Origin of the sequence: Enterococcus diestrammenae (genome assembly GCF_049384045.1) — a bacterium.
GTDB lineage: Bacteria > Bacillota > Bacilli > Lactobacillales > Enterococcaceae > Enterococcus_C > Enterococcus_C diestrammenae.
Genome location: NZ_JBMRGR010000010.1, coordinates 57,672 through 115,342, shown reverse-complemented (window position 1 = coordinate 115,342; position 57,671 = coordinate 57,672). Strand labels below are relative to the sequence as shown.

General features: G+C 43.2%; 57 protein-coding genes (2 of these 57 cut by a window edge). 26 read left to right on the top strand and 31 right to left on the bottom strand.

Annotated elements, in window-relative coordinates:
- The 9 genes from ACO03U_RS08685 to ACO03U_RS08645 form a co-directional block, all read left to right on the top strand.
- On the top strand, positions 1-1,083 hold the 3' portion of the coding sequence (locus ACO03U_RS08685; protein ID WP_204686947.1) for a V-type ATP synthase subunit I. The gene continues 894 nt to the left of window position 1, outside the view; the window shows 1,083 of its 1,977 coding nt (coding positions 895-1,977); its start codon lies beyond the left edge, outside the window; its stop codon occupies positions 1,081-1,083.
- A complete protein-coding gene (locus ACO03U_RS08680) occupies positions 1,080-1,547 on the top strand; it encodes a V-type ATP synthase subunit K (protein WP_204686946.1) in 468 nt (155 codons plus the stop codon). Before ACO03U_RS08685 ends, ACO03U_RS08680 begins: the two co-directional genes overlap by 4 nt.
- A 73-nt stretch (positions 1,548-1,620) precedes the next feature.
- Positions 1,621-2,208 carry a hypothetical protein gene (locus ACO03U_RS08675; RefSeq protein WP_204686945.1) on the top strand — a complete coding sequence of 196 codons (588 nt, stop codon included), beginning with the start codon at positions 1,621-1,623 and terminating at the stop codon, positions 2,206-2,208.
- Between the two features lie 18 nt (positions 2,209-2,226).
- Positions 2,227-3,222, top strand: a complete 996-nt coding sequence (locus ACO03U_RS08670; protein WP_204686944.1) for a V-type ATPase subunit — start codon at positions 2,227-2,229, stop codon at positions 3,220-3,222.
- Positions 3,212-3,523 (top strand): V-type ATP synthase subunit F, encoded by a 312-nt coding sequence (locus ACO03U_RS08665; protein ID WP_204686943.1) that lies wholly within the window; start codon positions 3,212-3,214, stop codon positions 3,521-3,523. The genes ACO03U_RS08670 and ACO03U_RS08665 overlap by 11 nt, the downstream gene beginning before the upstream one ends.
- A gap of 84 nt (positions 3,524-3,607) precedes the next feature.
- Complete coding sequence (locus tag ACO03U_RS08660) at positions 3,608-5,389, top strand: V-type ATP synthase subunit A (protein ID WP_204686942.1); 1,782 nt, start codon at positions 3,608-3,610, stop codon at positions 5,387-5,389.
- Positions 5,382-6,761 carry a V-type ATP synthase subunit B gene (locus ACO03U_RS08655; protein WP_204686941.1) on the top strand — a complete coding sequence of 460 codons (1,380 nt, stop codon included), beginning with the start codon at positions 5,382-5,384 and terminating at the stop codon, positions 6,759-6,761. Before ACO03U_RS08660 ends, ACO03U_RS08655 begins: the two co-directional genes overlap by 8 nt.
- A 3-nt stretch (positions 6,762-6,764) precedes the next feature.
- Complete coding sequence (locus tag ACO03U_RS08650; protein WP_161869190.1) at positions 6,765-7,397, top strand: V-type ATP synthase subunit D; 633 nt, start codon at positions 6,765-6,767, stop codon at positions 7,395-7,397.
- 258 nt (positions 7,398-7,655) lie between these two features.
- Positions 7,656-9,008, top strand: coding sequence for a TrkH family potassium uptake protein (locus ACO03U_RS08645; RefSeq protein WP_204686940.1), 1,353 nt, complete (start codon positions 7,656-7,658; stop codon positions 9,006-9,008).
- Between the two features lie 134 nt (positions 9,009-9,142).
- On the opposite strand, the gene ACO03U_RS08640 is transcribed toward ACO03U_RS08645, so the two are convergent.
- Positions 9,143-9,703: an SOS response-associated peptidase gene (locus ACO03U_RS08640; protein WP_204686939.1), complete on the bottom strand. Its 561-nt coding sequence runs from the start codon at positions 9,701-9,703 to the stop codon at positions 9,143-9,145.
- Positions 9,704-9,790: 87 nt separating this feature from the next.
- Here ACO03U_RS08640 and ACO03U_RS08635 point away from each other — a divergent pair, with 87 nt between their 5' ends.
- The 11 genes from ACO03U_RS08635 (at position 9,791) to ACO03U_RS08585 (ending at position 19,332) form a co-directional block, all read left to right on the top strand.
- Positions 9,791-10,456 (top strand): endonuclease III domain-containing protein, encoded by a 666-nt coding sequence (locus tag ACO03U_RS08635; RefSeq protein WP_204686938.1) that lies wholly within the window; start codon positions 9,791-9,793, stop codon positions 10,454-10,456.
- Positions 10,449-11,318, top strand: a complete 870-nt coding sequence (locus ACO03U_RS08630) for an AraC family transcriptional regulator (RefSeq protein ID WP_204686937.1) — start codon at positions 10,449-10,451, stop codon at positions 11,316-11,318. The genes ACO03U_RS08635 and ACO03U_RS08630 overlap by 8 nt, the downstream gene beginning before the upstream one ends.
- Positions 11,319-11,766: 448 nt before the next feature.
- Positions 11,767-12,843: a Gfo/Idh/MocA family protein gene (locus tag ACO03U_RS08625; protein ID WP_161869195.1), complete on the top strand. Its 1,077-nt coding sequence runs from the start codon at positions 11,767-11,769 to the stop codon at positions 12,841-12,843.
- A gap of 72 nt (positions 12,844-12,915) precedes the next feature.
- Positions 12,916-13,665 (top strand): sugar phosphate isomerase/epimerase family protein, encoded by a 750-nt coding sequence (locus ACO03U_RS08620; RefSeq protein ID WP_204686936.1) that lies wholly within the window; start codon positions 12,916-12,918, stop codon positions 13,663-13,665.
- Positions 13,662-14,372 (top strand): ThuA domain-containing protein, encoded by a 711-nt coding sequence (locus ACO03U_RS08615; RefSeq protein ID WP_204686935.1) that lies wholly within the window; start codon positions 13,662-13,664, stop codon positions 14,370-14,372. Before ACO03U_RS08620 ends, ACO03U_RS08615 begins: the two co-directional genes overlap by 4 nt.
- Positions 14,373-14,400: 28 nt before the next feature.
- On the top strand, positions 14,401-15,369 hold the full coding sequence (locus ACO03U_RS08610) for a sugar phosphate isomerase/epimerase family protein (protein WP_204686934.1): 969 nt from the start codon (positions 14,401-14,403) through the stop codon (positions 15,367-15,369).
- A gap of 61 nt (positions 15,370-15,430) precedes the next feature.
- Positions 15,431-16,468: a Gfo/Idh/MocA family protein gene (locus ACO03U_RS08605; RefSeq protein WP_204686933.1), complete on the top strand. Its 1,038-nt coding sequence runs from the start codon at positions 15,431-15,433 to the stop codon at positions 16,466-16,468.
- A 374-nt stretch (positions 16,469-16,842) separates the two neighbouring features.
- Complete coding sequence (locus ACO03U_RS08600) at positions 16,843-17,211, top strand: HIT family protein (protein ID WP_204686932.1); 369 nt, start codon at positions 16,843-16,845, stop codon at positions 17,209-17,211.
- 33 nt (positions 17,212-17,244) lie between these two features.
- Positions 17,245-17,595 (top strand): hypothetical protein, encoded by a 351-nt coding sequence (locus ACO03U_RS08595; RefSeq protein WP_204686931.1) that lies wholly within the window; start codon positions 17,245-17,247, stop codon positions 17,593-17,595.
- Positions 17,596-17,717: 122 nt separating this feature from the next.
- A complete protein-coding gene (locus tag ACO03U_RS08590; protein ID WP_161869202.1) occupies positions 17,718-18,413 on the top strand; it encodes a hypothetical protein in 696 nt (231 codons plus the stop codon).
- Positions 18,403-19,332 (top strand): sce7725 family protein, encoded by a 930-nt coding sequence (locus ACO03U_RS08585; RefSeq protein ID WP_204686930.1) that lies wholly within the window; start codon positions 18,403-18,405, stop codon positions 19,330-19,332. The genes ACO03U_RS08590 and ACO03U_RS08585 overlap by 11 nt, the downstream gene beginning before the upstream one ends.
- A 202-nt stretch (positions 19,333-19,534) precedes the next feature.
- Here the strand turns inward: ACO03U_RS08585 and ACO03U_RS08580 are convergent, their stop codons facing one another.
- Both ACO03U_RS08580 and ACO03U_RS08575 read right to left on the bottom strand, forming a co-directional pair.
- A complete protein-coding gene (locus ACO03U_RS08580) occupies positions 19,535-20,383 on the bottom strand; it encodes a hypothetical protein (protein ID WP_204686929.1) in 849 nt (282 codons plus the stop codon).
- Positions 20,380-21,297 (bottom strand): hypothetical protein, encoded by a 918-nt coding sequence (locus tag ACO03U_RS08575; RefSeq protein ID WP_204686928.1) that lies wholly within the window; start codon positions 21,295-21,297, stop codon positions 20,380-20,382. Before ACO03U_RS08575 ends, ACO03U_RS08580 begins: the two co-directional genes overlap by 4 nt.
- Before the next feature lie 316 nt (positions 21,298-21,613).
- Between ACO03U_RS08575 and ACO03U_RS08570 the strand changes: the two genes are divergently transcribed.
- Together ACO03U_RS08570 and ACO03U_RS08565 are read left to right on the top strand one after the other, a co-directional pair.
- A complete protein-coding gene (locus tag ACO03U_RS08570; RefSeq protein ID WP_204686927.1) occupies positions 21,614-22,213 on the top strand; it encodes a DEAD/DEAH box helicase family protein in 600 nt (199 codons plus the stop codon).
- Positions 22,207-22,764, top strand: a complete 558-nt coding sequence (locus tag ACO03U_RS08565; RefSeq protein ID WP_204686926.1) for a GNAT family N-acetyltransferase — start codon at positions 22,207-22,209, stop codon at positions 22,762-22,764. The genes ACO03U_RS08570 and ACO03U_RS08565 overlap by 7 nt, the downstream gene beginning before the upstream one ends.
- 77 nt (positions 22,765-22,841) lie before the next feature.
- Here ACO03U_RS08565 and ACO03U_RS08560 read toward each other — a convergent pair whose 3' ends face one another.
- From ACO03U_RS08560 to ACO03U_RS08540, 5 genes are all read right to left on the bottom strand, one after another.
- Positions 22,842-23,342: a flavodoxin domain-containing protein gene (locus ACO03U_RS08560; RefSeq protein WP_204686925.1), complete on the bottom strand. Its 501-nt coding sequence runs from the start codon at positions 23,340-23,342 to the stop codon at positions 22,842-22,844.
- Between the two features lie 456 nt (positions 23,343-23,798).
- Positions 23,799-23,993, bottom strand: a complete 195-nt coding sequence (locus ACO03U_RS08555; RefSeq protein ID WP_204686924.1) for a hypothetical protein — start codon at positions 23,991-23,993, stop codon at positions 23,799-23,801.
- 273 nt (positions 23,994-24,266) lie between these two features.
- Positions 24,267-24,857 (bottom strand): phosphatase PAP2 family protein, encoded by a 591-nt coding sequence (locus tag ACO03U_RS08550; RefSeq protein WP_204686923.1) that lies wholly within the window; start codon positions 24,855-24,857, stop codon positions 24,267-24,269.
- A 129-nt stretch (positions 24,858-24,986) separates the two neighbouring features.
- On the bottom strand, positions 24,987-25,805 hold the full coding sequence (locus ACO03U_RS08545) for a Cof-type HAD-IIB family hydrolase (RefSeq protein WP_204686922.1): 819 nt from the start codon (positions 25,803-25,805) through the stop codon (positions 24,987-24,989).
- Between the two features lie 91 nt (positions 25,806-25,896).
- Positions 25,897-27,420 (bottom strand): ABC-F family ATP-binding cassette domain-containing protein, encoded by a 1,524-nt coding sequence (locus tag ACO03U_RS08540; protein ID WP_204686921.1) that lies wholly within the window; start codon positions 27,418-27,420, stop codon positions 25,897-25,899.
- A 534-nt stretch (positions 27,421-27,954) separates the two neighbouring features.
- Between ACO03U_RS08540 and ACO03U_RS08535 the strand changes: the two genes are divergently transcribed.
- The gene (locus ACO03U_RS08535; RefSeq protein WP_423104592.1) at positions 27,955-28,155 is read left to right on the top strand and encodes a hypothetical protein; all 201 of its coding nucleotides are present in this window, start codon (positions 27,955-27,957) and stop codon (positions 28,153-28,155) included.
- Positions 28,156-28,385: 230 nt separating this feature from the next.
- On the opposite strand, the gene ACO03U_RS08530 is transcribed toward ACO03U_RS08535, so the two are convergent.
- From ACO03U_RS08530 to ACO03U_RS08515, 4 genes are all read right to left on the bottom strand, one after another.
- On the bottom strand, positions 28,386-29,501 hold the full coding sequence (locus ACO03U_RS08530; protein WP_204686920.1) for an AI-2E family transporter: 1,116 nt from the start codon (positions 29,499-29,501) through the stop codon (positions 28,386-28,388).
- Positions 29,502-29,576: 75 nt separating this feature from the next.
- The gene (locus ACO03U_RS08525; RefSeq protein ID WP_204686919.1) at positions 29,577-30,308 is read right to left on the bottom strand and encodes a class I SAM-dependent methyltransferase; all 732 of its coding nucleotides are present in this window, start codon (positions 30,306-30,308) and stop codon (positions 29,577-29,579) included.
- Between the two features lie 25 nt (positions 30,309-30,333).
- Positions 30,334-31,917, bottom strand: a complete 1,584-nt coding sequence (locus ACO03U_RS08520; RefSeq protein ID WP_204686918.1) for an ABC-F family ATP-binding cassette domain-containing protein — start codon at positions 31,915-31,917, stop codon at positions 30,334-30,336.
- A 199-nt stretch (positions 31,918-32,116) separates the two neighbouring features.
- Entirely contained in the window at positions 32,117-32,260 is a 144-nt protein-coding gene (locus tag ACO03U_RS08515) for a hypothetical protein (protein ID WP_161869216.1), read from the bottom strand.
- A 170-nt stretch (positions 32,261-32,430) separates the two neighbouring features.
- Between ACO03U_RS08515 and ACO03U_RS08510 the strand changes: the two genes are divergently transcribed.
- Entirely contained in the window at positions 32,431-33,726 is a 1,296-nt protein-coding gene (locus tag ACO03U_RS08510; RefSeq protein ID WP_204686917.1) for an MFS transporter, read from the top strand.
- A gap of 61 nt (positions 33,727-33,787) precedes the next feature.
- Here ACO03U_RS08510 and ACO03U_RS08505 read toward each other — a convergent pair whose 3' ends face one another.
- The 19 genes from ACO03U_RS08505 to ACO03U_RS08415 form a co-directional block, all read right to left on the bottom strand.
- Positions 33,788-34,426 carry a hypothetical protein gene (locus tag ACO03U_RS08505; protein ID WP_204686916.1) on the bottom strand — a complete coding sequence of 213 codons (639 nt, stop codon included), beginning with the start codon at positions 34,424-34,426 and terminating at the stop codon, positions 33,788-33,790.
- 175 nt (positions 34,427-34,601) lie between these two features.
- A complete protein-coding gene (locus tag ACO03U_RS08500) occupies positions 34,602-36,482 on the bottom strand; it encodes an ABC transporter ATP-binding protein (protein WP_204686915.1) in 1,881 nt (626 codons plus the stop codon).
- Entirely contained in the window at positions 36,472-38,211 is a 1,740-nt protein-coding gene (locus ACO03U_RS08495; protein WP_204686914.1) for an ABC transporter ATP-binding protein, read from the bottom strand. The genes ACO03U_RS08500 and ACO03U_RS08495 overlap by 11 nt, the downstream gene beginning before the upstream one ends.
- A 187-nt stretch (positions 38,212-38,398) precedes the next feature.
- On the bottom strand, positions 38,399-40,648 hold the full coding sequence (locus ACO03U_RS08490) for an AAA family ATPase (RefSeq protein ID WP_204686913.1): 2,250 nt from the start codon (positions 40,646-40,648) through the stop codon (positions 38,399-38,401).
- A 13-nt stretch (positions 40,649-40,661) separates the two neighbouring features.
- Positions 40,662-41,123 (bottom strand): DUF6530 family protein, encoded by a 462-nt coding sequence (locus tag ACO03U_RS08485; protein ID WP_204686912.1) that lies wholly within the window; start codon positions 41,121-41,123, stop codon positions 40,662-40,664.
- A 153-nt stretch (positions 41,124-41,276) separates the two neighbouring features.
- Positions 41,277-42,125 (bottom strand): DegV family protein, encoded by an 849-nt coding sequence (locus ACO03U_RS08480; protein WP_161869222.1) that lies wholly within the window; start codon positions 42,123-42,125, stop codon positions 41,277-41,279.
- Positions 42,126-42,448: 323 nt separating this feature from the next.
- Positions 42,449-43,591, bottom strand: a complete 1,143-nt coding sequence (locus tag ACO03U_RS08475; RefSeq protein ID WP_423104588.1) for an LCP family protein — start codon at positions 43,589-43,591, stop codon at positions 42,449-42,451.
- Between the two features lie 210 nt (positions 43,592-43,801).
- Positions 43,802-44,671 carry a prephenate dehydratase gene (gene pheA / locus ACO03U_RS08470; protein ID WP_204686911.1) on the bottom strand — a complete coding sequence of 290 codons (870 nt, stop codon included), beginning with the start codon at positions 44,669-44,671 and terminating at the stop codon, positions 43,802-43,804.
- The gene (locus tag ACO03U_RS08465; RefSeq protein WP_204686910.1) at positions 44,668-45,177 is read right to left on the bottom strand and encodes a shikimate kinase; all 510 of its coding nucleotides are present in this window, start codon (positions 45,175-45,177) and stop codon (positions 44,668-44,670) included. Before ACO03U_RS08465 ends, pheA begins: the two co-directional genes overlap by 4 nt.
- On the bottom strand, positions 45,174-46,475 hold the full coding sequence (gene aroA / locus ACO03U_RS08460) for a 3-phosphoshikimate 1-carboxyvinyltransferase (protein ID WP_204686909.1): 1,302 nt from the start codon (positions 46,473-46,475) through the stop codon (positions 45,174-45,176). The genes ACO03U_RS08465 and aroA overlap by 4 nt, the downstream gene beginning before the upstream one ends.
- Before the next feature lie 32 nt (positions 46,476-46,507).
- Entirely contained in the window at positions 46,508-47,599 is a 1,092-nt protein-coding gene (locus tag ACO03U_RS08455) for a prephenate dehydrogenase (RefSeq protein WP_204686908.1), read from the bottom strand.
- An 11-nt stretch (positions 47,600-47,610) separates the two neighbouring features.
- On the bottom strand, positions 47,611-48,777 hold the full coding sequence (gene aroC, locus ACO03U_RS08450) for a chorismate synthase (protein WP_204686907.1): 1,167 nt from the start codon (positions 48,775-48,777) through the stop codon (positions 47,611-47,613).
- Positions 48,778-48,838: 61 nt separating this feature from the next.
- Complete coding sequence (aroB, locus tag ACO03U_RS08445) at positions 48,839-49,909, bottom strand: 3-dehydroquinate synthase (RefSeq protein WP_204686906.1); 1,071 nt, start codon at positions 49,907-49,909, stop codon at positions 48,839-48,841.
- A 54-nt stretch (positions 49,910-49,963) separates the two neighbouring features.
- Positions 49,964-50,995, bottom strand: coding sequence for a 3-deoxy-7-phosphoheptulonate synthase (gene aroF, locus ACO03U_RS08440; RefSeq protein ID WP_161869229.1), 1,032 nt, complete (start codon positions 50,993-50,995; stop codon positions 49,964-49,966).
- A 48-nt stretch (positions 50,996-51,043) separates the two neighbouring features.
- Positions 51,044-51,913 (bottom strand): shikimate dehydrogenase, encoded by an 870-nt coding sequence (gene aroE, locus ACO03U_RS08435; RefSeq protein ID WP_204686905.1) that lies wholly within the window; start codon positions 51,911-51,913, stop codon positions 51,044-51,046.
- Positions 51,914-52,350: 437 nt separating this feature from the next.
- A complete protein-coding gene (locus ACO03U_RS08430) occupies positions 52,351-53,115 on the bottom strand; it encodes an ABC transporter ATP-binding protein (RefSeq protein ID WP_161869231.1) in 765 nt (254 codons plus the stop codon).
- A 1-nt stretch (position 53,116) separates the two neighbouring features.
- Positions 53,117-54,004: an ABC transporter permease gene (locus ACO03U_RS08425; protein WP_204686904.1), complete on the bottom strand. Its 888-nt coding sequence runs from the start codon at positions 54,002-54,004 to the stop codon at positions 53,117-53,119.
- Positions 54,005-54,108: 104 nt separating this feature from the next.
- Positions 54,109-55,140, bottom strand: coding sequence for a tryptophan ABC transporter substrate-binding protein (trpX, locus tag ACO03U_RS08420; protein ID WP_204686903.1), 1,032 nt, complete (start codon positions 55,138-55,140; stop codon positions 54,109-54,111).
- A gap of 406 nt (positions 55,141-55,546) precedes the next feature.
- Positions 55,547-56,122, bottom strand: coding sequence for a hypothetical protein (locus tag ACO03U_RS08415; protein ID WP_204686902.1), 576 nt, complete (start codon positions 56,120-56,122; stop codon positions 55,547-55,549).
- 225 nt (positions 56,123-56,347) lie between these two features.
- On the opposite strand from ACO03U_RS08415, the gene ACO03U_RS08410 reads away from it, so the two are divergent.
- Complete coding sequence (locus ACO03U_RS08410) at positions 56,348-56,761, top strand: DUF1622 domain-containing protein (RefSeq protein WP_204686901.1); 414 nt, start codon at positions 56,348-56,350, stop codon at positions 56,759-56,761.
- Positions 56,762-56,872: 111 nt separating this feature from the next.
- Positions 56,873-57,671, top strand: the 5' portion of a protein-coding gene (gene efbA / locus ACO03U_RS08405) for a fibronectin-binding protein EfbA (protein WP_204686900.1). It continues 908 nt past the right edge of the window; 799 of the gene's 1,707 nt are visible here — the first part of the coding sequence; its start codon is at positions 56,873-56,875; its stop codon lies beyond the right edge, outside the window.

The window sequence follows — 57,671 nt, the reverse complement described above, 5'->3', positions numbered from 1 at the left end:
CAAGAAGACATTCCAACATTGCAAAAACGTATCAAACAAACCTTTGCTGATGAACGAATTTTTCTTTCTTTTGAAGATCCGACTGCAGATGAGATTGCCGAAAATAAAGCACCAACGAAGCTTAAAAACGGCAAAATTGTCGAACCTTTTGAGATGTTGACAGAAATGTATAGTATCCCAAAATACGATGAAATTGATCCGACACCTTGGATGATGCCTTTCTACCTCGTCTTCTTTGGAATGATGGTAGCAGATTTGGGTTATGGGGTGTTAATGTTGGTAGTTACGACGATTGCTTTAAAAGCGTTGGTTTTACCAAAAGGGACACAACGTTTTATGAAGTTATTCCAATATTTATCTCTTTCAACAATTGCTTGGGGACTGATTTATGGAAGTTGCTTCGGGGTGGAAATGCCTGTTGCTCTCCTAAGTCCTTCTAAGGATTTCATGGCGATCTTTGCTTTATCCATGATTTTCGGGGGCATCCAAATCTTTACTGGCCTATTTTTAGCCGGTAAAGAAAATGTGAAGAAGAAAGACTATGTAGCTGCAGTTAATCAAGGCTTTTCTTGGCAAGGAATCCTGGCTGGGATTTTAATCGCGGCTGCCGGGGCGTTAGTTTTAAAATCCAACGCCGTTACGATGTTGGGGGCAATTTTAGCCATTGTCTGTGGGATATTGGTTTTGGTTACGTCCACAATATCAGCAAAATCCAAAGTTGGTGGTTTCTTTATGGGGCTGTATGACTTATATGGGATTACTAGTTATATCGGGGATTTTGTTAGTTACAGTCGTCTGATGGCGCTAGGAATTTCTGGTGGGAGTATCGCTGCTGCCTTTAATATGTTAGTAGGCTACATGCCACCAGCAGCTCGCTTTACAGCAGGGATTGTTCTGATTGTTATCTTGCAAGGACTAAATATTTTCTTATCTTTACTGAGTGCCTATGTCCATGCAGCACGGTTACAGTATGTTGAGTTTTTTGGCAAGTTTTACACTGGTGGTGGACGGGCGTTCAAGCCTTTGAAACCGGCAGAAAAATATATGAATTTTATGGATGAAAATGGAGGAAATGATAAATGACTAAGTTTTTAATCGAAAATGGTGGAATGTTTTTTGCAATTTGCGGGATGGCCGTTGCCACGATCTTCTCCGGGATTGGGTCTTCAAAAGGGGTTGGGATGACCGGGGAAGCTGCGGCAGCCCTAACGACTAGCCAACCAGAGAAATTTGGACAAGCCTTGATTTTACAGTTGTTACCCGGAACTCAAGGATTGTACGGTTTTGTTATCGCCTTTATGATCTATGGTTCATTATCTGGGGATATGACCGCTATCAAAGGGTTGGAATATTTGATGGCAGCGACACCGGTTGCTTTCACTGGTTTGTTCTCAGGGATGGCACAAGGACGGGTAGCTTCAGCTGGTATCCAAATTTTGGCTAAAAAACCAGAACACTTCTTTAAAGGGGTAATGTATTCCGTCATGGTAGAAATGTATGCCATCTTGGGCTTTGTTATCAGCTTCTTGTTGTTAGGCCAAATCTAATTTGCCACAACTACCCACCGACTGCTAGAAGAGATAGATGCTAGCAGTACGAAAGGAAATAGGAGGAAGCCTGATGGATGCGATCCACAAGATAATAGAAGAAATAAACAACCAAGCCAAAGACAATCGTGATCGCTTTGAAGCAGAAGAAATTGCTGCAATCGATAGCTGGTTTTTGGCAGAAGAACAAGCAGCTACTAAAACACATCGTCAGCAACAAGACAAGCAGTTAAAAGATTTACAACAAAAATACAAACAGCTTCGTTCCCGTCAGCAGATGGATGTGCGTCAAGAGTCTTTAGTGGAAAAACAACGATATTTAGATCGCTTATTTGAAGAAGCCTATACCAAAATGGCGACCTGGGACAAAGAGGAAATTCAAGGTTTTGCTGAGGTAAACCTGAAACGATTGCCAATTGCTGAACTGGGGGTATTGCTTCCAAGTGGCCCAAATGCAACGATGGCTTTGGATGCTTCCTTTGTCGCTGAAGTACAAAAGGAACTTGCTTACCAACTGACACTAGGCGAGCCCTTAACCGCTGGTGGTGAAGGCTTTGTAGTCGATGTCGCTGGCGTGCAGTATAACTTTTTATATCGTGATCTCCTAAATGAACAACGTAGTCTCACGGGAAATGAAATGTCACAAAAACTATTTGGATAAAAGGAGAGGATTACGCATATGGCGAAACAACTGTACCATCAATTGAATCCTCTGATCCGTTTAAAAGAAACTGAACTACTGACACCTGAAGTCTTTCAACAACTAATTGATGCAGAAGACTTTAAAAAGATTGTTTCGATTTTGACATCAACTGTTTATAACCAATATTTGACAGATGACTTTCAACAAAACTTTGAAAAGTCTTTAAACCAAGAACTCCTTACCACTTTTGAGGAACTGGGAAAGGCAGCACCTGATGATAATCTTGTTTGGATTTACACCATGCGCTATACGTTCCACAATCTCAAAGTTTTGACGAAAGCTTACTATGTGTCGGAAAACTATGACCATTTATATTTACCAGATGGTTTGTATTCCATGGAGGAACTAAAACACGCGGTGGAAACTGGTAAATCAGCAACGTTGCCAGCAGGAGTGTTGAAGAGTATTCAAGAAGTCAAAGAAGGAATGGAAGAATCTCGGATTTTACAGGGAATCGATGTCATCTATGATCGCAGTTTCTTGACGGAACAACGACGGCTGGGGGAGGCCTTGGGTTATCCGGAATTATTGGAAGAAATCATTGCCTTCATTGATTTAACGAACTTTGTAACAGCATTACGTTGTCTGGAACAACAGCGGAGTCAAGCCTTTATGTCTACGGTACTCTCCAGTTCAGGCAGTATCGAAAAAGAAGTCTTGATGGGCTTTGCTGAAAAGGATCCGCAACAATTCGTGTCCTTTATTCGCAACAGTAGTTATGGCGACTTGTTGGCACCAGCTTTTGAATCAGAAGAAATTGACTATGCAAAACTTGATTTAATTAAAGATAATTACTTGACTCAGATGTTTGAATCAGCTCAGACCACGGCTTTTGGCCCGTTACCGTTGTTAGCTTTTTTGAACGCCAAAGATATTGAAATCAAAAATTTGCGACTGATCTTGGTGGGAAAACGCGCTGGCTTTACGAAAAGTCAGCTACAAGAAAGGATGCGGATGACCTATGGCGTATAAGATTGGTGTAATCGGTGACAAAGAGTCAGTGCTACCCTTTAAACTCTTTGGCTTTACAGTGCTTTTTGCAGATAACAAAGAACAAGCCAAAAGCGCCTTAAAGCAACTGGCTACCGAAGACTATGGTGTGATTTATATTACCGAGACTTGTGCAGCCAAGATCAAAAACGAAATAGAGAGCTTTCAAACCCAGACCCAGCCAACGATTGTCTTAATTCCTAACCACGATGGCAGTCTAGGCATTGGGTTGGAAGCAATCCAACAAAATGTGGAAAAAGCAGTGGGTCAAAATATTTTGTAAGTTACCATTTGGATATGCGAATTACCAAATGAGGAAGGCAAGCAGTTTGGCCTCCCAAATACACTTAATTAAGGAGCTGAAAACGTGGAAATCGGAAATATCATCAAAGTTTCAGGTCCATTAGTCATGGCTGAAAACATGGGACACGCCAGTATCCAAGACATGTGTTATGTCGGGGATTTGGGTGTTATTGGCGAAATTATTGAAATGCGGGGGGATGTTGCCTCCATTCAAGTATACGAAGAAACTACCGGAATCGGACCGGGAGAGCCCGTTCGTTCCACTGGAGAAGCACTTTCCGTTGAGTTGGCTCCAGGGATTGTCTCCCAGATGTTTGATGGCATCCAACGGCCATTAGATCAATTTATCCTGCAAACGAAAAGTAACTTCTTGGGCAGAGGGGTGCAGTTGCCTGCTTTGGATCACGAGAAAAAATGGTCATTTGAGGCTGTCGCAAAGCCAGGAGCTGAGGTTACTACCGGTGATATCATCGGGCTCGTACAAGAAACAGAAGTCATTGAACACAAGATTTTAGTTCCTTATGGCGTGAGTGGTCAGTTGAAAACTATCACTTCTGGTGAGTTTAACATTGATGAAGTAGTTTACACAGTGACTACAGCAGACGGGGATAAGGACTTTACCATGCTGCAAAAATGGCCAGTTCGACGTCCACGACCTGTTAAAGAAAAATTAAATCCCGATGCTCCCATGATTACAGGACAACGGGTAATCGATACCTTCTTTCCTGTAACCAAAGGGGGAGCGGCTGCTGTTCCTGGTCCTTTTGGTGCTGGGAAGACTGTCGTACAGCATCAGATTGCCAAATGGGCAGACGTAGACTTGGTAGTTTATGTCGGCTGTGGTGAACGTGGTAACGAGATGACCGACGTAATGAATGAATTTCCTGAGTTGATTGATCCTAATACCGGCAAATCCTTGATGGAACGGACGATTTTGATTGCAAACACGTCTAATATGCCTGTAGCTGCTCGGGAAGCTTCTATCTACACTGGGATTACCATTGCTGAATATTTCCGAGATATGGGCTATTCCGTGGCAATCATGGCGGATTCCACCTCTCGTTGGGCAGAAGCCTTACGGGAAATGTCTGGGCGCTTAGAAGAAATGCCTGGGGATGAAGGGTATCCAGCTTATCTCGGTTCGCGGTTAGCTGAGTATTATGAACGAGCAGGAAAAGTGATTACTTTGGGTCATGAAGGCCGGGGCGGAAGCATTACAGCCATTTCTGCGGTATCCCCATCTGGTGGCGATATGTCAGAACCGGTTACTCAAAATACCCAACGAGTCGTCAAAGTCTTCTGGGGCTTGGATTCCACTTTGGCGCAACAACGGCATTTTCCATCGATTGACTGGTTGCAGTCGTATTCCCTATATGCCACCGAGGTCGGGCAATACATGGATCAGCAAATGCAAGTCGATTGGTCAGATTTAGTGACAGAAGGCATGCGGATGTTGCAAAAAGAATCGGAATTGCAAGAAATTGTGCGTTTAGTTGGGATTGATTCCCTGTCAGAAAAAGACCAGTTGCTTTTGGAAGTAACCAAGTCGATTCGGGAAGATTACCTCCAACAAAATGCCTTTGATGATGTGGATACCTTTACTTCTCGGGAAAAACAATTTGCCATGTTGCAAAATATTATAACCTTTGGCACAGAAGCAACACGGGCCTTAGAGTTAGGATCATATTTACGGGAAATTATGACGGGAACGGTGGGCTTGCGAGATAAAATTGCGCGGATGAAGTACGTTCCGGAAGAAGAATTACCATCAATCAAGGCTTTGGAACAAGAAATTAAGAGTACTATCAAAACTATTATCCAAAAAGGGGGCATGACCAATGATTAAAGAATACAAAACAATCAGCGAAGTCGTGGGCCCTTTGATGGCCGTAGACAAAGTTTCCGGTGTCAAGTATGAAGAATTGATTGAAGTGCGCTTGCAAAATGGCGAGTTGCGCAAAGGTCAAGTATTGGAAATCCAAGAAGATAAAGCCTTAGTGCAAATCTTTGAAGGGACTGCAGGGATTAACTTGCGGGATTCGGCGGTTCGGTTCTTGGGGCATCCCCTGGAATTAGGCGTTTCAGAAGACATGATTGGTCGGGTGTTTGACGGTTTAGGACGACCGAAAGACAACGGACCAGAAATCTTGCCTGAAAAAATGTTGGACATCAATGGGGAAGTTATTAATCCTATGGCGCGGGATTATCCCGATGAGTTTATTCAAACCGGGATTAGTTCCATTGATCACCTAAATACCTTAGTGCGGGGTCAGAAGTTGCCGGTATTTTCAGGCTCTGGATTGCCCCACAAAGAATTGGCGGCCCAGATTGCTCGGCAAGCGACAGTGTTAAATACGGAAGACGACTTTGCGGTGGTTTTTGCTGGTATCGGGATTACCTTTGAAGAAGCGGAATACTTCATGGAAGATTTCCGTAAAACCGGGGCTATCGACCGGTCTGTAGTCTTTATGAACTTGGCTAATGACCCGGCGATTGAGCGGATTGCCACTCCTAAAATGGCTTTGACCGCAGCAGAGTATTTGGCTTACGAAAAAGGGATGCACGTTTTAGTGATCATGACGGATATGACCAATTATTGTGAAGCTTTACGGGAAATTTCGGCAGCTCGCCGTGAAGTCCCAGGACGTCGAGGCTATCCAGGATATCTTTACACCAACTTAGCTACTTTGTATGAACGTGCTGGACGGATCAAAGGCTTGAAGGGATCTGTGACTCAGATTCCAATCTTGACCATGCCAGAAGATAATAAGACGCACCCAATTCCCGATTTGACTGGTTATATTACTGAAGGGCAAATTATCTTGTCTCGGGAGTTATACAAGAGTGGGATTAAGCCACCGATTGATGTCTTGCCATCCTTGTCTCGGTTGAAAGACAAAGGGACTGGTGAAGGGAAAACCCGTAAAGATCATGCGGCGACCATGAACCAATTGTTTTCTGCTTACGCCCAAGGGAAGCAAGCTAAAGAGTTAGCCGTCGTCTTAGGGGATTCGGCGTTAAGTGATGTGGATAAGATCTATGCTCAGTTTGCTGAACGCTTTGAACAAGAGTACGTGGATCAAGGCTATGACACTAACCGAGACATCTTTGAAACCTTGGATCTAGGATGGCAACTTCTCGACATCTTACCCCGGACTGAGTTGAAACGGATTAAAGATGATATGATTGATAAGTATCTACCAGACAAAGAGGTGTAGGCCATGGCAAAATTAAATGTCAATCCTACCCGGATGGAACTGGCTCGTCTTCAAAAGCAGTTGAAAACCGCCAAGCGTGGTCATAAATTGCTTAAAGATAAACAAGATGAGCTGATGCGACAGTTTATTCTTTTGGTCAAACAAAACAATCAAATGCGCAAAGATGTGGAAGAAAAAATGACGCGGGCGATGCGAGCTTTTCGTTTAGCTAGTGCCACTTTGAACTCAGCTTTTATCGAGGAGCTTTTCATTTTGCCAGCAGCACACGTGGAGTTGGAGCTTGATAGTAAAAATATCATGAGTGTTGAAGTCCCCGTGATGAACTTTCATTATGATGAGTCCGTGGTAGAAACGCCAATTGAATATGGCTATTTAAATTCCAATGTGCCTTTGGATAATTCCATTGAACGTTTTGCTGATGTACTCCCACAGTTATTGGAGCTGACGGAAATCGAAAAGACCTGCCAGTTGATGGCAGGGGAAATCGAAAAGACACGGCGGCGAGTCAATGCCTTGGAGTACATGACCATTCCGGAATTGGAAGAAACGATTTATTATATCAAGATGAAACTCGAAGAAAACGAGCGCGCCGGCGTGACCCGGATGATTAAAGTTAAAAATATGAATCGCAGTTAGGTTTGAGTGGGGATCTGTCGCCAATCATTGATTTGGTGGTATGCCCCACTTTTACTTTGCAGCCACCAATCCTGGGCGATTGATTAACAGTCAAGAGTAGTGGGAAAGAGGAGGGCTCATAAAAAGTCTCTGAAGAAAGTGGGACCGGCTTTTTATTTTAAAAAGAACGTGTTTGAAGAGGTTCCATTGGGATTCTTCTTGCATCTTTTCTTAGGATTGATTATGATGAATAGCAAATGCCATTTATGAGGTGGAAAAATGAAAAAAAGATATAGTCGCTTTGATGTCAGTGTACCCCAGATGATTGTGATGGGGTTTGCTGGGTTGATTTTGGTAGGGGCATTGTTATTGATGTTACCCATTTCCAGCCAGTCTGGAGAGTGGACCCCTTTTATTGATGCCTTATTTACAACGACATCTGCCACTTGTGTTACCGGTTTAACGACTTTGAATACCGCAGAGCATTGGACTTTTTTCGGACAGGTGATCATTATCGGACTGATTGAAATAGGTGGACTGGGCTTCATGTCGATTCCGATTTTGTTTTACTTTATTTCACGGAAAAAGATTAGTCTGAGTACCCGCTTAGTGCTAAGGGATTCACTTAATATGGAATCCAGTGGGGAAGTTAGCTTGATGCGCTATATTTTCAAAACCGCTTTTCTAATCCAATTTCTCGGAGCTCTTTGCTTTGCGATTGATTTTGTGCCCCGTTATGGTTGGACCAAGGGTTTATGGTTTAGCTTATTTCACGCGATTTCTAGTTTTTGTAATGCCGGCTTTGATTTATTTGGTGATAGCATGGTTGGCTTCCAAAACAATCCTTGGGTTTTGTCAATCGTCATGGGGTTAATCATCGCCGGTGGTCTAGGGTTTTTAGTCTGGTATGATTTGATGGGCTTGCGAAAAAAACAACGGATGACCCTGCACTCAAAAATTGCCTTGATGATGACCGGTAGTTTGCTCCTTTTTGGTACCTTGGGATTTGTGGTGACTGAACACTTCGGCAATTCCCTAGTGGCAAGTGATAATGTTGTCAATCGCTTTTTTAATACACTGTTTATGGCAGTCACTCCCCGGACGGCAGGGTATTATTCCATTGATTATTTCCAAATGACTCATGCTGGTTTAATTTTGACCATCGTCTTGATGTTTATCGGTGGGACATCAGGGTCCACTGCGGGGGGATTAAAAACCACAACTTTTGGGGTCCTGCTCTTAAAAGTCCGCAGTATTTTCAAAGGCCAAAAACACGCGGTCTTTGGTGAACGGACAATCAGAGATGAAGCGGTCAATCGGGCCTTAACCTTGTTTTTCATAACGTTGTCTTTGTGTATTTTAGCCACGATGATTTTATCGGTGACTGAAACTATCCCGGATGTGGACCAGTTGGGCTTGGAATACATTGCCTTTGAAGTGATTTCCGCCTTTGGAACGGTAGGCTTGACGATGGGACTGACACCGGACTTGACCCTGGTTGGTAAAGTCATCATTATTTTGATGATGTTTATCGGTCGGGTCGGGATTATGACGGTTTTCTTCTCCATGCTAGGACGTTCTCGCCAAGACACGAACTTCAAATATCCTGAAGAAACTGTCATGATTGGATAATGCAACAGTTAGATCAACCTTCGTCCTGTTCGCCAGTGAGGCAGGCAGGAGGAAGGTTGTTTGCAGTTTTACTTTCAAGTCCATAATAATATTATGTAAACTTATAAGCTAAAATCAAAAACCGCCTAACTAAGTTAAGCGGCCGTGATGACCAAAGAGGTAGTATCGGTTTTTGCTAATAAGCCTTCAGCAGTCGCCAAATCATTTAGCCAACCGCGAATGGCGTCTTTGGGGATGATTAAAGGCATCCGATTGTGGATCGGTGCTACTAAGTCATTGGGTTCAGTGGTAAGAATGACGGACTCGACACGGTCGGCCACTAAACGATATAAACCAGCAACATAGAGGGGGCCCTCATCTGATGAAGTAAACAGATATTTTTGTTTATCTGCTCCCCATTCATAAAAACCAGTCATGGGAAAGAGGCAACGTTTATTCGCAAAGGAGGGAGCAAAGGTTGGTTTTTCCTGAACGGTTTCACTGCGAGCATTGATGATCAACTGCTTTGACTTGGGATGGGAAAAGCCCCAATGTGTGAAAGCCAGACGCATTTTTTGATCTTCCCCAGATCCAAGGGTAATCACCTGTTCAGAGGGAAAGACTTCCCCTTGTTTGGCTGGCCCCATCCCCAAGGCGATTTTGTAATACTCATCTAATTCGCCAGTGATTGGGTTGAATAGGTAACGTCCGCACATACTTTTACCTCCATCTTTTTTACGTGTTAATTAGCTGTCTCTTTATTTTAACAGGTTTTCTTCGTATAATGAACCGAGGTGTTTTTGATGACATTGGGAAATCTCAAGGAACTCTATGAAATTCTGCTTAAAGAACAAGGGCCGTCAGAGTGGTGGCCGGCCGATAGTAAAGAAGAAATCATGATTGGTGCCATTTTAGTGCAAAATACCAACTGGCAAAATGCTGCTCGCTCACTAGCCAATCTCAAAGCATTAACGAATTTTCAAAGGAAGCAGCTGGTCGCGTTACGCCAGCCGGAAATTTTGGAAGCCATTCGTCCCAGTGGTTTTTACTGCAATAAAAGCCAAAGTCTTTTTGAAGTGCTCCACTGGTTTGCCGCTTGGCAGTTTGACTATCAAACAATTCAAGCTTATTATGGCGAAGACCTACGCAAGACTTTACTGCAGTTACGAGGTATCGGTGAGGAGACCGCAGATGTTTTTTTACTGTATCTCTTTGATCAACCAATTTTCATCGCCGATAGCTATGCCCGACGTTTGATGGAACATTTAGGCTTGCCAACGCTGCCAACTTACCAATCTTTAAAAAGACTGGTGCCAGCCGAAATGAAGAACTTTACAATTGCTGAAGCCCAAGATTTTCACGGACAAATTGATGAATTTGGTAAGGTCTGGTTTCGAGGTGGCAAGCGCTTTGAGCAAAGTTTTTTAGCGGATTTTTCATTGCTAGTTGAGGAGGGAAAAGATGAGTAATTATTTAGAAATTACCCATATGGAAAAGGAATTTCCGTTTCGGGCTTTTTTAAATGATGGGTTGACGATCACCTATCCCCACTTTCATAAGGAAATTGAAATCATTCATACGAAATCCGGTAAAGTCAATATCGGTGTCGGCCAAGACTTGATTGAGTTGGCAGAAGGGGAGACTTATCTTTTTTCCAGCGGAGTACCTCATTATTTTTTGACGTCTCCTGATAGCGAGCGGTATGTTTTCCAATTTGATCTGCTGATGTTTGATGAGGTAAATCTAAGACAAGCCGGTGAGCCGACTTTGTTTGACTTATTTGAAAATGGTGAACCTTTAAGTCGTAATTGGCCTGCAACTTTCGCTAAAAAAATCACTGAGCTTTTAATGGCGTTATATCAGACCCAAGAAGCTGCCCCCATCGGTGCTCGTTTTCGGATGGAAGCTTTATTACATCTTTTCGTAGCTGAGTGCTATCAATTTTTGCCTCCCAAAAAAGAGGAAACTGCAATTACGCAGCCAGCTGCCGTCAAATATCAGGAAACCTTGGATCAATTAAATCTCGTGTTTGATTTAATCGAAAACCACTACCAAGATAGTCTGACTTTGGAGGATGTGGCGAACGCAGTAGGCTTTTCTTCCTATTATTTCACCCGTTTCTTCAAAAAGAACACTGGTCAGACCTTTAGCCAGTTTTTAACCGACTACCGAGTGAATCAAGCGAAGTGTATCTTAGCGGCTGAGAAAATACCAATGGTGGAAGTAGCAGAAAAGGCCGGTTTTGCTAGTGTCAAAACTTTTCATCATGTCTTTAAGGAGAATGTGGGGGTTTCGCCTTTGAAATATCAGAAGAATATTTTGGAGGGGTAAGTGGGCTACCATTCCACGACAGAGTCCGGAAAGAAGGGCTCTGTTTTTTTGTCAGGTCTTCTTGCAGATTAAAGCTCAAAACTCTATTCTCGTAGTGTCTCCGCCTCTAATCTACCGGTTGCTAAAAGGTCAAATGTATCTTCGTAGATATTGTATTGATAGGGGGATAGTCAGAGCACTGTCAGTGAGAAAGCCGGCTAGTCTCGCTTCCGGCGAATGCCCCGAGTGGTAGTGAGTGGTCATTTGGGGATTGCTACATCTAGGGCAATATTCAGGAATAATGGTGAGTTTTATGGGAAGAATTTTGTAAGCCTTATCACTATAATGAGGGAGTCAAAAGGAAAGAACGTTTTCAATAGCCCTTCATTGGTCTATGATCGATTGGCAATCTGAGAAAACGTCTTCTGAAAAAACCTATTAAAACCCACATTTAGGAGGATCTTAAAACATGACATTGAGAATCGGAATTATCGGCTGTGGCGGTATCGCCAATGGCAAACATATGCCGGCCTTGAAAAAAGTTAAAGAAGCAGAAATGGTGGCTTTTTGTGATTTAATCGAAGAACGTGCGGAAAAAGCCGCAGTGGAATTTGGGGCTGCCGAAGCCTCAGTTTATACAGATTATCAAGAAATGTTAACTCAAGAAGAGTTGGACGTGATTCATGTCTGTACGCCAAACTCTTCTCATAGCCCGATTACGATTGCGGCTTTGGAAGCTGACTGCCATGTGATGTGTGAAAAACCAATGGCGAAAACTACCGAAGAAGCCCAGCTGATGATTGATGCTGCCAAACGGACTGGTAAAAAACTAACAATTGGTTACCAAAATCGTTATCGGACAGACTCTATGTACCTACATGAAGCGTGTCAAGACGGCGAATTAGGGGACATTTATTTTGCTAAAGGCCATGCAATTCGGCGACGGGCGGTGCCTACTTGGGGCGTCTTTTTAGATGAAGAAGCCCAAGGTGGCGGACCATTGATTGATATTGGTACCCATGCTTTGGATTTGACCTTGTGGATGATGGATAACTACAAACCAAAATATGTAGTAGGGAAAGCTTATCGGGAATTGGCAGACACAAAAAATGCCGCCAATGCTTGGGGCCCCTGGGATCCAGAAAAATTCACTGTTGAAGATTCTGCTTTTGGTTTTATCATGATGGAAAATGGCGCGAGTATCTTCTTGGAATCCTCTTGGGCCTTAAATACCCTCGATGTGAAAGAAGCCAAAACTACTCTTTGTGGGAGCAAAGGTGGCGCGGACATGAACAATGGCCTGACGTTAAATGGTGAAAAACGGGGACATCTCTACGACAACGAAATCCAGTTGGAAACTGGTGGTGTTGACTTCTTTGATGGTGCTGGTAGCGATCCGGCTGATGTGGAAGCCCACATGTGGATTGACGCTGTCTTAAACGATAAAGAGCTAGTGGTGAAACCGGAAGAAGCCCTTGTAGTTACGCAAATTTTAGAAGGCATTTACGAATCTTCCAAAACCGGTCAACCGTATTTTTTTAACTAAGGCTTTGAAAACTGTGGCAGAGAGCTGAAAGTTGCTTTCTGCCTCGGGAAGCTGACTAAAGGAGTAGATGAAATGAAACCAAAAATCGCCTTACAATTATGGACTATCAAAGAAGCTATGGCGGCTGATTTTGCAGGGACTTTAAAAGCTGTAAAAGAAAATGGTTATGACGGTGTTGAATTTGCGGGCTATCAAGACTTCACGGCGACAGAGATTCGTCACCTGTTGGATGAAAACCAACTGGAAGTCTGTGCTAGCCATATCCCCTTTGAAAAATTAAGTGAAGATTTGGCAAGTATCATGGCTTTTGAAAGGACCATCGGCAATCGCCGCATTGTTTGCCCTTGGCTAAGTTTTGACAACTACCAAGACTGGAAAGCGGCATTTGCTACCCTGGATGAAATAGGTAAGACCTTGACTGAAGCTGGTTTTGAATTTTACTATCACAATCATGCCCATGAGTTTGCGGAAGTTCCTGGAATCGATATTCTCCACTATCTGACTGCCCACACCTCTTACGTAAAATTGGAAGTGGACCTTTATTGGGTAGCTAAAGCAGGGGTGGCAGTAGATGAATGGCTACTGGATCATGCCCCTAAAATTGGCTTGTTGCATTTTAAAGATCTGACAGCTGATGGGACGGAAAGTACAGAAATCGGACGCGGGGTCTTACCGATGAAAGATTACTTAGCTTTTGCAAAAGAATATCAATTACCTTGGCTAATCATAGAGCAAGAAGCTTTCCAACAATACGAACCTGTAGAAGCCAGTCGCATCGATTGTGACAATCTAACAGCATTAAGAGATGAGGTATACGCATGACAAAAATAACGATTTGGAATGAATTTCGCCATGAAAAAACCGATGCTGCGGTACAAGCCATGTATCCAGAAGGTATCCATGGTCAGCTAGCAAAATTTTTAGCGGCAGCTGGTTTTGAAACAACCACCGCTACTTTGGATGAACCAGAACATGGTTTGACAGATGAGGTCTTAGCCAATACGGATGTCCTACTCTGGTGGGGACATATGGCTCATGAGGAAGTTTCTGATGAGGTGGTTGAAAAGGTCCATCAACGGGTATTGGCTGGGATGGGGCTGATCGTGTTACACTCTGGGCATTTTTCTAAGATTTTTAAAAAGTTGATGGGTACTAGCTGTGATTTGAAATGGCGAGAAGATGAAAGCCATGCCCGTGTTTGGAATGTCAATCCCAGCCATCCGATTACAGCAGGAATTGGCGAATTTATTGATTTAGAAAAAGAAGAAATGTATGGGGAACATTTTGACATCCCCGCACCAGATGAACTGATTTTTATCAGTTGGTTTCCAAATGGCGAAGTTTTCCGTAGCGGTTGTACTTTTGCGCGAGGCAATGGCAAGATTTTTTATTTCCAGCCAGGACACGAGACCTACAATAGCTACTACAATGAAAAAGTCCAACAAGTGATTATCAATGCTGTCAATTGGGCCAAACCAACTGACAATCTCCGCCCATATTACGGTCATTTTCAACCATTGGAAAAATAAAGTGTAAATAAAAAAGGAGCAAACTAGTATGAAATTAGGTGTCTTTACCCCCTTGTTTAATCAACTTTCTTTCGATGAAATGATTGAACTCGTAGCAAAGAAAGGCTTACAAACTGTTGAAATTGGTACGGGCGGTTCTCCCGGGGATGCCCATTTAAAAATCGATGAACTCTTGGCTTCCTCAGATGCCCGCAAAGAATACTTGGCGAAGTTGGCGGACAAAGGTTTGGAGATCTCAGCATTAAGCTGCCACAACAATCCAATTTCCCCATTACCAGAAACAGCCAAAGAAGCCGATGAATTAATCAAGAAGACCATCAAATTGGCCAGCTTAATGAATGTGCCAGTGGTTAACGGTTTTTCAGGTATCTCTGGCGGCAACCCTACTGATACGCAAGTGAACTGGCCCACACTGCCATGGCCAACCGAATATAGCGACAATTACAATTACCAATGGGAAAACAAGTTAATTCCTTACTGGAAAGGTATCAATACCGAAGCCGAAGCAGCCGGTGTCAAAATCGGTATCGAGCTTCACGGTGGCTTTTTGGCTCATACCCCTTATACGATGCTAAAACTTCGTGACGGTGCTGGTAAAGCGATTGGCTGTAATTTAGATCCCTCTCATCTGTGGTGGCAAGGAATTGACCCAGTGGCTGCTATCAAGATTTTAGGGGAAGCTGGCGCGATTCATCATTTTCATGCCAAAGATACGTATTTGGATCAAGACAATATCAACATGCATGGCTTGACGGACATGCAACCTTATGGCAATGTCAAAACCCGCGCCTGGACTTTCCGTTCTGTCGGCTGTGGCCATGACTTGAAAGTCTGGTCAGATATGATTAGCGCTTTGCGAATTTACGGCTATGATTATGTTTTGAGTATCGAACACGAAGATCCAATCATGTCAGTAGATGAAGGCTTAAATCGCGCAATTACCAATTTGCGCTCGATTATGATTAACGAGCAACCTTCTGAGATGTGGTGGGTCTAAAACCAGACAGTTAAGGATTTTAGTTTCCAAAGAAAAAATTGTAGAAAACGAGTGACGACAAATGAAAAAATTAAAACTAGCAGTAATTGGATACGGTGGCATGGGTTCTTATCACTTTGACCATTTGCTTCCCAACGAAGGCGAGTTATTTGAGCTTGTAGGGGTTTACGACATTAAAGAGGATCGCCAAACCTTGGCTACAGAAAAAGGGCTGAAAGCATACGGTAGCCGTGATGAGTTACTGGCCGATTCTGAAATTGATTGTATTTTGATTGCGACTCCAAATGATAGCCACAAAGAAATCGCAATCGCCGCTTTAGAAGCTGGCAAACAAGTCGTTTCTGAAAAACCGGTAACGATGAATGCCGCGGAAATGCGGGAGATTATGGCTGTCGCTGAACAGACTGGCCAGGTCTTCATGGTCCATCAAAACCGTCGCTGGGATCCCGACTATCTGATTGTCAAAGAGTTGATGAATTCAGGCGCCATCGGGGATGTTTTCCAAATCGAGTCACGGGTTCATGGCGCAAATGGTATTCCTGGCGATTGGCGTCGTTTGAAACAGCACGGTGGCGGGATGCTCTTAGACTGGGGTATTCATTTGTTGGATCAGATTATATGGATGGTGGATAGTCCTTTGAAAGCCATCGAAGCCGATTTTAGTACTATCCTCGGAGAAGAATGTGACGATGGCTATATCACTTATCTGACTTTTGAAAATGGCTTGCGGGTCATCACTGAAGTCGGCACGACGAACTATATTCGCTTGCCTCGTTGGTACGTGAAAGGGACGCAAGGGACAGCAGAAGTTACCGATTGGGATCTTTCCGGTAAGATGGTGGTAGCGACAAATGCGGATGTCGCCGCTCCGACACCGATTCAAGCAGGTGTTGGACTGACCAAAACGATGGCGCCACCTTCAGAAGCAGCTACCAAAACTTTGCCATTACCAAAGGGCTTGCAACTACCTCAAAGTTTCTATCAAAACTTTTACGATGTGATTGTCAATGATGGTGTTCCGATCGTAAAAAATGAAGAAGTTTTAAAAGTCATGGAACTTATCGATCATATTTTTGAGATCGTGGAAAAGTCGAACTAACACAATAGGACACCCTGTTTAGGCTCTGGCTCTAACAGGGTGTTTTTATCTGACCAAGGCTAAAATGTTTGGCTTCACGCACTAGCTCAGCCACCGCAGACAGTTGGACTAAGGCAAAGCTGCATGTCCAACTAATATTTTCTAAAATTAAGGCGAAACCGACTCATGATAAAGAACGTCTTATGTCGGTTCCGCCTTAATTCTCGAGAGCTGTATGAGTTCGTTCCACCTTTCCTTTTTCAGTGAGGTGATAGGGGAGAAGTGGGGACAAAGCAGGCGTAACGATAATGAACTCTTTTACCGGCGCCACCTTTGATAGAGGAAGAAAGTCTAGAAAAATGGTAGTATAGGTGAAAAAGGAAGGAGATCCTCTCATGACTTGTTGTCCATTTTGTTCGAGTTTGTTAGAACCAGTTTTGGAAAATTCTTGGGCCTGGGCTTTCTATGACCGCCATCCCGTATCTCCAGGGCATCTCCTCATTATCCCTAAAGCTCACAAGCTGGATTACTTTCACCTTTCTCAGGTAGAAAGGTTAGCTATTGAGGAGTTGCTGATAGCGGCCAAAGCCATGCTGGATCACAAATTTAAACCAGCGGGCTATAATATTGGCTGGAATTGTGGTGCAGCAGCTGGGCAAACGATTTTTCATTGCCATTGTCATGTCATCCCCCGTTATCAAGGGGATACGCGTCATCCAAGAGGAGGCGTACGTGGGGTGATTCCTGAGAAAATGGCATATTGATCGATGTCGGATATCATGAAAGGGAGGAAAACCATGGCTACTTTCTTTACTGTTTATACGAAGGCCCAACAGTTTTTATTGTTGCAAGCATATGCCGATGAGGTGATGACGGAAGAGGAATTGATGCAGTTTGTCATCGAGGAAACGAAGGATGGGCGTTTTTTGTTTGTTTCAAATCAGAGCATCTATTTAGTGACACCCCATGTTTCATTGGCTGATTTTGAAAAGGTTATCTATCGCTCCTCAGAAGTTCAGCTACAGCAAAAGGGGTCAGAGTTGATCGTCACTACCCCCACCGAAAACCTCCACCTAGAGCTCGGTAGTCCTGAAGAAGCGATGAGGGTTCTCTCAGATTTCAAATATTTATTAAATCAACAATCCTAACTAGCATTATACGAATGCATGTTCTATTATAAAGAGGAGATAAACAGCTGTCAGTTTTTTAAAGACAGCTGTTTGTGTTGAAGAATAGCGCTTAAAAGCGAGGCAGAGGACGTGGAGCGATTATGAAGACTTCGTTAACCTTGGAGATGGAAGAGACCCTATATGCCTATTGTCGGGAAAAAGGGGAAGCTGTAGTGGAAGAAGTGGGGATGCCAGATGATTTAGGTATTGTCGACACTTTAAGTCTGAAAATAAAGCCAGATCAGCAATTTGAATGGCGCTGTTTTGAGCTAAAAGTTACCAAAGCTGATTTTCATTCCTCGGCAAAATTATCCTTTATTGGACATTACAACTATTTTGTTTTGCCGGATTTTTTGTATCCAAAAGTCGCTTCAGAAATTCCGGATGAAATCGGTGTACTCTTGTATTACAGCTATCTCGATCCAGAAAATCATTCAACTCCAGGTTACTTAGTTTCTGAAAAAAAAGCTCGTTACCAAGACTTGCAAGTAGCAGAACCAGAGCTGATCTATCGCTTGATTACCGCCCAAGCCAGAGAGGTGGGAAAAGCGAAGCAAACTCAGCGGGGGGTCCGAGTTTTCAGTACCGATCAACTCTATCGGGAGCTAAAGCGCCGGATGCCAGAATACGATCTCTATGGTGGCGAGGTTAATTACTATGACCGCTTTTTGACGGAAACGCAGGATCAGGCTGTGGAAGCCTTGAAAGAAGAGCTTGCTGCTTTACGAAGGGCTTATTTTCAATTAGAAGAAATAATGCTGGCAACGAATAGTGAGGAGGGAGAAGATGCCTTCTAGCTATTATCCGTATTTTCGTGGCAAACAATTTGATTTGTTGGCACTGAAGGAAGTTTTACAAGCTGGGCTTTTGTCTCCTGCCATCCAACCGATTATTGAACCTGTGAAAAATTCAAAGACCTTTTTCGCCACGATAGCGGAATTTCAGAAAAAGCACCATCCTTATCGTTTAATCGATAACCCACAGGCGGGGGCTTTTCTTACGGAAAAGGGCTATGCTACCTTACAAGACCTCGCTCAGGGTAACTCACAAGCTCATATTATCGATCAACCGGTGACACTAGCCGATCTGGCAAACTATTCCGCTTCGACCCTATGGATAGTCAAATCGTTTGCGGCGCTAAAAGAAACCCCAGTTCAAGCCTTGACTGGATTTTTCTTGGTGCCCCAAGAGTTTCGGTTATTACAGCAAATCCGCGAAAGTTCTTTTGACCACCCGCTAATCTTATCGGAGGATCCCTTTACTCGACTGGGACGAAATAGTTATTATCGAGAAATTCCTGATGAACTGTTTAGCCGGCGTTTTAAAGATTTTAAAAAACGAGGCTTCAGCGGCTTTAGCGACTTTTCTTTGGATAGTCGCATCTATTATGAGCAAGGCTATCCAGATCGTGATTTGGCCCTGCATCTCGTCTATCTTGCAGCACCACAAGAACTCAGGGTTCATCATTTTGTCTCGCCGGCTGATACTGAAGAGCTGGGTTTCAATCAAAAGGAGAAGTTTTTGCAGTTGATCCTGCAAGTTCAAAGCTGGTTTTCCGAAAACAATGACCAGCAAACCGATACATTGGGTCTCAAGCTGTTGTATCAAGCAGCAGAACAGGGGCACTTTCCTGGGATGGGAGTTTTACGTAAAGCCGTTATCATGCATCATCTAGAATGCATGAGTCGTCTTTTGGAAACTAAAACAGAAGCTTAAAGCAAGTCAGCGCTCGCTTTAAGCTTCTGTTTTTTCTTATACTAAGTTCGGAATTTTCCCAAGTGAAATTTGCTCATACCAAGTCTTATGATATTTAGCTTTGCGACCTACAGTTCCTTCAACCTTTCTAAATCTGATAAATTCAGCTATTCGAGACAGCTAGGTGAAAAAAACGCAGGACAACTTTTAATCTTGAAAACAATCATTGACTTACCCGGGTGAGTTGATAACTAGTGGAGTGGTTTAAATCGGCTGAAACAACGAATAGGTGGTCGTCATCCGTCAAGACAACCGTACAAAGCGCACTACCTTGTGAGTCTGTGTAAGTGCGGCTAGTCGACGTGCCAGCTTGGCTATAAGTCGGATCCAGCGTCACCAGCTGATCGTCTAATTGAAGTTGATAAGTGCTGCTAGTGGCATCAAGCCGAGCCTGACCTTCTTGACTGCGCCATTTTCCAATTATTTTTTCTTCTGATACTTGAGTGCTTTGGTCATAACTACGGACAAACTGTGCCTTGCTACCATCTAGTGTTTCATAGGTGAAAACCGCTAAAGAATCTGATGGCCAACTGATGTTATAGTTGTCACTCATGGTATACGCCAAAGCATCAGCATTGATGGATAAATTCCAGTAGTTGTTTTCTTTTGCTGGTTTAGATAACACTTTCTGAAGTTTAGGAAACTGGTAATAGAGATTTCGTTGGTAGGTGGCTTTCCCCGTCCGTTTATCTACTTGAAGCATGAAGGTATTATTTTTAGCTGGACTGGTAAAGACCACAGCGTAGTGGTTGGCTCCTAAAAACAGCATCAATCCCTGTAACATCAATAAAAAGCCGACTAAAACTAACAATGGCCGGATTTTTTTGAAATAGGGGAGGACGCCCATAAAAGCTAGGAGGATCACCATCGTATTCACCAAGTACAGGAGACGGTCATCGAAGTAATGAACACCAAAGTGGCGACCTAAAAGATAGACCAGCCCTTGGTAACAAATCAACAACAAGGCAACAACCAAAGCGAGCGTACTAAAGATGCGAGTGGCACGTTTCATCTGACATTTTCCTCCTCTGGTTGTACTTCTGCAACAAAATGGAAAGTAAGCCCATTATCTTCTGATTCAAACAGTCCTTTTACGAGACCGCCGCGATAATCCCCGGTATCCCCTTGATTTACCAGCAAACTGAGTTTTTTGCTATCTTTTGTAGGGATTTCTGGCCAAATAAAGATGTTGTGATATCTTTCTGGGACTTGAATCGTTGATGGGGTAAAGGTCTTCCCACCATCTTGCGAGACGAGTAGCTCTGTTTTTCGTGCAAAAAAAGCTAGTTTTTCATCCAAAAAACCCGCATCAGTCATCAAAGGCCCCGCATCTAAACCCTTGGCTTGAGCAGTTTTCCACGTTTGGCCATCGTCATGACTCGTGGCAATTTGATAACCTTCTTGCCCCATGACGCGACCACCAGTGACAAAGGCTGCGACAAAGCCTTTGTTGAGAAAATTGATTTTATAATTGCGAATCCCTGATATATCTTTAAAAATGACTGATTCCTGCCAAGTTTGTCCTTGGTCAGTCGTTTCCAACCAGACCAAATTTTTGTGATCTTTGACGATTAACAAACCTGCGCGGGTAATCGTCATTTGATAAGTATCTGGTAATAGTTGATTTTGAGGTTGCCCTGAAAAATCACCTCCGAAAAATTCCTCCATGGTAGCAGGAACTTGTTGCCAGTTTTTGCCAAAATCAAAGGTGAGGTACATTTTTTTATTAGTAAATGCATAATCCACTGCTTTTGAAGCGACCATTTGTGGTGTTTCAGTCTTCGGACCTAAGGCAGCTTTCGTGGTGAGTTGTGTTTGTTGGAGGGTTTGGTTCTCTTGAATTTGTTGCCATGCATACCAGCCGCTACTTAGAGTCGCACCGGTAAGCAAGGCGCCAAAAACTATTCCTCGCAAATAATGAGCCATCTCTTGTATCCTTTCTATCCATTTCATGTTTTGAGTGTCAAACATCCTATTCACTGAGGGGGGACTCTTGTTTGATATCTCGCGCGTATTCGTTTAACCTAGTTTAGCCTTGATAAGAAGGCTATTCAATGGTCTTAATAGTGGTTTAAGCTTTATTTGCTAAAACTTTAAAGTTTACGTGTTGAAAAGTAGCTCCTATGAAAAAACAAGTTCTCACTTCACCTTTGATAAAAAGCTGTTATACTTAAAGACAAAACTCAAGGAAAGCGAGAAGAGGCCGGTGAAACAGACTTTTCTCAAAGGAGGGGGATGCTACATGGCTTTGATTGTAATCATAGGGGGACAGGCCGTGGGGAAAATGACTGTCGGTGTCGAACTAGAAAAACAAATTGATGGAAAATTACTCTATAACCATCAGACGATTGATCTATATGCCGATTTTCTTGGCTATACAGAAGAAACCTTTAAGTTATCTGATTTCACCAGAAAAAAGTTGTTTAAGGCCTTTGCTGAAAATTCCCAGACGAATCTCGTTAAACATTTGATTTTTACTGTAATGATCGCTTTTAACGAAGAGGCTGATCGTCTTTTTTTACGTGATATTGCCACGATTTTTCAGGAACAAGAGCAAGCAGTCTATTTTGTGCAATTGGTTACTGATCTCCAGACGCGCTTAAAACGAAACACGACACCACAGCGCTTGGCGGCAAAACCAAGTAAGCGAGATATCGCTTTTTCACAACAAGAAATACTTACAAGTCACCAAAAATATCAACTGGCTATTCCAGCCGATGACTTCGCAGCCCTTTATCCGGAGATCTCTTGCCTGACGATTGACAATACCCAACTATCCCCAGAGGAATGTAGCACTCGAATTATTGATACTTTTAAATTGAAAGGAGCTAGACCATGTTAGATAAAAGGATTCCATATATTGAATTTTTGATGCGCCGAAACCCGCAAAATCCAGTCCCATTGCCTGGGAGATACTTACCTGAGGGCTATAGCCTTGCTTTTTACACTCCTGGTGATGAAGGGGCTTGGTGTCGAATCGAGACCGCTGTGGGGGAGTTTGCTAGCAAAACAGAGGCGGTTACTTATTTTCAAAAAAATTTTGCACCTTTTAGCGATGAACTTCGGCAGCGTATGATGTTTATCATTGATCCCGAGGGAGAAAAAGTTGCTACCTGTACAGCTTGGCGGACAGAAAAACAGCGTCCGCTCTTACACTGGCTTGCTGTAAAGCCGGAAGCTCAGCAGCGGGGACTTGCTAGTTATTTAGCTGTCAAAACCACCGCTTTGTTGGAAGAGCTACATCCAAATCAACCTATAGAACTCCACACGCAAACTTGGAGCCATCAAGCTATTGGTATCTATGAAAAATTAGGGTATGAACTAATCCCTGGTACAAAAGATTATGAAAAGGGGTTAGCTATTCTTGAGAGGGTAGTAGAGGAAGCCTTTTAATAACTCTCTGCTTTGCATCGTGGTAAACAAAAAGGGTGAATCTCACGCTGTTTGTAAGTTTCACCCTTTAGCTGGTCTTATTTAATCAATTGCGAACTAGTATAATTCAAATATTGCGAAAAACCTGTAATATTTTCGTGAATCAAGTGTAATGCTTCTGGGCGATTTTTCAAAGCAGCCTTGACGATTAACTTATCCAATAACTTCATACTGTCTAATTTTGTTTCACCACCAAAATGCGCAGTGATTGTAGCTTTCGTAAGTAAAGTTTTGGGGAAATTTTCTTGTAAATAGTTCGCGTATTCTTCAGAAAAGCCACAGCAAAGATAGATTGCTACTTGTTTTGTGAGTAAATCTTGCAGATTATCCTGACAAAACTGGTTAAGTTTTTTGGAGATTTTTCCCATATGAATGGCTCCTCCAATAATCACTGTGTCAAAAGTCGCCAGATCAATTGTTGTGTTAGGTGATTCTTCAATATTTATTAGTGTAACCGAGTCTGATAAACTATTTTCCAGTAAGGCTGCGCAGCTTTTGGTAGTTCCATATTTACTTGAATAAACGATTGCTGTTTTCATATTTCACCATTTTCTTGAAAGTTTTTTACTCTATAGTAATAATATTATTGTACAAGAGTTTTGTTATTGAGGATAGTGAAATGGATTAGCTATTTAACAGTCAGCAAAACTGATACTTTTGAAGTAACTCAGACACAATAAACGGTTTGAACTACCTCACAACCATCTATTAGAAACAGGCTTCAGAAACATGATTCGAACGATTATTCTCGAAGAATCGCTTGCGGTCTGCTGTTTGTTGGCTTAAAAAGCCCCAAAAAGAGGGGAGAATAGCCGAAATAGCTGGTTTTAGAGGTGATCTACTAACTGAGCAAAATAAATAAATTCTAGTTTACATAATATGTATTAAAGGAAGTAACTTAAAAAGATTTAAGAGGTTGTCTTTGGATCTTTAATCTCGATTTAATGTTTTTGAGCCATTTAAGATTATTTAATCAACTTGTTACACTGTGTTCGCTAGCTGTTCGCGATAAATCCTTGTTCGACATAAAAAATTCTTTGATTATTTTGATCACACATAGACATACTCACGGGATCATAATACATATAGCCGTCACGTTTTAAATAAAACTCAAAAAGCTTTTCCTCGAAATAATCAGTGAAACCTAAACCAGCAACAAGAAAATCTTCTTTACTAGTGAATTCAATCATCTTTATCACCTCATAGTAATTGTATCATCTACTATAAGGTGAAATCTCGTTTCTCAGGCGTGGGACTACTGTTACTTTAAGGGATATTTTCTAAGCTGATTTTTTAAATAATGTTTTATCTGTATTTAGTTAATGAACAAAGATCTGACACTTTTCATTAAAATTGTTATCAATTCTTTTTAGTTTAGCAATCGAATCAGTTGAAGATATCATAATCTTGATAAGCTTCCGATTCACTAATGCTTGCGCTTGTCCATCTAAAATTGCTAGCGTTTACAAAATCGAGTTGACTGTAAGAAACCATTGGAGGATCAGAGCAAAGCCTGTACCCAAAAACCAGCCACCGAGGACGTCAGATAAGTAATGAATGCCTAGATATATGCGGGAATAGCCTATCAATCCTGTCATAACTAGGCTAATTGCCATGAAAAGTCCTGTCAGCAAAGGATAAAGGGAACTACCTCCAAGAGCCACACAGCAAAATAAGGTACTTGAACAGGTGGCATGATAACTAGGAAAACTATGGTCCCTCTCCTCTACTAATCGTTGTCCCTCGGGTCTTGGGCGTTTAATTAGACGTTTTAATAGATAGGCCAAAACCCAAACGAAGCCTAAAGCAATTCCTGCTGGTAATAAAACAGAGGTCCGAAAACCTGGAACAAAAGCCAGTAGAAAGATCATAACAATGAAGCCTCGTGGGCGTCCTAAAGCAGTGAAAAACAACATTAGTTGCGTTTTTGACTTGCTGCGAGTCTTGAAAATTTTTTGTGCTATTCCTTCATCGAAACTTTGTAGCTTCTTAAGTTGCACTAATAAAGCCAAGCCAATAAATAAAGCCAATAACAGAAGACCTGCTTTCAGCATTTGTGTTACCCCCTTCCCAGATCGTTATTGCTATTATTCTTTTATTTTATCATGGGAATGACTTTCCAACAAAACGTAAAAAAGTTGGTTGTCCTTGTCTGACAGCCAACTTTTCAGGAGCGGATTCAATTAATGAGTTTCGTAAAGGTTCTCTTTTGCTGTAAGAACTTGTTCCAGGATTTGCTGGACCCCATACTCATCATTTGAAGGGGCTGTCTTTTCGGCATATTTAGCTATCTCTGGATTACCATTTGCAACAAGGTAGCTATGCCCTACTGTTTTTAACATTCCGACGTCATTATGCGTATCCCCAAAAGCCATCATATCTGCTAAAGCAATCCCTAGTTTTTGTGAAAGAATTTCCATCGCCGTTCCCTTGTCGACACCTTGATTCATGATATCAATCCATTCCGGTCCACTGACGACAACAGAATAATTCTCGCCAAACTGCGGAGCAAAGACACTATGGTATTTTTCTTGGCTGTTATTATTGGGGAAATATAAGGTAAACTTATCCGCAGTCACGTTGAGGTCTTCTAAATCATCAACATAGACGATTTTTTTATAAAAGGTACGGTAGATAGCATCGTATTGTTCATCTTTTTGGGCGATATAGGCGGCATCCAACCCACAAATGATAGCAATCGCATCCGTTTCTTTAGCAAAGGTCACCATTTGCTGATAGTCTTTCTGAGGAAGTTCACTATTGAAGATAATCTCCCCTTTATGCATAATCAGGCCCCCATTATCACAGACAAAAGTCATCTGATCACGAAATTCGCCGAACATTTCAAGCAAAGTGTACAACGGTCGACCACTAGCGGCGGCAAAAGCTACATCAGCTGCGAGTAGTTGGAAAATGGTAGTCATAAAGTTGGGGGGTAACTCCCCTCTTGATGTCAATAATGTATTGTCCATATCAGTGGCGATAAATTTGATGTTTTTCATCTGACTGCTCCTCATAGTCTAGTCTTGATATTGCCAGTGGCTGGCTAACTTTTTGTGGGTGTTGTTGTCTTTGAGCATTAAAGTGGCGGTATTAGTTTCCTAGCTCAATCACGCGATCCACGAAATCTTCATAAAAGCCGTTTTCGTGGGAAACAACAATCACTGTTCCTGGGTATTTTGTAAGCGTATCTTGTAAGTTTTCCTTTGATTCTTGGTCGATGTGATTGGTAGGTTCATCGAGGATCAAGAAATTACTTTTAATCATGGTCATTTCCGCGAGTTTAACTTTCGTTTGTTCCCCACCACTTAATAGTTTTAAAGATTCTTGTGCCAACTGGCTATGCAGACCTGCCCGAGACAAGTGGCGGCGTAACTCTTTGACGGTAGCTTTCGGATATTTATCGCTTAAATACTGTAACGGTGTCTGTAAAGGGTTTTCCCAGGCTAATTCTTGAGAGAAATAACTAATCTGAGTTTTCTCAGGGAAATGATAGCTACCACTAAGGGCTGGTATTTCACCAATCAAGGTTTTAATCAGTGTTGATTTACCAATCCCATTAAATCCCCGGATGGCTATTTTTTCACCATAGCGAATCGTGATATTGACTGGTGCGAGTAAGGGTTTTTCATAGCCGATGACTAACTGATCGGTTTCCAAGGCAAGGGTAGTAACGATAGCTCCATAGGGGAACTCCAAGTGTGGTTTTGGCGAATCTGAAGGCGGCGTTAAACGTTCGATTTTTGCTAACTGTTTCTCCCGACTTTTGGCCATGGTCGATCGAGAACCAGCTTTGTATTTACGAATATAGGCTTCGGTTTTCTTGATATGTTCTTGCTGAGCTTCGTATTGTCGTAAATAGGTTTCTTGAGACAATTCTTTTTGCTTTAATGCGCGAGTCAAATTACCGGTGTATTTCGTTAGTTTTCCAAATTCGATGTCGAGAATATGGGTGGTAATTTCATTTAGAAAGTCACGATCATGGGAAACGACTAGGAAGGTTCCGTCAAAATCTTTTAAAAATTGGGTCAACCAAACCACGTGGTTATCATCTAAATGGTTAGTCGGTTCATCGAGGATTAGCATGTCTGGTTTTTCTAATAACATTTTAGCTAGGATAATCTTGGAACGTTGGCCCCCGCTTAGGTTTTTCATCAATGAGTCCATACCCAAAACATCAATACCTAAACCAGTTGCTAATTCATCAATGATGGTGCTCATTTGGTAGAAGTTTCCCTGATCCAATTCGTTTTGTAGTCTGCCAGCTTGCTCTAATAAACGCTCATCGAAGTTTTCTGCGTATTCGGCATATAACTCACCAATTCGCGCTTCTTTATCAAACGCCTCTTGAAAAGCTGTCTCCAAAAAACGTTGAATAGTCACTTGATCATCCACGTTGACATACTGATCGAGATAGCCCAGTTTTAAATTTTTAGGAAAAAGAATTTGACCGTCGTCAGGTAAGATTTCACCGGTGATAATTTTTATTAAGGTACTCTTCCCGGCCCCATTGCGCCCGATGAGTCCGACGTGTTCTCCACGGTTGATTTGGGCGCTGATATTTTCATATAATATTTTATCACCGAACTGTTGGGTGATATTATCGATTGTTAGCATAAATGTTCCTCGTTTCTTTTGTCGTTGATTACGTTTGTATTGGTAGTGTTTTCTAACATATACTTGATTGCGCCAGTTGACGGCAGTTTTTTACCAATGTTGCTGGCTTGTTTAACTACTAGTAGCCGCAGAACATGTTTCATAGCAAAAAGCTGCAGACCAGCATCGTCTGCAGCTTTACCATTTTTTCTGATCAATCGAAAAAGTAAGGCCCATGACAAATAAACCTGCCGCCTGTGGCTTTTTCGATGAAGAAGTGAGCAATGCTCTATGGAAGGCTCTTAACAATGCTTCATCGGTTTGTCCAAGTTAAGAGCAAATTTTCTTACAAAGTGGAAATAATAATCGGTAATCATGGGTACCCTCCAACGGGGATTTCACAGAGACGTCCCCTATTTCATGAAAAGAATAGCATGCATTTTCAGGAAAGTCAAAAAAGCCGGCATTAATCAGTTTTTTTAGGAAAGAAGAAGCTTTCTATTACCAGTGACCTATGCTAAGATGAGCTGATCTTAAAGGAAATGAGGGGTTATCTTGATAAATTATTCCGAAACAGAATTAAATGAAGCCAAACGGCAAATTGCCTCCACGGTCCACAAACTGAAGGAGACAGTGAAAACACTGGAAGCCAAGGAACAACCCCAGCGTTATCGTTCGCAGATTACCTTGGCCAAGCGCCGGATTGTTGCATTTACCCTGGCTTTAGATCTGATTGAAGAAAAACTAATGAAATAAAATCAGCAAATGCGTGAACAAAAACAGCAGTCGCAAGCTCCGTTTAAGAGACTTGCGACTGCTGTTTTAGTTGACTAGGTGATAGCATTAAGGCATAAGCCGGTTGGCCTTGTTACCGGTACCTCCCTCCAGCCGTAGTGGGACCGCTAATTGCCAACCAAAGGATCAATGCTTACGAAGGAGCTTAACTTTACTATCTTCCTTCCTCGTATCAACGTGGGTCTTATCGATTATTCCTCGGGGGTACCTGTAATAACCGCTTCTTTTTTTCGTAGGAGGTATATCTTGCGACCGTTGATAATCAGTGTTTTGATGACAGCATAGACGGGGATGCAGACAAGCATACCGAAAATCCCAAAAACACTCCCGGCTCCAAGCAAGACCAAAATGATGGTAATTGGATGGATATTTAAGCTTTTGCCAAACAATAGGGGTTTAATGACATTGCCATCTAATTGCTGAATAACTAGGATGGCGATTGCCATATAGAGCGCTTGCCAGGGAGAGACAAACAAGCCCACGATGATGGCAGGTACGGCTCCGATAAATGGTCCAACATAAGGGATAATATTGGTTAGGCCACAGATAAAGGCCAAAAGTAAACTGTAAGGTTGTTTAAAAATGGTCATTGCGATAAAACTCATGACCCCAATAATAACAGCATCCAACATGGTACTGCTAATATAAGCCGACAACGTGTTATTGAGATCCTTGACTGTCGCTCGTAGTTCACTCCGAAGATTATGAGGAAAAAAGACATCTAGACTATTCATAAAGCGGTGACCATCTTTAAACATAAAAATCAAGATAAAGGGAACCGTAAACAAGAGTACGAAAAATTTGGTCAAGGCAGAGAAAATATGACTCAAACTAGTGGTCACACTACTAATCACCCAATTGATAATATTATTTAAGGTGAGATTCATGCTTTCTAACTGTTTTTCAATATTGAAGTTTTTAAACTCTTCTTGTTTTCCCAGTTCCACTAACCAATTGTTGGCTTCCTCTGCATAACCTGGCAATGATTGTGTCAATTGAATAGCTTGTTGGACTAACTGAGGAACGACATTCATAATCAACAGCACCAAGAAAATTACCACCACTGCAAAGACCAATAAAAAGCTGACCATTCGGGATAAACCGCGTTTTTCTAACCAGCGGACTAAGGGATCAAACATATAGTAGAGAAAGCCGGCGACAAATAAAGGCAAGATGATTGTCGAAGCCATCGTTAATACCGGTTTTAGAAAGCTCCGCATCTGTAAAAGAAAGAAACTCCCAATAATGATTAGAACCCACTCGGCGGTCCAGAAAAATAACTTTGAATTTTTAAAGCGTGACTGCATAAACTTCCTCCATAATCAATTTGAATAACTTAATTGTATCATTGACTAGTAGCCCTTGCACTGAATTCAGCTAGATTATCCAAGTTTTTGACAAGAGATGATCAGCATCATCGGCCGGCGCATTTCATCTGCCATCTCGGGTAGTTCAAGCATTTCTTGCGGTGGCTGAGGTTCGACGACATGATTGAGTTTGAAGCCAGCTTGGAGAAGTGTTTCAAGGTAAGTTGTTAAACTCCGATGGTATTTTTGCACCGTTTCTCCGAGAAAATCAGCTTCTCGTTGCCCTTCGTAAAAATAATTATCCACTGGAAAATCACGAATACTACCATCATCATTATAATCCCATTGTTGCTTTTCGGCCGCAGTAAAGATAGGGTGTTCCACGGAAAACAAAAAGGTCCCTCCTGGTTTTAAGTAACGCTTCACTTGAGCGACTAACTGAGGCCAATCTGGTAAATAATGAAACGCTAGTGAACTGAACACAACATCAAAAGTAGCTGGAGGAAAAGCAACTGTCGCGATATCTCCTTGACGGTAAGTGATTTTTTCGTCTGGATTTAGCTGCTGGGCTTTTGCCAACATTTTCGCGGAAAGATCGATGCCGATGACAGCTCTGGCATGGTGCTCCGCGGCATATTTGCAATGCCAGCCATAGCCACAACCTAAGTCCAGAACGATTTTATCAGTGAAATCCGGCATTAATTGACGTAGTGTCTGCCATTCTCCAGCACCTGTTAAGCCCAGTTGGGAACGACTCATCTGGTGATATTTTTCAAAAAAAGTGTCCTCATCATAGATATTGCTCATCTTAACTGTTCCTTTCTTTGGCAGACTACTTTAGGATGCCTTCGTTTTTTGTAATGCGTTGGTCTGCGATGGTCATCCTTGTCGTCGCGACTTTTTGCAAAAAGTAACGATCATGAGAAACCACCAATAAAGTTTCCTGGTAGCTTGCCAGAATATCCTCTAACTCTTCTTTCCCATAAATATCCAGGTGATTGGTGGGTTCATCTAGAATCAAAAAATTAATGTTTTTTTGTAACAATCCCAGTAAATACAGGCGCATCTGTTCCCCACCGGAAAGATCGCGAATACGTTTGGAGACGTCCTCAGCATAAAAACCAAATTGAGCTAGTTTATGCCGGGCTTTTTGCTCATCAGGCAGTTGTTCTTTGACAAAGGCTAAAATCTGCTGATTCGGTTGGGAAAAATGAAGTTTCTGTGGCAGATAACCAATTTTGACATTCGCTCCTAAACGGATGGTTCCTTCATCAAGTGGGGAATCCGCCAGTAAACAGTGAAGAAAAGTACTTTTGCCACTGCCATTCGCTCCAGTCAGAGCAATCTTTTCTTGCCGATAGATAATAAAGCTACTATCGGCAAATAAAAGCTTTTCGCCAGCTAATTTCCCGATAGCTTTGGCCACCAAAACCTCTTTACCAGAACGACTAGCCGAGGTGACTTCTTGTAGGCGTTTTTTGGGATTCTCCGGAGGTTTGGTGGCCAATGCCTTCAGTTTGGCTACTCGTCGTTCCAATTCCTTCACTTTTCGAAAGAAATCTTCATTGTCCCCTTCGTTGGCCCATTGACGAAAACGGCGGATCATCAGCTGCAACCGTTGGATTTCTTTTTGCTGCAGGTCGTAGTCTTTTTGCATGGCTTTGATCCGCTCTTTTTTCAATAAAGCATACTTCGTGTAATTCCCAGGATAAGATACCAGGCCATCCGGTTCGATTTCGACAATTTGCTGGACCACATTATCCAAAAATTGTCGATCGTGACTGATGACGACGTAAGCTTGCTGGGTATGAGCTAGCCAACTTTCTAGCCACTGAATACCCGCTAAATCCAAGTGATTGGTGGGCTCGTCTAACAGGAGTAAATCAGTTTTAGCTGTCAAAACCCGGGCCAACTCAATCCGGACTCGTTGTCCCCCACTGAGTGCCTGCAAAGGCGCATCCAGTTTATCCCCCACTCCTAGACCTTTTAGCGTCCCGCTGATCCGATCTTCTAACGTATAGCCCCCAGCCTGCTCATAATCTTCCTGTAATTTGCCATAATGGGCTAAAACCCGTTCAAAATCAGCTTGAGGATCTTGCATCTTGGCTTCTAACTGACGCAGGTTTTTTCGTAAACTTCCCAGTTCAGTAAAACTTGCAAGCAAATAGTCGCGAACCGTCTCTTCAGTTAGCGGCAATTGCTGCGGAACATAGCCAATGCGTAAACCTTTTCGCCGGGCGACGATTCCTTTAGTAACCCCTTCTTCACCGGTGAGAATCTGTAATAGCGTGCTCTTTCCGCAGCCGTTCATCCCCACCAAGCCAATCTTATCCCCTTTATGAAGGGTAAAGGATAACTGGCTAAAAATCGGGGTGGTGCCATAGTTTTTTTCGATATCTTTTAGTTGAATATACATGGTTTTCTCCTTTTAGTAACCATCTATACCTTGAATACTTAGCCTGGATAATGGGACACCAACATATGCGTTGGGCTTTCGTAGGCTTACCTGAAATGGGCCAACTTATGTGGTGCCAGCTTTTCTAAAAAAAACACGATCAGGACAAATTGCCATGACCGTGTTATTTATCAGAGTCTTTATCAAGGATACTCAGGTTTCATGGTCGGTTATTTTCTTCAATTACTAGCATTTTTGGGCAGACTTCCCCCATAGTGCGTAATTTAAAAGTAATGGTATGAGAAAACCCGATATGGGTCAGTTGCAAATTTTTGCATGCTGTTATTTTTTTCATACCGACCATGAATTATCCCTCCCTACACCTTAGGATTAACTGCTTCACTTTATGATAGCATGCTCCTCTTTAAAAACCAAGCGCGAAAAAAGTAGTTCTGCTATTTTTCCATAAGGGAATAAGGTAAAATAAAACTATCTCACAATTTTTTTAAAATATCGTTATTTATAGGAGGTCTTATGGAAAGACACACGCCCCCGCCAAGTTTTGATTTAAAAGGTTGGCAAAAAAATATTGGCTTGTTCCTCTCTGGTCAATTTTTATCTGGTATTACCAGCATGGTAGTACAATATGCCATCATTTGGTACTTAACAAAAGAAACTGGTTCAGCAACTGTTTTAAGCTTAGCCACCTTATTAGGAATGATCCCGATGGTGTTACTCAGTCCCTTTGTCGGCCCCTTTGTCGATCGTCTCGATAAGAAGAAATTATTAATTGTAACTGATACGATTGTAGCCGGTTTTGCCTTAATCTTATCGATTGTAGGGACTGTTTCGGATCGTTTTCCATTGTGGCTAGTCTTCGTTTCGTTGTTTATGCGTTCTTTAGCTCAGACATTTCAAATGCCCACCATTCAATCAATCTTGCCACAAATGGTGCCACAAAATGAGTTAACTCGGGTCAATGGCCAACTGGGGATGGTTCAATCCGCCAATATGATCATCGCACCCGCGTTAGGAGCGTTCCTTTTTGCGGTGGTTCCCATGAATTTTTTGATTTTATTGGATGTTTTAGGGGCCCTTTTAGGGATTGGTTTGCTGGTGTTTGTCCGGATTCCAAAAACGGAGGCCTTAGGGGAACCAGTTCATCTTTTGACGGACACCAAACTGGGCTTCTCCCTACTTACGAAAAATAAAGGGTTATGGTCCCTGACCTTAATCGGTGCTGCCTTTACCTTGATTTTTATGCCGGCAGTGAGTATGTATCCCTTGATGACGATGGATTACTTCCAAGGAACGGTGGGTCAAGCAGGACTCATTGAGGTGGTTTACTCGGTGGGAATGTTGGCTGGTGGCATCATCATTGGCGTCTTTGGCAAATGGAAAAACCGGATGATTCCTGTTTTGATTTCTTATTTTGTCATTGGAATCGCCTTTGCGTTATCAGGCTTATTACCAGGAAACCAATCTGGCTTCTTCTGGTTTGTCATTTTGAATATTGTAGCTGGTCTATCTACGCCCTTTTTTAACACATTACTCATGGCCATGATTCAGCAAAGCTATGAACCGATTTACCTTGGTCGTGTCTTAGGGGTTTTAAATTCCCTGATGAGTATTACCGGTCCAGTAGGGTTGATCTTTGCTGGTCCGTTAGCCGATCATATCGGGGTGGAAAAACTCTTTATTATCGCAGGCCTCGGTACGATAATATGTGGCTTGGTTAATTTATTTTTGCCAATTGCTAGAAATTATGATCTACAATTACAACAGCAATTAAGCCAGAAGAACAACGATACTCCTAGTCCTAATAATTAAAAAAATACGGGAAAGTGCCCTACTACCTGAATGGTAATGGTCGCACTTTCCCGTATTTAATTTAAAGGACTTCTTCTGCCGCCATCACTTTGCGCTTGCCTAGCATTTCAGTAAAGTACAAGAACAGCAAGATTAAGCTTAAACTACTCGCGATTGCCCACCAGTCGGCAGCAATCGGATACGCGTAAAGAGTGACTGCATCCTTCCAGATGGTAAACCGGTCTAAATCCTTGATAAAGCTGTTGACCATCCCGTTAGTTAGCACCTGCATAACTATACTCACAAGGACAAACCAACCACCTTCCGCTAATAAATCAGTGATCAATTCCACCTGCCAAAGTTTGGGAGCTTCGGCAGCTAATTGAGGGGCTTGTTCCACCCAAGGCTCGTGATGTTGTCGATAAAAGCTGATAAAGTAAACCACTAAGCCTAGCCACAAGAGCAAGGTCAGTATCAATCCAGCTCCTCGTAAAAGATCTAACAGCAGGACAATCGATACTGTTTGTGAGTCGGGGTTAAACAGACTCATCGTCTCTTCTAAGCGCCGCCAATTCGTAAAAAAGACGAACATTCGCGGTGCAAAGAAAGCCAATGCCCATAATCCCGCTAACCCTAAATAATAGCGTAAAAAGCGTCTTTTTTGCCAAAATAGAATGCCAATTTGAATGATGGTAGCAAAGAATAAAGTTACTTTTTTCATCCTACCGCCTACTTTCCTAACCTTTATCGAGATTATATCTCAAAGAATTTATAAGCTTACCTTCCAACAATTTTACTGGAGGATAAGCTTATTTCCTTCGTTCCTTTCATCTTACCAGCTTCATTTCAACTAACGAAGAAAGGTTATTTTCCAATGCTTCTTGTTGAAAGAAAGGTTAATCCAACTCCACTTTGCCGGTATAAAGTTGGTAATACAAGCCTTTTTCTTGAATTAAGGAGTCGTGATCCCCTCGTTCGATAATCCGGCCGTGATCTAAGACCATGATGACATCCGAGTTTTGGATGGTAGACAGTCGGTGAGCGATGACAAAGGCGGTGCGCCCGGTCATCAGCTTATCCATCCCCTCTTGAACGATGCGTTCCGTCCGAGTATCGATACTGGAGGTCGCTTCATCAAGGATCATCACCGGAGGATCCGCAATCGCTGCTCGAGCAATTGCGAGTAATTGGCGTTGCCCTTGAGATAAGCCTTCACCATCGCCGGTAATCACCGTGTCATACCCTTCTAGCAGATGCTTGATAAAGGTATCGGCATTGGCTAATCTAGCTGCTGCTTCGACTTCTTCATCGGTAGCCGTCAGTTTGCCGAAACGGATATTTTCTCGAACAGTACCAGTGAAGAGGTGCGTATCTTGTAAAACGATTCCTAATGACCGTCGTAATGAATCTTTTTTGATTTTTTGGATGTTGATTCCGTCGTAACGGATTTTCCCCTCTTGGATATCGTAGAAGCGATTAATCAAATTGGTAATCGTCGTTTTTCCCGCACCAGTCGCTCCAACAAAAGCGATTTTTTGACCGGGATTGGCGTAGATATTGATATCATGTAAGACGATGTTTTCTGGCACGTAGCCAAAGTCCACGTCTTCAAAGACTACATCACCCGTCAGCTTGGTAAACGTAGTCGTGCCATCAGAATGGGGATGTTTCCACGCCCACATGCCGGTGCGTTCCGGTGTTTCCACCACTTTTCCAGCAACTTCTTTAGCGTTGACCAATGTGACATAGCCTTCATCGGATTCGGATTTTTCATCCAACAAGTCGAAGATCCGATTTGCTCCAGCCAAGGCCATGATGACAAAATTGATTTGCTGGGAGATTTGGCTGATGGGGCCATTCAGCGAACGGCTTAATTGTAAGAATGAAGCAATCATCCCCACCGTCAAGCCACTGATGCCATGGATGGCAAAGAGACCACCGATGATGGCAATCAAAATGTATTGTACATTTAATAAGTTCATCATAATCGGCATCAATTGGTTTGCGTTGACGTTGGCTAGCGTCCCACTTTCTTGGAGAGCGTCATTGACTTGATCAAAATCGGTGATTGCTTGCGCTTCATGATTGAACACTTTAACCACTTTTTGACCGTGCATCATTTCTTCAATGTAGCCATTGACTTTCCCTAAATCTCGTTGTTGGGCCCCAAAATACCGACCACTTCGCTTAGAAATAAAGCGAACAACATTCAACATCAAAAAGACGGACACCATGACAAACAAGGTCAACGGTAAACTTAAGCTAAACATGGCAATAAAGACTGAAATAAAGGTGATCAATGCGGACATCAAGTTGGGAATACTTTGAGAAATCATTTGGCGTAAAGTATCGGTATCATTAGTGAAATGACTCATGATATCCCCATGGGCATGACTATCAAAATAACGAATCGGCAAAGTTTCCAGATGGGTAAACATCTGATCCCGGATTTTCTTTTGGGTACCTTCGCTGATTTTTACCATGGTAAAGTTATAAATCAAACCCGCCGCTACACCGACGAAATAAATCAGTGCCATTTGCATTATCGCTTGTAGTAAGCCGGCAAAGTCAGGATTGCTTTGGCCAAGCATCGGTGTGATGTGCTTGTCGATGACCGTTTGAATAAACAGTGACCCTTGGACATTGGCAAAGGCCGAAAGTACTATCATGACAAAGACCATGATTAGTTGCAATTTGTAATCACTGAACATCAACTTCAAGAGCCGCTTTAAGGTTCTTAATGGTGAAGCAGTGTTGATTCCTGGATTATTCCCCATGTTCACCAAATCCTTTCCCTTGAGATTGATAGACTTCTTGGTAAATTTGATTGGATTGCAAGAGTTCCTCGTGGGTTCCGAGTCCATTGATTTTCCCGTCATCCAGAACAATAATCATATCAGCGTCTTGAATCGAAGTAATTCGTTGGGAAATAATCAAGGTTGTCGTTCCAGGAATCGCTTCTTTTAAGCCGGCACGAATGGCTTGGTCAGTGCGAGTATCAACTGCACTGGTGGAGTCATCTAAGATTAAAATTTTTGGCTTTTTCAAAAGGGCACGGGCAATAGTTAGCCGTTGTTTTTGCCCTCCGGAGACATTGGAACCACCTTGTGCAATCATCGTGTCGTATTTATCAGGAAATTCTTGAACAAATGGATCCGCTTGGGCAATTTTCGCTGCCGCCATAATCTCTTCATCGGTGGCGTGCTCGTTGCCCCATTTTAAGTTTTCCTTGATCGTGCCAGAAAACAAGACATTGTTTTGTAAGACCATCGACACTTGATCCCGTAATGTTTCAATGTCATATTCCCGAACATCGCGACCGCCTACTAGGATGGCCCCATGGGTTACATCGTATAAGCGGGGAATCAGTTGTACGAGGCTGGATTTCGAACTACCTGTCCCACCAATAATACCCACTACCTGGCCAGATTTGATCTCTAGATTGATGTTTTCTAATACTAGTTTGTTCATATCATCTGAATAACTAAAGCAAACATCTTTAAATTGGATACTGCCATCGGGGACGTTCATAACAGGATTTTTAGGATTGGTAATCTGACTTTCTTCATTAAAGACTTCGACGATTCGCTCAGCAGACGTCCGGGCAATCAAAATTTGCACGAAAGCCATGGAAATCATCATCAGGCTCATTAAAATTTGCATCGTGTAGTTAAACATGCTGACTAACTCACCAGTGGTTAAACTGGTGTCCACCACGATTAACTTCGCACCAACCCAAGACAATGCCAACATACAAGTATAAATGGCAAACTGCAATAAAGGCATATTAAAGGCAACAATCCGTTGGGCTAAGGTAAAGTCTTGATAAACCTTGGTAGAAACCTCATCAAATTGCTTTTCCTGATGTTTCTCCCGGACAAAGGATTTGACGACGCGGATCCCTTGCAAGTTTTCTTGAACAACATTGTTTAGGCGGTCATAAGTATGAAAGACTTTAATGAATAATGGATGGGCAAAGTGAATCACGACAGCCAAACCAATTGCTAAGAACGGTAAGACGGCCACATAGATTAAAATTAAGCGGGCATTGATGAAGCCCACCATCGTTAAGGAGAAAATCAAGAGCAAAGGACTCCGCACCAACATCCGGATGATCATTTGAAAGGCATTTTGGACATTGGTCACATCCGTCGTCATCCGCGTAATCAAACCCGCAGTAGAGAAATGATCGATGTTCGCGAAGGAAAAACCTTGAATCCGTTCAAAAATATTGTGGCGTAAGTTGCGGGCGAAACCAGCAGAAGCCACCGCTCCTTTTCTAGCTCCCATAGTGCCGCAAAATAGCGCAAAAAGCCCACAAACAAAAAGCAAAAGACCGTATTTGACTATCGCTCCTGCATCACTTTTGGCGATACCTTGGTCGATCATGGCTGCCATGATCAAAGGCATGATAACATCCATGATCACTTCGCCACTGACAAATAATGGCGTTAAAAGGGTATCTTTTTTATAACTACCCACATTAGCTAAAAGGGTTTTTAGCATAGATTTCTTCCTTTCTATTTTTATATCGGAAATCAAAAATAATCAAAGAGACGATAGGACTATACCTCTCCCACGTCTCTTTTTTGAGCTATTCCGTCTTATTAACTGTAGCGGAATAAAAAAACAATTACAAGGCTTGACATTTCAAAAAAGCCACACATAGTTAACATAATATAATTATGCTAACTTAGTTTAAGTACCGCCCTAATAGTCCAATTAACTCCTCTGGGAAACCCTTGAGATCCGTGATATCCAAGAAACGGTGTTCTCCATAAATCTCGCGAATAATCTCTTGGTCTTCCCCGATAGCCGCTGCTAAAAAGATGATGCCTTGGCGTTCGTAGTCAGCGATGACTTGTTGGATATCTTCACGAGCTTTTTTGCCAGTATAATCTGGCAATGCCTTGGGTTGACCATCTGAGATCGATAGTAAGACTTTCGTCGTAGCTGTCTCGTGACTCAAAGCGTCGGCGAGCAGGCGCAACGGTACCCCATCGCGATTGTTTTGCCGGGGCTTCATTCCAACTAATTTGCCAGCAACCTGAGAATAGTCATCACTAAACTCTTTGTAAGAGTAAATTGAAGTTTTTTCCCGTGGCGAAAGATCAGCGGTATCGCCATACACCATGAATGGTAGTGCCAGTTCTTGTGAAAATTCCAATACTGCTAGAGCGGCTTTTTTAGCTGCATCTAGGCGTCCCTCTCGAACCATTGAACCAGACTCATCCACTCGTAAAGCAATTGCTAATGAAGGCGCTTCGTGAGGCGGATTTTTCTTCTCAAAGGTGCGAAAATCTTCATACGCAACACGACTCGCATCAAAACGCGTCCCAGTGTATAGGCCTCGATGAAATGAAGTACTGGCTTCGTTTTCGAGGATTTCCTTGAGTTTGGTGATTAAGGGTCTGACTTGTGGACGAATTTCCCGTAACATTTCTTGAGCCCGTTTCTCATCTGTTGCGGTGGCATGGGGACGATGAATAATCAGCCCTTCTTTAGCATGGCTAGTAGCTCGAAATAGTTTCCGGGCGGCTTGATTCAACCGTCTTTTTTTCTGAGTTTCATCTTCAAGGATTGTTTCCACCGTTGCACCGGTCTGGGGTTCACTTTCAGGATTACCCTCAGTCCCTCCTGAACTTTGCGCCACGCTATCATTGCGTTGCTGACTTTCTGGTAGATCCTCAGAAGCCTTCGCAGCTGTTTCTTGTTGAGACGCATCTGGGGTCGCAGTCTCAAGGTTGTCTTTTGTTAAGGAATCTGAGAGAGCCGCAGCATCCTCAGCCGCTTCGGAAACTAAAGTCACAGCTTCCTCGGTAATATTGCGGGCAGCTGCTTCTTCTTGATTTAAACGCCGTCCCTGTTTATACCCCTGTAAAGGTTGTCCGTGATACCAGCTGGACAAGTCTTTTAAAAGACTACTGCTAGATAAGGTCTCTTCCAAGATTTTCAATTCTGTCGGCTCGGTGGTGAGCTTATAAAGAACTTTGGGATACAAAGTTTTTAAAGGGTCTTGTCCTTGCTTGAGGCTATTCACCCAATAAAAATACGAGCGCATCCCCGCGACGCCTTTGATGGCATTCGCTTTGGCGGCCTCTTCTAAAAGACGAATGATTTTTGCCATCAACAGCAAGGGTTCTTCTTCAGTAAAGCCTGTTTTGGCCTCCCCGCGACTAACCATGACTTCCAACGGTGGTAAGTCCATCTTTTCAGCATGTTGCATACGATCCCGTAAAGATTCATTGAGGGGGCGAGTACCTTGATAGTTACGGTTGGTGGTGATTACGACGACACAGTCAGGATGTCGTCGGACGAGACCAGTCGGTGTATTCAGCATCCCATTGGCTTCTAACGCGGAATTAAGAGCTACCATCACGGAAGCATCGCGAATCACAGTCGGTTCTTGGATTTCCAGAAGATAGCCTTTTTCCAATGCACGTAAGATTTCTGATGGATAAAAACGATATTGTACAGGGGTGACACTACTATTTTCAATCCGCGCCACCAGTTGGGCAAGTTTTTCCTTGGCCCCAGCTGGTGGGAGGGAAAAATGCTGTTCAATCAAGGTTAAGACTGCTTGCAAACTATCCGTTTGGTAGATGGCTTCCAACAGGTCTCCATCTGCCTCACAGTCTTCTGTCACGGGTAGTAAGGCGCCAAAGACATCGGATTTGTCCATATCGGCAAAACAGGTCACTTTGGTATAAGGTAGCTGTAATTGGTAGGACAACGCTTTGGCTAGTTCGGTTTTCCCAGAACCAGCATCTCCTTCCAAAAGGACATTGAAAATCTTGAGTTCGGGATCATCCCAGTTGGCTTTGATTTCAGAGGCCACCCGCAGTTCGACTTCACCGGTTTGGTGACTGGCGGGTTTTTGCCAAATCATTTTTTGTTCCAATTTACTAAAGACCCGACCGGCTGTTACTTCGTATTCTGTCAACGGTTTCCCCTCCTCAATAGCCAGCTTCCTCTAATAATCGTTTCAAGGTACGCAAGCGCTGCCCTAATAATTCTCCATCTTTTTGGAGCAAGTCATGAAAAGCAACAATATCCTCATCAATTGTTGGATTACCTGTCGCTACTTCAACAGTCATACGGTCACCTTGTAAGCCGATAATATCGACTTGTGGGTTTTCAGGGTTATAAAACTTGTCATAGCGATAAGCATTTTGAAAATACAAACTCCCCTGGGCTAAGAAAATCGCCATATCTAAAATGCGGCTAAAGGGTTGACTATCAAGGGTTTGCCACCCATCCCCTTCTTTTTGCAGCAACGTACCAAGCAATTCTTGATTGTCTGCTGATAAGCCTAGCGTTAGTTTTTTTTCAGGCTGGCTTTGGGCTAAGCGCCCATCAATTTGTTGGTAATTATCAACTTTTAGTACAGGTTTTTGCTGTATCTCTTTTTCATTCATTGTCGTCATCCTTTATTCAACGTGTTATCTAAATTATAACGAGTCCCAGCCGAAGTGCCAAACAATCGGTTTTTTCGGTGGGGAGACAAACGCGTGGAGCAGATCTTAGTCAAAAAAAAGAAGATGTCGCCACATCTTCTAATCACTATGAAATTAATAAGGAGAAATCGCAATTCCAATCGCCTTTTCACCTAAATGAGTACCAATCACTGGTCCAAAATGGCCGATGGTAATCTGAGCCTCAGGATATTTTTCTTGTAACTTGGCTTTCTCAATTTTTGCGACTTCTAAATTATTGGCATGAATAACAAAAAATTGTACAGGTTGGTCAATCGCCGCCGCTTTTTGCCCAACGATATCTTCGGCACGAGCAAAGGCTTTTTTGCTGGAACGAATCTTTTCAAAGAGAACAATTTTACCTTCTACAAAGGTCAAGATCGGTTTGATTTTTAATAAACCACCTAATAACGCTGCCCCATTAGTCAGGCGCCCCCCGCGGACGAGGTTATTTAAGTCATCCACGATTAAGTAGGCATAGACATTGTCCCGAATAAATGCCAGTCGTTCTTTGATTTCTGCTAAAGAAGCACCTGCATCATTCATATCTAAAGTGGCTTTCACCATATTTCCCATCGGCATGGAAGTAATTCGTGAATCAAAAGGGATAATCTTCAATCCAGAAAAATCATCCTTAATCGCTTCTAAGGTGCTGACAAAACCGGAGATTCCAGCTGATAAGTGAATGCTGATAACGGTGTCGTAGCCTTGTTTTTGTAAATCATCATATAATGCCAAGACTTCGCCTAAAACCGGTTGTGAGGTTTTAGGAAACTCTTTACTGGTATTTAACATTTCATAAAAGGCATCGGCTTCAATGTCTTGCCCTTCGCTATAACTTTTTCCATCGATAATCACGGGAATCGGAATCACAAATAAATCTGGATGCTGTTGGATATCCTCTGGTAAAACCGCCGAGCTATCGGTAACGACTGCTAATTTCATGTAAAATCGAACCTCGTTTCAAGATTTCCTGAAGCGTCTTTCGCAAAAAAAAAGACAATTCAGCTAAGAACATATTACTAAATATAGCACAAAGCGACTTGAATGGAAATATGCGAACCGGAGAAAAAAAGTGTTTCGTTTCGCATAAGTGGCCAGCTGTTGAATCATCGAGTCCTTTCCTTTCGGTGGTACATTGCTTTGAACTACTCAGAAAGTTAAAACAAACAGTCGGTAATCGTTGGGTTCGTTTCAGTCAGCTACGTCTATCAGGAAAAGCTACTACAAGTCCCTCTGAACTTGTGAGTAGCTTTCGAATTTGCTGCTTATTTTTCCCAAAAAGACTTGATGGCTTTTTGATTTTTGTCTTGATCGATGACGAGGACGCTACCGCCCGCATAGTCTACTCCGTAAGACCAAGAGTCGTCAACAGGAATCGATAAGCGATCCACCCCACCGGCGCCTTTAGCAATAGAAATAGTATTTTTTAGGAGATAGCTCATGGGCAAATTGGTGGCCGCCTCACCCATCACTTTACCACCAGCAAATGGCAGTTTTGCTAGCACCAAGGGATTTTTCATCCCACTAAAGACTGCGTTCATGACCTGTTGCTGGCGGCGGACCCGTCCAAAGTCCCCTTCCTCATCCATACGGAAACGAGCATATTGTAACAAGGTTAACCCGTCCATCTGTTGTTTGCCAGCTTTGATGGGTACTTCGAGATTTTTGCTCATGTCTTTTTCGGCATCAATTGTGACACCATTTGGAAACAGTGTATCAATCACACTCTCAAAAGATTGGAAGTCAACAATCGTATAGTAACGGCATTCAATTCCAAAATTCTGTTTGAGGGTTTTCCGCAACAATTCTGCGCCGCCATATGCGTAAGCCGCATTAATCTTTGTTTGCCCCACTCCGGGAATGTCGACTAGGGTATCCCGCATGAAGGAAATGAGCTTCGGCTTTTTCGCCGGTCCGTCTAACTGCAGTACCATAATCGTATCAGCTCGGGCATTTTCCCCTTCCCGACTATCGCTTCCCAGCAATAAAATATTGCTGGAACCATCGCTGTTTTTAAAGCCGTTAAAAGTGATGGCTTCTTGTTTGTCCATGTCGGCCCCTTGGTTAGCAGTCCATTTACCAGCAAAATAGGCCCCCACACAGAAGATTAACAACAGCAAAACTAGTTTCACGAAAAAGCGTAGGAAGCGATGTTTCTTGCGCTTTTGCGGTTTTTTTGGTCTGGGAGCCTTCCCGTTGGAACCGGGACCCTGTGGTGGTTGTTTCCCACCAGTTCGTCTAGCCGTTGGTGTTTGTCCTTCGTCTGGGAGAGTTTCCATATCCTCTGTTGTCCATTGCGGATCGGAGTTACTTTCTTGGGTGATCTGTCGACGAGCAAAGAGTTTCCCCTTGTCTGCGCCAGCTAAATCTTCATATAATTTCTTGTTGCGGTCTTTGCGACTATCCAACTACGCCACTCCTATCTCATCTTGATGTATCCGTATCCTTTGATAACTAAGTACAGGATACCCTACCTCTTGGCAAATGTCTTTCGTCTTTGAAAATTTTACTCTTTTTTAGAAGATCTTGCTACGAACGACTTTGTCACATAGCAAAATGAAGCCCGACTGTTCGGAAGACGCGATGTTTTCCGTCAGCAGAGCTTCATTAACTTATTTTTATCGACTGGAGTCCGTTATCGTAGTAACCGGATAAGCGCCGAGATTGCGCACTGTGGCTCCTAATAAAGTAATTTCTTCCAAAGCATTGGCAATTAAACGTGAGGATTGTTCACAAACCAAATCAATTACAAAGAAGTATTCCCCAAGGTGGGTTTTTAACGGTCGAGACTCGATTTTTGACAAGCCAATCTTTCGCCAACCAAAAGCCGCTAAGATTTGGTGAAGGGCACCTGGCTGGTTCGACGGTAAGGTGACCAACAACGTCTGCTTAGCGATATTTGCGCCGGTTTCAATTTGTGCTGCTGATTTTTGCTCTTCCTGAGGGGCCTTTTTGACCACCCAAAAACGGGTCTGATTCACCGCATTGTCTTGGATGTTCGTTGCGGCAATGGTTAGTTGATAGCGAGCAGCGGCTTGTGTTGAGGCGATAGCTGCATAGCCTTTTTCAGGATGATCTCTGACGTATTCCGCCGCCGCTGTGGTCGAAGAGACCGCCTCAAGTTTTACTTTAGGAAAATGCCGCTCCAAATAAGTCTGACTTTGAGCTAACGCCTGGGGATGGCTCATGATGGTTGTGATTTCAGCCAGCTGAGTCATTGGTGAGACCAACAGCTGCTGTTTGATCGGTAAAATGACTTCTTCAATCACCTGTAAATTGCTCTTATGAAAAAGGTAATCAATCGTCGCATGCACCGAGCCTTCCAAAGAATTTTCGATAGGCACAACGCCACAGTCACAAGTCCCTTCAGATACGGCTTGCAGACAGTTTGGAATGGAGGGAAAAGCATGTAACTGAGTTTTGCCAAATAAAATTTGAGCAGCTTGATGGGTAAAGGAGCTTTGTGGGCCTAAATATCCAACGATCATAGCTTTCCTAACCTTTCTATAATTTCGGTGGCGATAATGGCGGGAGTTTTATCATCGGTTACCACTACCAGAGAGGCTGCTTCTTGGTATAGAGGCAGCCGCGGTTGTAAAATAGCTGTCACTTCAGCGGCAGTTTTTTCATCTGCCAAAGGCCGTTGATTTTGGGTATCCTGACTGATTCGTCGATAGAGCTGGTCAGGGTTCGTTTGTAAATACACTACGTTGGGCTGTCTTTTAAGCAACTGATGATTTTGGGGTTGCAAAATGATCCCCCCACCACAGGCTACGACGGCTTCTTGAGCTACTATTTCCTGCAGGATACGGCTCTCGATTTGGCGAAAACTCGCTTCTCCTTGAGTTGCAAAGTAATCGGCGATGGACATTTGGATTTCGGCTTCGATGGCGGTGTCTAAGTCCACAAAAGGCAAATCTAGGTCAGCAGCCAATTGGCGTCCCACCGTACTTTTACCAGCCCCCATAAAGCCAATCAATAAAATGGCGGTCATTTATCCTCACTTCCTTTTCCCATCAATGTTTGGATATCCTCAAAAAAGCTAGGATAAGAAACCGCCACTGCTTCTGGCCGGAGCAATTGAGTCTCCCCTTTGGCTATTAACGAGGCAACCGCTAGCATCATGCCGATTCGATGGTCCCCACGAGAATCGACGACCGCCCCATGAAGTGGCGTTGGTCCCTGAATCACTAAGCCATCATCTGTTGGAGTGATATCGGCTCCCATTTTTCGTAATTCCGCTGCCGTCGCATCGATGCGATTGGTTTCTTTGACTTTCAATTCTTCCGCGTCTTTGATGATCGTCTTACCTGTCGCTTGCGTTGCTAACAAGGCAATAATCGGCAATTCATCGATAAGTCGTGGAATAATCTCTCCAGAAATGGTTGTCGCCTTTAGTTGTGATGTCTTAATCGTCATTGTAGCCGCTTGATTTTGTTGATCGAGATGATCGAGGGTTAAATCCGCTGTCATTTGCTTCATAACGTCGATAATTCCAGTTCTTGACGGATTGATACCGACATTGGTGAGCAATAGCTGACTGTTAGGGATGATGGCTCCTGCGACTAAGAAAAAGGCCGCTGAAGAAATATCACCAGGAACGATTACTTCTTGGCCGGTAAAGGTCTGTGGCCCCTTAACAGTAATGGTCTTGCCATCGCTAGCCGTCTCAATCTGGCCGCCGAATTGCTTGATCATCTCCTCGGTATGATTGCGGGTTGCTTCCTTTTCAATGATGGTTGACGTCCCAGAGGCTTGTAAGGCTGCAAAAATGATTGCAGATTTTACTTGGGCACTGGCAACCGGCAAGTGATAAGTAAGTGGCTTTAAGTTTTTAGAGCCGACAATGGTGATTGGCGGAAACTCACTATTTTTTTCACCGGTTAACTTTGCTCCCATCTGATTTAGTGGCAGCATCACTCGATTCATAGGGCGTTTTGCCAGAGAATCATCTCCGAATAAAGTGGTGGTAAAAGGCTGCCCAGCTAAGATGCCCATCATCAGCCGAATCGTCGTGCCAGAATTACCGACATCGATGGGTGTATCATAGGCTTGTAAACCATTGAACCCGACACCGGTGACGGTAATCGTCTCGCCATCATCAGTGATTGGAACCCCTAGTTTTTTAAAAGCCTGAAGGGTCGCTAGACAATCTTCTCCTCGTAAAAAATTTTTGATAGTGGTCGTTCCTTCAGCTAACGCGCCAAACATGATGCTACGATGAGAAATGGATTTATCTGCTGGTATCTGTAGTGTTCCTTGTAATCCCTGTGAAGTGGGTGTCAGTTTCATGGTTTCCTCCTTGAAAAGTTTGAGTATTCTGTTTATTTGACGCGACAAGTATACGGTGTTTGGGTGGACAAACACGTTTTAGCCGCTTCAAGATCCCGCTGGTTTTTTAAAGAGATTTGTAAAACTCCCTGGATATCTTCGCGCGTTTCTTGAATCTTTAAGTTAATAATCGAAATCCCTGCTTCACCTAACAGTCCCGTAACTTCTGCCAAGACTCCGGGAATATCTGGTACATCCACATAGAGGTCATAAAAGGCTGGGATGGCGCCATTTTTATGGACAGGTAAACGATCCCGCGTATCTCTGGCGTGATGGAAAAATTGATAGATTCCTTCCCGGTCGCGATGGATCAACAATCGTTGGACCTTTGACATTTGTTCTTGCCAAAGGGTTAATTGGGACATCAAGGTTTCGCGATTACTCAAGAGAACATCGGTCCACATTAACGGATCGGATGAAGCAATCCGGGTGAGATCCCGAAAGCCCCCTGCTGCTAGTTGCTTTGCTCGTGGATGCTCTTGATTGAAATGGTCTGCTTGGTTGACGAGACTAGCCGCAATGATATGTGGCAAATGACTCAGCATTCCGGTAATTTCATCGTGCTCACTAGCTGTCAGTTCCACATATTTTGCTCGGGTTCCCGCAAAAAGTTCATGGAGTGTCTGGAGAGCCGCCTGATCTTTTGCCTGGGGAGTGAATATATAGTAGGCATTTTCAAATAGGTTTGCATCACAGGCGTTGACCCCCGATTTATGGGACCCCGCCATGGGATGCCCCCCGATAAAGGTAAAAGGTAAATTGGTTGCGGCTTCCATAATCACTGATTTGGTACTCCCTGCATCGGTGACGATCACTCCAGGCTTTAATCTCAACTGCGCGAGCTCCTCTAAATAGCTCAAAGTCACACTGACTGGAGTGGCAAAGACAATGATGTCGGCGGTGGGCGCAGCGGTCGCAAAATCTTTGGCGCAACAATCGATAATCCCCTTCTCAATAGCCGTCTGACAAGTCGTTGGGGAATGATCCCAGCCCACCACTGTTGTCTCAGGATGTGTTTGTCGAATCCCTTTCGCCAAAGAAGCACCAATCAATCCCAGCCCAATAATCAAAACTTGCTGGTTCATGGAACGTCCTCCTAATAGTTTTTCAGGTACTCCCGGTAAGTGGTCACTTGTTCTTTCAGCTCATCAAAGGAATCATGCCCAAATTTTTCCAAAAAGGCTTCTGCCATAACTGTGGCTGCGACATTTTCAGCGACTACCGAGGCAGCTGGGACGGCGGTACTATCCGAACGCTCGACACTGGCTTTGTAGGTCTCTTTCGTTTCAATGTCGACTGTTTGTAAAGGTTTGTATAGAGTGGGAATTGGTTTCATGACACCTTTGAGAATAATCGCCTCGCCGTTCGTCATGCCCCCTTCAAAGCCCCCCAGATGATCAGATTTACGAGTATAGCCTTGGTTTTCTTGCCAAAAGATTTCGTCCATCACTTGGGAACCTGGGAGTTTGCCAGCTTCAAAACCGATACCGATTTCGACACCTTTAAAAGCATTAATACTCATGATTGCTTGTGCCAGCTTAGCATCCAGCTTGGTATCCCATTGGACATAGCTCCCTAGACCTGCTGGCACTCCACCCATGATGACTTCCACCACACCGCCAATGGTATCGCCTTTTTTCTTGGTAGCATCGATTAAAGCCTTCATCTCGGCTTCCACATTTGGATCCACGACACGAACTTCTGAAGCTTCGGATCGTTTTTTGATTTCAGTAATGCTTAAGCCTTCTGGAATCGTTGCTTGGATGCCACCTAGCATAGTAACGTGACCGCAAACCGTCACACCTAGCTCAGCCAATAATTTTTTGGCGACTGCGCCAATAGCAACTCGCATGGTGGTTTCCCGCGCCGAAGAACGCTCCAAGACATTGCGTAAATCCCGGTGATGGTATTTCATGCCACCCACTAAATCGGCATGGCCTGGACGAGGCCGGGTGACTTTCCGAGTCCCTTTGGCGGTTTCCGGAACATCGGCGACTGACATGATTTCAGTCCAATTTTTCCAATCCCGGTTTTCGACCACTAAAGTCACCGGTGCGCCGATGGTTTTCCCATGGCGTACACCAGAGACAATCATTACTTGATCTTTTTCGATTTTCATCCGCCCGCCCCGGCCGTAACCGGTCTGGCGCCGAGCTAATTCGCAATTGATATCCTCCACTGTCAGTGGCATTCCGGCTGGCAAGCCTTCGATAATAGCGGTTAATTGCGGTCCGTGAGATTCTCCTGCTGTCAAATAACGCATAGTTTGCCTCCTTTTTCCTATCAAGGGATTATTTTTTTATAGTGGGAAAGGTCCCCCCAAATCAACTATTAGCTGCTTTTAAATAAGCCCGTAGATCTGTCAAGGGGAGGGTAACAATTTTTGCTTCCCCGATTGCTGCTAGTAAAATCAGTTTTAAATGATCCCCCCGAGCCTTTTTATCATGGGTAATCGCTTCGTAAAGTGCTGTTTCGTCCCAGTTCTCGGTGGTAGTAGGTAAATGGAATTTTTCGATCAGCTCTTTTAGTTGGGCAGTGCTTCCTTGAGGAGACAAGCCTTGCGCTTCTGCATGTTGGTTAATTTTCATAATACCAATGGCAACTCCTTCCCCATGGCTAATGACACCATAGCCAGCGGTTTTTTCCACTGCATGGCCAATCGTGTGTCCAAAGTTAAGAATTAAACGCATCCCATTGTCAAATTCATCGGCTTCTACTACTTTTTGCTTCACTTTCAATGTTTCAGTGATTACATACTCGGCATCCGCCAACAGGGCATCTTCATCAGGGAGTTTTTCCAAATGATGCCACAAAGCTAAATCGGCAATCGCAGCCGATTTGATAATCTCGGCAATCCCCTCTCGTATCCTTCTAGGGGCTAAGGTTTGTAAGACATCAGGATCGATTAATACCCCGTCTGGTTGACTAAATGTTCCCACTAAATTTTTGGCTTTTGCGGTGTTAACTGCGGTCTTGCCTCCAATGCTGGAATCCACTTGGGCTAATAGCGTTGTCGGGATCTGGATAAAATGAATTCCACGCATATATGTCGAGGCTGCAAAAGCTGCCAAATCACCAATTACCCCACCACCTAAGGCAATGATGCCATCCGAACGGGTAAAGCCTTCATCGGCTAAAAAAGCGTAGATTTCTTCGGCTTCCGCTAAGGATTTACTTGTTTCCCCGTGAGGAACTATATGGGTAGCTACCTCAAATCCCGCTTGCGTCACTGCGACACGAACCTGTTCTTCATATAATGAAGCCACGTTGTCATCGGTAATGATGGCGACTTTTTGAGGTTGCCATAAGTCTTGTAAAAAAGGACCGACTTGGGCTAAGCACCCTCGCTTTACTTGAATATCGTATTGATGGTCTTTCAAATGTACCGTTAACATAGCCATATCCCCTCAAATCCTTCAAATATTGTCCAAAAACTATTGAGATTTTTTTTATTTTTCTTGTTCGAGAGCCTTGATTTCCTGCATAGCCTTTTCCATGATGTCGACTTCTTTCATCATCTTCATGTAGGTTTTTTCATTTAAAGATTGAGGGCCGTCAGACCAAGCGTTAGCAGGATCAGGGTGAATTTCGACAATCATCCCATCCGCTCCAGCTGCTACCCCTGCGCGTGCCATCGGAGGTACCAAGTCCCAAATACCGGTACCATGGGAGGGATCGACGATAATTGGGAAATGACTCAATTTCTTAATCAAAGGGACGGCGCTTAAGTCAAAGGTATTGCGAGTCGCAGTTTCATAGGTTCGAATGCCCCGTTCGATGAAAATCACCGGCGATTTATCAGAAATTGCAATGTATTCGGCAGCATTTAACCATTCGTCAATGGTACCAGCAATCCCTCGTTTCAAGCCGATAGGTTTACCTGTTTTCCCTACAGCTTGCAATAATTTGTAATTTTGCATATTGCGGGCGCCAATTTGTAAAATATCACTGTATTCAGCCACCATCTCGATGTGACTTTCGTCCATAACTTCAGTGATCACCTTCATCCCAAACTCGTCAGCTGCTTGGCGAATGTATTGTAGGCCTTCTTCTTCTAAGCCTTGGAAAGCGTAGGGAGAAGTCCGTGGCTTGAAGGCGCCACCTCTAAGAATTTCAGCCCCACCAGCTTTGGCGATGCGGGCACATTCTCTGATTTGGTCTAACCCTTCGATGGAACAAGGTCCTGCCATGGTGACAAAATGACCATCACCAATTTTAACACCATCGACATCGACTACTGTATCCCCAGGATGGAACTCCCGAGAAGTTAATTTGTAAGTGTTGGAAATACGCACGGCTTTTTCCACGCCATCATAGCTATAAAATGAAACGTCTTGAACATTACGGGTGTCTCCTTTGACTCCGATGACGATATGTTCTGTCCCGGCATCAATATTGACATCCAGTCCTTCTTTTCGAATTCGTTTTACGACATTTTCCACTTGTTCCCGGGTAGCCCCCGGCTTCATAATCACGATCATTTTTCTAGCTCCTTTTTATTGTTCATTGCTGTCAGATTACCAATCTGTTTAGTTGTTGAGTAACGGGCGAACCGCCGCCAAGGGCATTTCTTTACCAGTCCAAGCCTCAAAAGCAGCGGCTCCTTGGTACAAAAGCATCCCCAGCCCATTGGCGGTTTTTAATCCTCGTTCACTTGCCACTTTGAGCAAATGCGTTTGGCGAGGTTCATAGATGACATCATAGACGGCAAGGTCAGGATGCAACAGTGTTTCCTCCGGTAAAGCCATTTCTGCCAACGCAGGTGCCATCCCTACGCGGGTAGCATTTACTAAGAGGCAACTTGCAGCTAAAGAGTTAGCCAGTTGTTGTTGCGGACCAGCTAAATCATATAAGGTAATTTCACAGCCTGTCGCTTGCGCAATTTTAGCTAATTTTTCATGAATCTGATCATAAAAATGATCTTTTCGATTGAAGACGTGAATGGTTTTCACCCCATCTAAGGCAGCTTGCGCAATGATGGCTGTACTGGCCCCCCCCGCTCCAAGAATAGTCAGTTGTTTGCCGATGGGATCGACTTCCAGATCAGCGAGACTTCGCATAAAGCCAATGCCATCGGTGTTATGTCCTTCTAGTTTACCATTTTTTGGGACAATCGTGTTGACAGCACCAATCAGTTTTGCCGCTGGTGTCAGTTGATCCAGATGAGGAATTACCGCCATCTTATAGGGCATTGTGACATTCGCTCCAATAAATGACAAGGTGCGAATCGCGGAAATGGCATCAGCTACTTCATTTACCTTGATATCAAAGGAGAGATACACCGCATCGATTCCTGTTTTTTCGAAGGCGGTGGTATGCATCTCAGGTGAAATGCTATGACGGGTCGGATTACCTAACAAACCTGCCAATCGGGTGTGTCCAGTGATGATTGCTGTCATCTGCTTTCCTCCTATAATTGACTTCCTTTTTCCGACTACGACGTGACGTTGCTAGCAACGTCAGTCTATCAAAAAAAGGGTGCTCACCGTGATGAAACTACAGTGAACACCCTCGAAACCCCTTGTCCGGACAAAGGATAAAAGAAAAGCCACTATAGATATCATCTACGGTGGCGATTAAGTCAAGTCAAAATCCCTTAGCCATCATAGATACAAACTGCTTACGTCTGTATCCATGCTTGATGAATACAGTCTATCTAAAATAGCTAAAGTAATACTTATTCAGTTGTGGTGTTAGTGATGGGTTCATCAAGATCGCTCCAAACTGTTTAAGATTGCATTCAGTATAGTCTGATTCAAATGAGGTGTCAACACTTTCTGTAAAAATAATCTTATTTTCTGTAAATCCAGTTATTCGTTTACGGGAAAATGGCAATTTATAAATCATCTTCAAAAAACAGCAACAGTTCCGGTAAGGTCAATTGCGCCTTTTCCGCAGCGCTTAAATCCTTTGCAATTTGCCCTTTTTTCATCAAAATCAAACGGTTGCCATATTGGAGGGCATCTTCCATATGATGGGTAATCATCAAACAAGTCAAGTTTTCCGCAGTCACCATTTCATTAGTCAAGGCCATCAAGTTTTTCGAAGTTTTTGGATCCAAAGCCGCTGTATGTTCATCCAATAAGAGTAACTCGGGTTTTGTTAAAGTAGCCATTAAAAGACTCAATGCTTGTCGTTGCCCACCAGAGAGATTTCCTGTTGGCGTATCGAGGTGATTTTCTAAACCGTTGCCGATTCTTTGACAGAGACTGTAAAAATATTCCTTGCGGGCAGCGATTTTTCGTGGCACCAAGCCTCGATGTTGGCCCCGCTTTTCAGCTAACAACAAGTTTTCGGCTACGGTCATGCGACCCGCTGTCCCCATTTTGGGATCTTGAAAAACGCGAGCGATGTATCTTGCCCGTGCTTCTTCCGCTTTTAAAGTGACATCGGTATCGTTAATCTTGATTTTTCCAGAAGTAAGCGGCAAAGAGCCAGAAATTGTATTAAACAAGGTGCTTTTCCCAGCTCCGTTGCCCCCTACTACCGTGATAAATTCCCCCGGCTCAATGGTTAGTTGAATATGATCGAGGAGGATGCGGGTTTCATCGATGCCATTTTTGATGCTTTTATACCCATTTTCTATGACTAAGCGACTCATTTTATTGCCCCTCCTTTTCAAATCCAGTAACTAAGTGCAAGGCATTTTTCAATTGTGGCACCATCAAGCAGACGGCTAAAATGGCAGATGAAATAATCTTCAGGTAAGTAGTATCAAAACCGGCAAAGATGATCAAGAAAATAATTAATTGATACAAAATACTCCCAATCACAATGGCGATTAACCGCTCAGCAAAGGTTAATTCACCAAAGAGCACCTCGCCGATAATGATTGCCGCTAGCCCAATAACGATCACGCCAATTCCTTTAGAGACATCAGCATACCCATCATTTTGCGAAATCAAAGCGCCTGCTAAAGCAATGACACCATTGGACAAAGTCAATCCTAAAATCTTCATGCGGTCGGTTTTAATTCCCAATGAACGAGCCATGGTTTCGTTATCTCCAGTGGCAATGTATGCTTGACCAAGATTGGTATTGAAGAAAAACAAGAGCAAACCAATTGTCACCGCCACAAAAATCGTCCCCAATAAGACAATGTCAAAATAATCGGGTAAATTGTGCTGGGTAAAAAAGTCTTGGATTTTCGGATAGTGATGTCCTAAGCCTTTATTGGGACTTTTCATGACATACAAAATCACCGAATTTAGCCCAGACATCACCAAAATACCAGCTAAAATGACGGGGATCTTGCCTTTGGTGTATAAGATTCCCGTCACCAAACCCGCTGCCATCCCAGCGACCACGCCTAGAAGCGTCGCCAGCACCGGATGGATCCCACTGGTGATGGCCGTTACACAGACGGCACCTCCTAAAGGAAATGTCCCCTCGGTGGTCATATCCGGAAAGTTGAGAATGCGGTAAGTCATAAAAATACCAATGGCCAGTAATGACCACAATAGTCCCTGCCCGATGGTAGAAACGATCATTGTAAAACGCCCCTTTATCAGTTCATTTAATAGTTGCCCTAGTGTAATAGCAAGTCTCTCACAAGTCCGTGAGCTGCCGCACATTAAAATTATTGGCTTTGCTTTTAATCGGTAAAACGAGCATCTTTGGTTAGCTCATCTGTCAGCCGGATTCCTAACGCTTCAGCTTGCTGGCGATTGATGATGGTTTCTCCTTTAGCAAAGGTATAAATCGCTGTGGTTGCAGGATCTGCTTCCCCTTTGGCTATTTGAGCAGCCATTTTACCGGTTTGGACCCCGAGTTCTTTTTGGCTAATCCCAATGGTGGCAACCCCACCTTGTTCCACCATCGTTTCGACTGAAGGGAAAATCGGCAGTTGTTGTTTTTCAGCCTCTTGTGCCACGGTTTCCATGGCATTGGCAATCGTATTGTCTAAGGGAATAAAAACAAAATCGACTTCTTTAGCTAAAATCTGGACGGTTTGGGCGACTTCATTGGTGGATGAAACTGGCTTATTCACCACTTCTAGGCCTAGTTCTTTCGCTTTTTCACTAGCTTTTTCTATTTGAAATTTAGAATTGGCTTCAGATGAGGCATATAACATACCCACTTTTTTGGCCTCCGGTAATAGCTTATGAGCGAGTTCGATGATTTCTTCTACAGGGGGCTGATCGGACACACCGGTGATATTAGCTCCGGGTGCTTCATTGGAGGCGACTAAATCTGCCCCTTTTGGATCGGTAACAGCACCTAAAACGATGGGAATATCTTTGTTTTTAACATTGTTGTCTAACGCTTGGGCTGCCGGCGTAGCAATCCCTACCAATACTTCTGATTTATCCTTTATCAATTGCTGGCTCATGGTATTGAGCTTGCTTTGGTCCCCTTGTCCGTTTTGGAAATGCAAGGTCAGGTTCTTTCCTTCTTCCAAACCTTCTGCAGCTAAGCCTTCCTTGATACCTTCATAAATCTGGTCTAATGCCGGGTGACTCATCAGTTGCAGAACGCCTACTGAATAGTGCTTATCCGCTGCTTTCTCACTACTTGAGGCACTTTCACTTGCTTTCCCAGCATTTTTTCCGCCTTGGAAAAGCCCGTAACCTACCAATACCAATACTAAAACTGCGACAGTTGCTAATAATCCTTTGTTTTTCATAAATATTCATCCTCTCGTGTTTGAAGTTCGACTGTTCTTTGTTGGGAAAACCAGTTGCGATCCTTCTACTTGCCAGTGGATAAAAAAAGACCACGTAGATATCGTCTCTACGTGGTCAAATCAGTCAAATGTCCAACATAGATACAAGTTTTAGAAGGATACTCTAAAAAGTTGTATCTATGGAAGGTGCTCCATCAATACAACTATCTACGCCAGATACGCCATGCTTGGGATTGTCCAGTAAGATAAGTTGAAAATGTCATGATGGTCACTCCTTTAATAAATTTTTCAGCCGCCTACTATTGCTGAGGCAACTGCTGAAGTTAAACCTAGGATACTCTATCCAACACCTAGCGTCAACTATTTTTTGCAAAAATTGAATAATCATCCAATCAGTAGTAATTGGTTATTTTTCGTCGATCGTTTTAATATTCCACATGGACAGACGATTTAGTTCAGGAATTAGGGCTGTCTCAGGCTCTTCCAGTTTGGAAAACTCCAGCCGATTCTTTTCAACCCCTTTTTCGAAAAAGACAAAGGTAATTTTGGTGGGATCAATCCCATATTTCTTGCCAATGTTTACGGTGTTGTAAACCAGTGGATAATAATAAAAGTCACGATTGAGATCGTCGTTTTGGCCAGCTAAAATCGCATCCACTTTGTTCCGCTGATCTCCATGAGGGGGAGCAAACATGACCGATACCGCCTTTTTTTTGGCAATAAAATCATCCTCTTGGTCATAGTCTAGCGGTTTGATCCGCGTGCCTGTTACTTGGGGATGGATGATTTCTTCGTATTCCGATTGCCGAATGTGGGCTTGGGCAACGACCATCGATAGGGAAAACAAAGCCACACAGCCGATAATTCCGACAAAGGTTAAAATCCCCCGCCGTTGATTCGCTGAAAACCATTTTTCCAAATCATTGTAAATGGCTACCGCTCCCTGTTTTATCGCGGCACCTAGTTGGGTGAAACGTTCCAAATGAAAGCCCTCCTTCGCCTCCTTACTCACCGTAGTCGCAACGATTCGCAAGAGTTCTCTAACATACTAGCATTTGCCTTGGAGGAGAGCAAGTGCCCTTTTTCTTCCTTTAAAAAAAACTACAAAAAAACGATAGTCTGCCTTTTCATTGTTGCTTACTTTCGGTATGATGAAAGATAGGAGAACACTTCCAACCTCTGAAGAATAGCAAAAGGAGTTGTTAAGATGGCGCATTTGTCAGATACGATTATGGATATCATGACCCCCGTTTTTCATCTCATCGTGGTGGGTTTGAATTTTCTCTCAATCCTCGTCCTGATTTGGGGTGTGGTGATTGCTGGTTACGATTTTATCAAAACAGAATTTAGCCAACCCGACCATGTGCGAGCGGCCCGCCACAATAACTTTATTCGCAATTTTCTAGGAAGTTATATTCTACTAAGTCTTGAAATTTTGATTGCGGCGGATATCATTGAGTCCATCATCAATCCCACTTATGAAGACATCATTCGTTTGGCCGCTGTGGTAGTGATTCGTACCGTGATTTCCTTTTTCCTACATCGAGAGATCAAAGACGCCTTGGAAGAAGAAGAGCACAGTCAAGAACAACAACAGCAAATCACCCGCAAAATACGTTAACAACTGGCGACTTACCTTAATTGGCGGTACCTTGAAACAGGTGCCGTCCTTTTTATTTCCCTCTAAGTCCGCTATAATAAGGACACGATACAATAGAAACGAGGAGATTCCATGTCTTTTGATGGCATTTTTACCCATTTGATGGTTACCGAATTAAATCAGCGTTTGCTCTCAGGGCGGGTGACCAAGCTCCATCAACCCTACCCCAATGAAGTCGTCTTGGTCATTCGGGCCCGAGGAAAAAATCATAAATTGTTACTTTCGGCTCATCCTACCTATGCTCGCGTCCAATTAACGGAGATGGCCTATGCCAACCCCGATACCCCACCTAACTTTATTATGATGTTGCGGAAACATCTGGAAGGGGCCATTTTAGAAGAAATTAGCCAGGCAGACAACGACCGAGTGATTCATTTTGCTTTTAGTCGGCGGGATGAACTTGGAGATGTCCAAAACTTACTGTTAATCGTCGAATTGATGGGACGTCATAGCACGATTTTACTGATGAATCAACAGAGTGGTAAGATTCTCGATGCCATCAAACATATTGGCTCTAGTCAGAATAGTTACCGTTCGTTACTCCCAGGTGTGGCCTATGTTGCTCCCCCAGAACAAGAAACTAGCAATCCTTTTCTTGCTAAAGATCAAGAGGTCTTCGAACGACTGTCCCGCTTACCAGAATTATCAGGGGCTGCTTTACAACGTCAGTTTCAAGGTTTGGGTCGAGATACGGCGGATGAACTGGCTTACCTGATGAGCCAACGCCCCAATGAAAAACTACCGGTTTGGCATGAGTTTTTTAATCGTCTCGCGACTAACCTTGCCCCTACTTTTTATCAGGTGGGGACGAAAGAGTTTTTCACACCTATTACCTACCAATCTTTAGCAAGACTGGCAGAAGAGTCACATC

Bases quoted from the DNA above. Each gene is read 5' to 3' on its own strand.
- ACO03U_RS08605 (WP_204686933.1), top strand. From the start codon at position 15,431: ATGAAAAAATTAAAACTAGCAGTAATTGGATACGGTGGCATGGGTTCT.
- ACO03U_RS08430 (WP_161869231.1), bottom strand. From the start codon at position 53,115: ATGAGTCGCTTAGTCATAGAAAATGGGTATAAAAGCATCAAAAATGGC.
- aroB (WP_204686906.1), bottom strand. From the start codon at position 49,909: ATGTTAACGGTACATTTGAAAGACCATCAATACGATATTCAAGTAAAG.
- pheA (WP_204686911.1), bottom strand. From the start codon at position 44,671: ATGATCGTTGGATATTTAGGCCCACAAAGCTCCTTTACCCATCAAGCT.
- ACO03U_RS08545 (WP_204686922.1), bottom strand. From the start codon at position 25,805: ATGAAAAACATCAAATTTATCGCCACTGATATGGACAATACATTATTG.
- ACO03U_RS08510 (WP_204686917.1), top strand. From the start codon at position 32,431: ATGGAAAGACACACGCCCCCGCCAAGTTTTGATTTAAAAGGTTGGCAA.
- ACO03U_RS08600 (WP_204686932.1), top strand. From the start codon at position 16,843: ATGACTTGTTGTCCATTTTGTTCGAGTTTGTTAGAACCAGTTTTGGAA.
- ACO03U_RS08590 (WP_161869202.1), top strand. From the start codon at position 17,718: ATGAAGACTTCGTTAACCTTGGAGATGGAAGAGACCCTATATGCCTAT.
- aroA (WP_204686909.1), bottom strand. From the start codon at position 46,475: ATGAAACTGACACCCACTTCACAGGGATTACAAGGAACACTACAGATA.
- ACO03U_RS08595 (WP_204686931.1), top strand. From the start codon at position 17,245: ATGGCTACTTTCTTTACTGTTTATACGAAGGCCCAACAGTTTTTATTG.
- ACO03U_RS08495 (WP_204686914.1), bottom strand. From the start codon at position 38,211: ATGCTAAAAACCCTTTTAGCTAATGTGGGTAGTTATAAAAAAGATACC.
- ACO03U_RS08560 (WP_204686925.1), bottom strand. From the start codon at position 23,342: ATGAAAACAGCAATCGTTTATTCAAGTAAATATGGAACTACCAAAAGC.
- ACO03U_RS08550 (WP_204686923.1), bottom strand. From the start codon at position 24,857: ATGCTGAAAGCAGGTCTTCTGTTATTGGCTTTATTTATTGGCTTGGCT.
- ACO03U_RS08675 (WP_204686945.1), top strand. From the start codon at position 1,621: ATGGATGCGATCCACAAGATAATAGAAGAAATAAACAACCAAGCCAAA.
- ACO03U_RS08515 (WP_161869216.1), bottom strand. From the start codon at position 32,260: ATGGTCGGTATGAAAAAAATAACAGCATGCAAAAATTTGCAACTGACC.
- ACO03U_RS08425 (WP_204686904.1), bottom strand. From the start codon at position 54,004: ATGATCGTTTCTACCATCGGGCAGGGACTATTGTGGTCATTACTGGCC.
- ACO03U_RS08585 (WP_204686930.1), top strand. From the start codon at position 18,403: ATGCCTTCTAGCTATTATCCGTATTTTCGTGGCAAACAATTTGATTTG.
- ACO03U_RS08530 (WP_204686920.1), bottom strand. From the start codon at position 29,501: ATGCAGTCACGCTTTAAAAATTCAAAGTTATTTTTCTGGACCGCCGAG.
- ACO03U_RS08485 (WP_204686912.1), bottom strand. From the start codon at position 41,123: ATGAATGAAAAAGAGATACAGCAAAAACCTGTACTAAAAGTTGATAAT.
- ACO03U_RS08580 (WP_204686929.1), bottom strand. From the start codon at position 20,383: ATGAAACGTGCCACTCGCATCTTTAGTACGCTCGCTTTGGTTGTTGCC.
- aroC (WP_204686907.1), bottom strand. From the start codon at position 48,777: ATGCGTTATTTGACAGCAGGAGAATCTCACGGACCGCAATTAACCGCT.
- ACO03U_RS08540 (WP_204686921.1), bottom strand. From the start codon at position 27,420: ATGCTAACAATCGATAATATCACCCAACAGTTCGGTGATAAAATATTA.
- ACO03U_RS08480 (WP_161869222.1), bottom strand. From the start codon at position 42,125: ATGAAATTAGCAGTCGTTACCGATAGCTCGGCGGTTTTACCAGAGGAT.
- ACO03U_RS08410 (WP_204686901.1), top strand. From the start codon at position 56,348: ATGGCGCATTTGTCAGATACGATTATGGATATCATGACCCCCGTTTTT.
- trpX (WP_204686903.1), bottom strand. From the start codon at position 55,140: ATGAAAAACAAAGGATTATTAGCAACTGTCGCAGTTTTAGTATTGGTA.
- ACO03U_RS08465 (WP_204686910.1), bottom strand. From the start codon at position 45,177: ATGACCGCCATTTTATTGATTGGCTTTATGGGGGCTGGTAAAAGTACG.
- ACO03U_RS08645 (WP_204686940.1), top strand. From the start codon at position 7,656: ATGAAAAAAAGATATAGTCGCTTTGATGTCAGTGTACCCCAGATGATT.
- ACO03U_RS08565 (WP_204686926.1), top strand. From the start codon at position 22,207: ATGTTAGATAAAAGGATTCCATATATTGAATTTTTGATGCGCCGAAAC.
- aroE (WP_204686905.1), bottom strand. From the start codon at position 51,913: ATGACAGCAATCATCACTGGACACACCCGATTGGCAGGTTTGTTAGGT.
- ACO03U_RS08680 (WP_204686946.1), top strand. From the start codon at position 1,080: ATGACTAAGTTTTTAATCGAAAATGGTGGAATGTTTTTTGCAATTTGC.
- ACO03U_RS08525 (WP_204686919.1), bottom strand. From the start codon at position 30,308: ATGAGCAATATCTATGATGAGGACACTTTTTTTGAAAAATATCACCAG.
- aroF (WP_161869229.1), bottom strand. From the start codon at position 50,995: ATGATCGTGATTATGAAGCCGGGGGCTACCCGGGAACAAGTGGAAAAT.
- ACO03U_RS08570 (WP_204686927.1), top strand. From the start codon at position 21,614: ATGGCTTTGATTGTAATCATAGGGGGACAGGCCGTGGGGAAAATGACT.
- ACO03U_RS08520 (WP_204686918.1), bottom strand. From the start codon at position 31,917: ATGTATATTCAACTAAAAGATATCGAAAAAAACTATGGCACCACCCCG.
- ACO03U_RS08575 (WP_204686928.1), bottom strand. From the start codon at position 21,297: ATGGCTCATTATTTGCGAGGAATAGTTTTTGGCGCCTTGCTTACCGGT.
- ACO03U_RS08555 (WP_204686924.1), bottom strand. From the start codon at position 23,993: ATGATTGAATTCACTAGTAAAGAAGATTTTCTTGTTGCTGGTTTAGGT.
- ACO03U_RS08630 (WP_204686937.1), top strand. From the start codon at position 10,449: ATGAGTAATTATTTAGAAATTACCCATATGGAAAAGGAATTTCCGTTT.
- ACO03U_RS08640 (WP_204686939.1), bottom strand. From the start codon at position 9,703: ATGTGCGGACGTTACCTATTCAACCCAATCACTGGCGAATTAGATGAG.
- ACO03U_RS08505 (WP_204686916.1), bottom strand. From the start codon at position 34,426: ATGAAAAAAGTAACTTTATTCTTTGCTACCATCATTCAAATTGGCATT.
- ACO03U_RS08615 (WP_204686935.1), top strand. From the start codon at position 13,662: ATGACAAAAATAACGATTTGGAATGAATTTCGCCATGAAAAAACCGAT.
- ACO03U_RS08625 (WP_161869195.1), top strand. From the start codon at position 11,767: ATGACATTGAGAATCGGAATTATCGGCTGTGGCGGTATCGCCAATGGC.
- ACO03U_RS08500 (WP_204686915.1), bottom strand. From the start codon at position 36,482: ATGGGGAATAATCCAGGAATCAACACTGCTTCACCATTAAGAACCTTA.
- ACO03U_RS08670 (WP_204686944.1), top strand. From the start codon at position 2,227: ATGGCGAAACAACTGTACCATCAATTGAATCCTCTGATCCGTTTAAAA.
- ACO03U_RS08455 (WP_204686908.1), bottom strand. From the start codon at position 47,599: ATGAACCAGCAAGTTTTGATTATTGGGCTGGGATTGATTGGTGCTTCT.
- ACO03U_RS08610 (WP_204686934.1), top strand. From the start codon at position 14,401: ATGAAATTAGGTGTCTTTACCCCCTTGTTTAATCAACTTTCTTTCGAT.
- ACO03U_RS08635 (WP_204686938.1), top strand. From the start codon at position 9,791: ATGACATTGGGAAATCTCAAGGAACTCTATGAAATTCTGCTTAAAGAA.
- ACO03U_RS08665 (WP_204686943.1), top strand. From the start codon at position 3,212: ATGGCGTATAAGATTGGTGTAATCGGTGACAAAGAGTCAGTGCTACCC.
- ACO03U_RS08650 (WP_161869190.1), top strand. From the start codon at position 6,765: ATGGCAAAATTAAATGTCAATCCTACCCGGATGGAACTGGCTCGTCTT.
- ACO03U_RS08620 (WP_204686936.1), top strand. From the start codon at position 12,916: ATGAAACCAAAAATCGCCTTACAATTATGGACTATCAAAGAAGCTATG.
- ACO03U_RS08655 (WP_204686941.1), top strand. From the start codon at position 5,382: ATGATTAAAGAATACAAAACAATCAGCGAAGTCGTGGGCCCTTTGATG.